Source organism: Bacillus sp. CH_70 (assembly GCF_038007045.1).
Taxonomy (GTDB): domain Bacteria; phylum Bacillota; class Bacilli; order Bacillales; family Bacillaceae_G; genus Bacillus_A; species Bacillus_A cereus.
This window is the reverse complement of record NZ_JBBOWL010000001.1, coordinates 32,501-87,500: the sequence shown is the minus strand read 5'-3', so window position 1 is coordinate 87,500 and position 55,000 is coordinate 32,501. Positions and strand designations below refer to the sequence as shown.

Here is a 55,000-nt window from a genome sequence, read left to right as displayed (position 1 = left end):
CCTCTCAGGTCGGCTACGCATCGTTGCCTTGGTGAGCCGTTACCTCACCAACTAGCTAATGCGACGCGGGTCCATCCATAAGTGACAGCCGAAGCCGCCTTTCAATTTCGAACCATGCAGTTCAAAATGTTATCCGGTATTAGCCCCGGTTTCCCGGAGTTATCCCAGTCTTATGGGCAGGTTACCCACGTGTTACTCACCCGTCCGCCGCTAACTTCTTGAGAGCAAGCTCTCAATCCATTCGCTCGACTTGCATGTATTAGGCACGCCGCCAGCGTTCATCCTGAGCCAGGATCAAACTCTCCAATAAAGTTAGTTTGTCTAGCATCTAAAAATAAAAATTGACGTTTCACGTTGTTTGTTTCGTTCAGTTTTCAAAGAACTAATGGTGGAGCCTAGCGGGATCGAACCGCTGACCTCCTGCGTGCAAGGCAGGCGCTCTCCCAGCTGAGCTAAGGCCCCAAACAAGTATCGGGAAGACAGGATTTGAACCTGCGACCCCCTGGTCCCAAACCAGGTGCTCTACCAAGCTGAGCCACTTCCCGAAAGAAAACGCGCCCGAGAGGAGTCGAACCCCTAACCTCTTGATCCGTAGTCAAACGCTCTATCCAATTGAGCTACGGGCGCATATGGTGCCGAGGGCGGGGGTCGAACCCGCACGGTGGTCACCCACCGCAGGATTTTAAGTCCTGTGCGTCTGCCTGTTCCGCCACCCCGGCATGTCATATTGAAAATTGGAGCGGAAGACGGGATTCGAACCCGCGACCCCAACCTTGGCAAGGTTGTATTCTACCACTGAACTACTTCCGCAAGACATGTTTGAGATATTTTATTAAAAGTGCGGGTGAAGGGAGTCGAACCCCCACGCCAAAGGCGCTAGATCCTAAGTCTAGTGCGTCTGCCAATTCCGCCACACCCGCATATTTTATTAAAATGGTGAGCCATGAAGGATTCGAACCTTCGACCCTCTGATTAAAAGTCAGATGCTCTACCAACTGAGCTAATGGCTCTCAAAATTAAAACTGGTGCCGACTAGAGGACTTGAACCCCCAACCTACTGATTACAAGTCAGTTGCTCTACCAATTGAGCTAAGTCGGCTAAATGGTGGAGGATGACGGGATCGAACCGCCGACCCCCTGCTTGTAAGGCAGGTGCTCTCCCAGCTGAGCTAATCCTCCGTTTGCCTGGCAACGTCCTACTCTCACAGGGACAAGGTCCCAACTACCATCGGCGCTAGAGAGCTTAACTTCCGTGTTCGGTATGGGAACGGGTGTGACCTCTCTGCCATCATTACCAGACTGTATTCATTTAAGACAAGAATTATTGTAACTCATTTAACTTCTAAAGTCAACAAGTTTTTTATATTCTTTCAAAACTAGATAACATTGCTTCATATTATATGGTTAAGTCCTCGATCTATTAGTATTCGTCAGCTCCACATGTCACCATGCTTCCACCTCGAACCTATCAACCTGATCATCTTTCAGGGATCTTACTAGCTTACGCTATGGGAAATCTCATCTTGAGGGGGGCTTCATGCTTAGATGCTTTCAGCACTTATCCCTTCCGCACATAGCTACCCAGCTATGCCCTTGGCAGAACAACTGGTACACCAGCGGTGCGTCCATCCCGGTCCTCTCGTACTAAGGACAGCTCCTCTCAAATTTCCTACGCCCACGACGGATAGGGACCGAACTGTCTCACGACGTTCTGAACCCAGCTCGCGTACCGCTTTAATGGGCGAACAGCCCAACCCTTGGGACCGACTACAGCCCCAGGATGCGATGAGCCGACATCGAGGTGCCAAACCTCCCCGTCGATGTGGACTCTTGGGGGAGATAAGCCTGTTATCCCCGGGGTAGCTTTTATCCGTTGAGCGATGGCCCTTCCATGCGGAACCACCGGATCACTAAGCCCGACTTTCGTCCCTGCTCGACTTGTAGGTCTCGCAGTCAAGCTCCCTTATGCCTTTGCACTCTACGAATGATTTCCAACCATTCTGAGGGAACCTTTGGGCGCCTCCGTTACACTTTAGGAGGCGACCGCCCCAGTCAAACTGCCCACCTGACACTGTCTCCCGGGTCGATAAGACCCGTAGGTTAGAATTTCAATACAGTCAGGGCGGTATCCCACCAGCGCCTCCACCGAAGCTAGCGCTCCGGTTTCAATGGCTCCCGCCTATCCTGTACAAACTGTACCAAAATTCAATATCAGGCTACAGTAAAGCTCCACGGGGTCTTTCCGTCCTGTCGCGGGTAACCTGCATCTTCACAGGTACTATAATTTCACCGAGTCTCTGGTTGAGACAGTGCCCAAATCGTTACACCTTTCGTGCGGGTCGGAACTTACCCGACAAGGAATTTCGCTACCTTAGGACCGTTATAGTTACGGCCGCCGTTTACTGGGGCTTCAGTTCAGAGCTTCGCTTACGCTAACCCCTCTCCTTAACCTTCCAGCACCGGGCAGGTGTCACCCCCTATACTTCGCCTTACGGCTTCGCAGAGAGCTGTGTTTTTGCTAAACAGTCGCTTGGGCCTATTCACTGCGGCTTTCCGTTAAGAAAGCACCCCTTCTCCCGAAGTTACGGGGTCATTTTGCCGAGTTCCTTAACCAGAGTTCTCTCGCACACCTTAGGATTCTCTCCTCGCCTACCTGTGTCGGTTTGCGGTACAGGCACCTTTTATCTCGCTAGAAGCTTTTCTTGGCAGCGGGGAATCAAAGACTTCGCTCCATAAGGAGCTTCCCCATCACAGCTCAGCCTTCACGATAAGCGGATTTGCCTACTTATCAGCCTAACTGCTTGGACGTGCACAACCAATCGCACGCTTCTTCTATCCTTCTGCGTCCCTCCATTGCTCAAACGATAAAGAGGTGGTACAGGAATATCAACCTGTTGTCCATCGCCTACGCCTGTCGGCCTCGGCTTAGGTCCTGACTAACCCTGAGCGGACGAGCCTTCCTCAGGAAACCTTAGGCATTCGGTGGACGGGATTCTCACCCGTCTTTCGCTACTCATACCGGCATTCTCACTTCTAAGCGCTCCACCAGTCCTTCCGGTCTGACTTCACTGCACTTAGAACGCTCCCCTACCACTGATACCATTGGTATCAATTCGCAGCTTCGGTGGTGTATTTAGCCCCGGTACATTTTCGGCGCAGAGTCACTCGACTAGTGAGCTATTACGCACTCTTTAAATGGTGGCTGCTTCTAAGCCAACATCCTAGTTGTCTAAGCAACTCCACATCCTTTTCCACTTAATACACACTTTGGGACCTTAGCTGGCGATCTGGGCTGTTTCCCTCTTGACTACGGATCTTATCACTCGCAGTCTGACTCCTAAGGATAAGTCATTGGCATTCGGAGTTTGACTGAATTCGGTAATCCGATGAGGACCCCTAGTTCAATCAGTGCTCTACCTCCAAGACTCTTACACTTAAGGCTAGCCCTAAAGCTATTTCGGGGAGAACCAGCTATCTCCAGGTTCGATTGGAATTTCTCCGCTACCCACACCTCATCCCCGCACTTTTCAACGTGCGTGGGTTCGGGCCTCCATTCAGTGTTACCTGAACTTCACCCTGGACATGGGTAGATCACCTGGTTTCGGGTCTACGACCACGTACTAAACGCCCTATTCAGACTCGCTTTCGCTGCGGCTCCGCCTCTTCAGCTTAACCTTGCACGGGATCGTAACTCGCCGGTTCATTCTACAAAAGGCACGCCATCACCCATTAACGGGCTCTGACTATTTGTAGGCACACGGTTTCAGGATCTCTTTCACTCCCCTTCCGGGGTGCTTTTCACCTTTCCCTCACGGTACTGGTTCACTATCGATCACTAGGGAGTATTTAGCCTTGGGAGATGGTCCTCCCAGATTCCGACGGAATTTCACGTGTTCCGCCGTACTCAGGATACATTCAAGAGAGAACGAAGTTTCGACTACGGGGTTGTTACCCTCTACGACGGACCTTTCCAGGTCGCTTCGTCTACCTCGTTCCTTTGTAACTCCGTATAGAATGTCCTACAACCCCAAGAGGCAAGCCTCTTGGTTTGGGCTATGTTCCGTTTCGCTCGCCGCTACTCAGGAAATCGCATTTGCTTTCTCTTCCTCCAGGTACTTAGATGTTTCAGTTCCCTGGGTCTGTCTTCCATACCCTATGTATTCAGGTAAGGATACCATACCATTACGTATAGTGGGTTTCCCCATTCGGAAATCTTCGGATCAAAGCTTACTTACAGCTCCCCGAAGCATATCGGCGTTAGTCCCGTCCTTCATCGACTCCTAGTGTCAAGGCATCCACCGTGCGCCCTTTCTAACTTAACCAAACTAAAAATTAAAAAATATGAGCTACACTGTTATCTAGTTTTCAAAGAACATACATTTATATATGAGAGATAGTTCTCTCAAAACTGAACAAAACGAAACACGGAAACTTATATTGATGAACAGCGTTCATCAATTCTCCATAGAAAGGAGGTGATCCAGCCGCACCTTCCGATACGGCTACCTTGTTACGACTTCACCCCAATCATCTGTCCCACCTTAGGCGGCTGGCTCCAAAAAGGTTACCCCACCGACTTCGGGTGTTACAAACTCTCGTGGTGTGACGGGCGGTGTGTACAAGGCCCGGGAACGTATTCACCGCGGCATGCTGATCCGCGATTACTAGCGATTCCAGCTTCATGTAGGCGAGTTGCAGCCTACAATCCGAACTGAGAACGGTTTTATGAGATTAGCTCCACCTCGCGGTCTTGCAGCTCTTTGTACCGTCCATTGTAGCACGTGTGTAGCCCAGGTCATAAGGGGCATGATGATTTGACGTCATCCCCACCTTCCTCCGGTTTGTCACCGGCAGTCACCTTAGAGTGCCCAACTTAATGATGGCAACTAAGATCAAGGGTTGCGCTCGTTGCGGGACTTAACCCAACATCTCACGACACGAGCTGACGACAACCATGCACCACCTGTCACTCTGCTCCCGAAGGAGAAGCCCTATCTCTAGGGTTTTCAGAGGATGTCAAGACCTGGTAAGGTTCTTCGCGTTGCTTCGAATTAAACCACATGCTCCACCGCTTGTGCGGGCCCCCGTCAATTCCTTTGAGTTTCAGCCTTGCGGCCGTACTCCCCAGGCGGAGTGCTTAATGCGTTAACTTCAGCACTAAAGGGCGGAAACCCTCTAACACTTAGCACTCATCGTTTACGGCGTGGACTACCAGGGTATCTAATCCTGTTTGCTCCCCACGCTTTCGCGCCTCAGTGTCAGTTACAGACCAGAAAGTCGCCTTCGCCACTGGTGTTCCTCCATATCTCTACGCATTTCACCGCTACACATGGAATTCCACTTTCCTCTTCTGCACTCAAGTCTCCCAGTTTCCAATGACCCTCCACGGTTGAGCCGTGGGCTTTCACATCAGACTTAAGAAACCACCTGCGCGCGCTTTACGCCCAATAATTCCGGATAACGCTTGCCACCTACGTATTACCGCGGCTGCTGGCACGTAGTTAGCCGTGGCTTTCTGGTTAGGTACCGTCAAGGTGCCAGCTTATTCAACTAGCACTTGTTCTTCCCTAACAACAGAGTTTTACGACCCGAAAGCCTTCATCACTCACGCGGCGTTGCTCCGTCAGACTTTCGTCCATTGCGGAAGATTCCCTACTGCTGCCTCCCGTAGGAGTCTGGGCCGTGTCTCAGTCCCAGTGTGGCCGATCACCCTCTCAGGTCGGCTACGCATCGTTGCCTTGGTGAGCCGTTACCTCACCAACTAGCTAATGCGACGCGGGTCCATCCATAAGTGACAGCCGAAGCCGCCTTTCAATTTCGAACCATGCAGTTCAAAATGTTATCCGGTATTAGCCCCGGTTTCCCGGAGTTATCCCAGTCTTATGGGCAGGTTACCCACGTGTTACTCACCCGTCCGCCGCTAACTTCTTGAGAGCAAGCTCTCAATCCATTCGCTCGACTTGCATGTATTAGGCACGCCGCCAGCGTTCATCCTGAGCCAGGATCAAACTCTCCAATAAAGTTAGTTTGTCTAGCATCTAAAAATAAAAATTGACGTTTCACGTTGTTTGTTTCGTTCAGTTTTCAAAGAACTACGTTGTCGCTCACAAGCGACTTTATCAATATAACATTTTGTTATATTTTCGTCAACAACTTTTTTCAATAAGTTGTTTTTCGTTTGTTTTGCTTGTTACCTTTCGTGGCAACGGATATAAATATACCAGTTTAATTATTAAAATGCAATAGTTTTTCTAATAAAATTTTTAACTTAGTAAAAAAGTATAAAAACAGCACATTTCTTCTATATAAATATAATTTCTCGCACCATCAAGATCTATTATACCCACGCAACTCATACTCAAATAAAAAAAGCTTTGGAGAAATCTCCAAAGCTTAGTCTTGTTTATGACGCATAGCAGGGAATAATAATACATCACGAATAGATGGTGCATTTGTTAATAACATAACTAGACGATCAATACCGATTCCTAATCCACCCGTAGGAGGCATACCGTACTCAAGAGCTTCGATATAATCATCATCCATCATGTGAGCTTCGTCATTACCTTGCTCACGCTCTTTTAATTGAGCTTCAAAACGTTCTTTTTGATCAATTGGATCGTTTAACTCAGTGAATGCATTTGCATGTTCACGTGCAACGATAAATAACTCAAAACGATCTGTGAATCGTGGATCTTCGTCATTCTTTTTCGCAAGTGGCGAAATTTCTACCGGATGACCGTAAATAAATGTTGGTTGAATTAATTTATCTTCTACTTTTTGCTCGAAGAACTCATTAATGATATGACCAACTTCCATTGTATCCTTAATTTCTACATTATGTTCTTTTGCAAGCTCACGCGCTTCTTCTACACTCATCGGAGTCCAGAAATCCGCTCCAGAGTGTTGCTTAATTGCATCTACCATATGAAGACGTGTCCATTCTGGTTCTAGATTAATTTCATAATCACCATATTGGATCGTTGTTGTACCCAATACTTTTTTCGCAATATGAGCAACCATATTTTCTGTTAGTTTCATAATATCATTATAATCAGCGTACGCTTCATATAATTCAATCATCGTAAACTCAGGATTATGACGAGTTGATACACCCTCATTACGGAATACACGGCCGATCTCATAAACTTTTTCTAATCCGCCCACAATAAGACGTTTTAAATGAAGTTCAATTGCGATACGCATATATAATTCCATATCTAACGCATTATGATGCGTAGTGAAAGGACGAGCAGATGCTCCACCCGCAATCGCGTGCATCATAGGCGTTTCTACTTCAAGATAACCGTTGTCATCTAAATATCTTCTCATTTCACGAATGATTTTACTACGAGTAACAAATGTTTCACGACTTTCCATACTTGTAATTAAGTCTAAGTAACGTTGACGGTATCTTTGTTCAACATCTTTTAATCCATGGTATTTATCCGGCAATGGACGAAGAGATTTCGTTAAAAGCGTAAATCCTGTTGCTTTTACTGAAAGTTCTCCAACGTTTGTTTTGAACACTTTACCTTCAATACCTACTAAGTCACCTAAATCTGCTGTCGTAAATAACTCGTACTCTTCATCTCCAACAGTATCTTTACGAACGTAAATTTGAACTTGTCCGTGTAAATCTTGAATGTGTGCGAATCCAGCTTTTCCTTTACCGCGTTTTGTCATAATACGACCAGCGATAGAAACCGTGATTTCCTTCTCTTCTAATTCTTCTTTAGAGAATTCTCCATATAGACTTACTAAGTCGGTTGTTGAATTTGTGCGTTCAAATCGTTTACCGAACGGATCGATTCCTTGCTCACGTAAATTATGTAGCTTTTCACGACGAACAAGCAATTGGTCGTTTAATTCTTCGTGGTTCATGTTATCCATGATATTGATATCACTCCAGCTCTATTAATTTTTACAATATATACAGTATAGCATTTTCTACTCAACTAGAAAAACTGCCAGCAACTAACTGGCAGTTCTTCTTTCTTTCACGTAATTATAGGAAGTGTGTAGAAGAATGTCAATCTTCTCCGTCCTCCTTATTAACCAACGTAAATTGTTTGTTGTTTCGCCTCTACTTCTTCTACAAATGCACCTAATACATTCGCAAGGTCTTCACGCGTGTTGCAAGTATTGATACCATTACGCACACTCGCATTACCACGAACACCTTTTAAATACCAAGCCGCATGCTTTCTCATCTCTCTTACAGCAACATTTTCGTTCTTTAAATCGATAAGACGATCTAGATGCAACATACATACATCAATTTTCTCACGGACTGTTGGTTCCGGCATTAATTCACCTGTCTCTAAATACTTTACCGTACGATAAATCATCCATGGATCCCCAAGAGCTGCACGACCAATCATAACACCATCTACACCAATCTCATCAAGCATACGCTTCGCATCTTGCGGTGTTTCGACATCACCATTTCCGATAACCGGGATATTCACAGCTTGCTTTACTTGTTTAATGATATCCCAATCTGCTTTCCCTTCATACATTTGCACTCGCGTACGTCCGTGAACCGCCACAGCTTGTCCGCCAGCACGCTCAACAGCTCTAGCATTTTCTATTGCGAAAATATGTTCTTCATCCCAACCGATACGCATTTTAACCGTAACCGGCTTTTCAACAGCATCTACAACCGCTGCTACCATTTCGTATATTTTATTTGGATCTAGAAGCCACCTTGCCCCCGCATCACATTTAACGATTTTCGGTACTGGGCAACCCATATTAATATCAATAATGTCTGCTGTCGTATATTTATCTACGTATTTCGCAGCATCTACAAGCGTTTCTTTCTCTCCACCGAAAATTTGTAAACTTAATGGTTTTTCTCTCTCATCAATATATAACATATCTAATGTTCTTTTGTTATTCAGTAATATTGCCTTATCACTTACCATTTCAGCACAAACTAAACCTGCACCAAATTCTTTAACTGTTAAACGGAATGCAGAGTTACACACTCCCGCCATCGGTGCTAATACAACCGGATTTTTCATCTCAATATTTGCAATCTTTAACAATCAACCTACTCCTTCCTGCACAGTCACTTTGGCATTAATTCATCTATCGAAACATTTAACGCCTTAGCAACTTCTACTACAAAATCTTGAGAAGGCGATCGATTCCCTCTCTCAACTTCACCTAAAACAGATACTGATACCCCTAATTCTTTAGCAAAACCTTCTTGCGTGTAGCCTTTTAGCTTTCGAAAAGCACGAATGCGTCTTCCCCATTTTTCTGCTTCCATACCGTTACTCCCTCTCGCCTTTTCATTTCTTCTACTTGTGAACGTGAAATGTTTTGTTTTATATCTTGATTAATCTCTAACAACGGAACGATAACAAAAGCTCTTTCGAACATCCGCGGATGCGGAACAATAAGATTCTCTGCTTCAATATTCTCTTGATTATAAAGTAAAATGTCAAGGTCGATAGTCCTCGGCCCCCACCTAATTTCCCTTTTTCTTCCTAGGTCATTTTCTACTTTTTGTGTTACTTTCAATAATTCTTGCGGTGATAAATTGGTAGAAATTTTTATAACTAAATTTAAAAAACAACTTTGGTCAGTATAGCCAACTGGATCAGTTTCATACACTGACGAAACATCATCAACTTGAATATACGGACTTTTATTTAAAAACTGAATGGCTTCAGTTAAATACGTATAACGCTCTCCAATATTTGACCCTAATGCAATGTACGCTATATTATTCATGGACGTTCTCTCGTAATTTCTACTGCTACAGCGCGATAATGGCCCGGTATCGGCGGATCTGGTTTAATCACCTTAATTGTACACCGTGAAATACTTTTATATTGCTTTAATATATCTGCAGCAATATTTTCAGCGATACTCTCCACAAGCTTATACTTTCTATCCTCAACAACTTTTCTACATAATTCGAAAAGCTCTCCATAATTGACCGAATGCTCTAAGTCATCACTTTCCCCTGCACGCTTTAAATCCAACTCCACCGTTAAGTCAACTTTAAATCTCTGACCTAATCTATTCTCCTCTGGAAACACACCATGATAACCATAAAATTCCATATCATGGATATAAATTTTATCCAATTACCTTACCCCCTTACCAATCATCGCATCCATCATTTTAGCCATACGCGCCATTTCTTTCACATCATGGACACGAACAAACTCACAACCCTTTTCAATACCAAGACAAACAGTAGCTCCCGTTCCCTCAAGGCGTTCCTCTACTGGCAAATCTAATACGTTCCCAATAAAGGACTTTCTCGAAGTACCTAAGAGAACCGGATAACCTAGCACATTTAACTGTTCTAAATTACGCATCGCCTCTAAGTTCTGCTCCGGTGTTTTAGCAAAACCGATACCTGGATCTAAAATAATATTCTCATCTCGCACACCAGCATTTTTAGCAATTTTAATACTGTCATACAAATCAGCAATCATATCCGCCATTAAATTACGATAATTCATATTATCACGGTTATGCATTAAAATGATGGGTACATCATAATGGGCTGCGATTTCAGCAATTTTCGGCTCCGCCTTCGCCCCCCAAATATCATTAATAATATGAGCACCAGCCTCAATTGCTTGCTTTGCAACTTCAGCTTTATATGTATCGATAGATATAGGTAATTTTACTTCTTTTGAAACTGCTTGAATCATCGGGACGACTCGCTTTATTTCTTCTTCTACTGATACTTTAGCAAAACCTGGGCGAGTAGATTCGCCACCAATATCAATAATATGAGCACCTTCACCTTGCATTTCTTTTGCGTGACGTACCGCAGCATCTACCTCGTTGTAACTCCCACCATCAGAAAACGAATCTGGTGTTACATTTAAAATCCCCATAATTAATGTCTTTTCATTTAAATTCAATGTATATTCGCCGCAGCGTAAATCATAATCCCACTTCAAACTACACATCTCCTCTTCGTAATTCATTTCTGCTCCATAATTTCTCTCTTTGCATTCCATAAAGGTACATTAAACTTTTTGTAACCACTCCTACTTTACCCGGGAAATCCTGCGCTTCTATACGATAAAGCGGAACAATTTCTTGAATGGAGTTTGTTACGAAGACTTCATCCGCTGAAAGTAGCTCATCTTTTGTAAAGAAACCTTCCTTTACTTCTATATTTAATTCTTCAGCACTCTTTATAATAAACGCACGAGTGATACCATTTAAAATACCTGTCTCTAACGAAGGTGTATATAAAACATCACCTTTCACAAAAAATAGATTCGAAACAATACCCTCTGCAACATAACCTGCTTCAGTAAGGAAAATACCTTCCTTGCTCACAACATTTCCAATTTCACGCTTACCTAAAATATTATTTAAATAGTGATGAGACTTCAGGCGAAATGTCCCTTCCGGTGTATTTCGCACTTGTTTTAAAATAACACCTTCTTTTTCTACTACATCTCCTGGAGCTGTTAAAGGTTTTATAAAAACAATAACCGAAGGCTCTTCGTATATTTCCGTTTGTAATCCTATTTCATCTATACCCGCCGATACATTAAAACGTACATATGCATGCTTCAATTCATTCTTAGCGAGTAAATCTTTCAAAATAAGCATCACATCATTTTTTGTCATTGTCCATTTAATTTGCAATGTATCCAGCGCCTCTATTAAACGGTCATAATGATCATCCAATAAGAAAGGATGACCATTATAAATACGAAACGTTTCAAAAACTCCAAGACCATATAAATAACCATGATCATAAGGAGAAATTCTCGCTTCACTTGCTTCTACATACTGACCATTTACGTAAATTAACATAATGTCGCACTTGGACTGTATTTACGAATGAAATTCTGCAATAACTCTTTCCCATGAGAAGTCATAATAGATTCCGGATGGAATTGCACACCCTCTATCGGCAATGTCTTATGACGAAGCGCCATAATTTCCCCTTCCTCCGTGCAAGATGTTACCTCTAAGCAATCTGGTAACGTCTCTTTCTTAACAATAAGGGAATGATAGCGCGTCGCAGTAAACGGATTAGGAATATCCGAAAAAATCGTCTTTCCATCATGATGCATAAGCGAAGTTTTCCCATGCATTAATCGCTCTGCACGAACAACCTCTCCACCAAACACTTGTGCAATAGATTGATGCCCTAAACAAACTCCAAAAATCGGAATCTTCCCCGCGAAGTATTTAATAACTTCCATACTAATCCCCGCTTCATTAGGACTACATGGACCTGGAGAAATCATTAGAAAATCTGGTTTCATATTCTCGATATCTGAAATCGTCACTTCATCGTTACGTTTAACAACGAGCTCTTGTCCAAGTTCTCCAAGAAACTGCACTAAATTAAATGTAAAAGAATCATAATTATCAATCATTAATATCATTTCTCTCACCTAACCGTTTCTTCGCTACGTTCTTTTGCACGCCATAAAGCAATCGCCTTTTTTAACGACTCTTTATATTCATTTTCTGGATTTGAATCAATTACAATTCCCGCCCCCGCTTGTACATGAGCTTTTCCATCTTTAGCAAGAAGTGTTCTAATTACAATATTCAATTCTGTATCTCCAGAATAACCAATCCAACCGATTGAACCTGTATAAATCCCTCGGCGAACAGGTTCTAATTCCTCAATAATTTCCATTGTACGTATTTTCGGGGCACCAGTAATTGTTCCACCAGGGAATACAGCCTTCACTAAATCAAAAGCATCTTTATCTTCTTCCACCTCACCACGCACATTAGAAACAATATGCATAACATGTGAGTATTTCTCAATTACCATAAATTCATCTACTTCTACAGTGCCATATTTACAAACACGCCCTAAATCATTTCTTTCTAAATCCACAAGCATTACATGCTCTGCTCTTTCTTTTTCGTTCTCAATTAATTCTCTTGCTAATTCTTCATCCTCTTGCTCATCCGCGCCTCTAGATCTCGTTCCAGCAATTGGTCTTGTACTTACTTCAGTTCCTTGTTTCTTAATTAACAACTCTGGCGATCCACTAACAATTTGAAAATCCCCAAGCTCCAGATAACCCATATATGGAGATGGATTAATTTCACGAAGACTTGTATAAATTTCTAGTGGATGCGTTTGTAAAGTTCTTTCTTGTCTCGTCGACAAGTTTACTTGGAACACATCACCCGCCCCAATATATTCTTGAATACATTCAACTGCCTTCATAAAGCTTGCTTCAGTAAAAGCAACTGCTTCACTTTTCTTTTCAGGACTTTCAAAAGGCACGGTCACTTCAGGCGCTTCTTTCGCCCAAAGACTCTTCCACTCATTTAACCGTTCTTTCGCCTCTTCATATTTATCTACATAATGCGTAATAACCCATAACACTTGTTCTTTTTGATCATAGACAAATACGTCATCAAATAATAAAAAGAAGATGTCAGGTATATTAATATCATCTTCCGCAAGAGAAGGCAGCTTTTCAATATAACGGATACAGTCATAACTGAAATAGCCAATTGCACCACCTTGAAAAGGCGGGTACTCTGGATTGTAGTCTGTTTTCCATTTCTCCATATATTCTTGCATTAAATCTAATGGATTCCCTCTTTTTATTGTTTCCTTACCGCTTTCACTTATATGTAACTTTTCACCCTTCCCTTGGATTACCGCTACCGGGTTTAAACCCACTATGTTATAACGACCGCCACGTCCACTTTCCAGCAAAATATGTTGCGGCTTATCCTGAGAAAGAAATTTATATTGCTTAAAGAAATCTAACTGATATGGAATAGAAAGCGCTAAAGATTTTCTTCGTTGCATATCAACACCCCGTCTTCTTTTATCCCACCCTCTTAGATGAACCAGCTCCAACTACATAAGTTATTTATATAGAGATTGATTATACTCGAAGGCTAGTGAAAATAATTTAATTATACTACCTCTTATTTTACATGAAGTTTTCTAGTCATTCACTCTTTTCCTATTTCCAATCCAAAAAGAAAAAGCATCCTTTTTCAAGGATGCTTTTTCAATCGCATTTAATTATGATTCAAATTGATAAAGTGGTGTACTTAAATAACGTTCACCGTTACTCGGGATAATAACAAGTACCTTTTTCCCTTTACCTAACTTTTTCGCAACTTCTGTTGCTGCATAAATAACTGCGCCTGAAGAGATACCAACTAAAATACCTTCCTCTTTAGCCACTCTTCTCGCATATTCAAATGCTTGCTCTGTTTTCACTTGAATAATTTCATCATATACTTCTACATCCAACGTCTCCGGAACAAATCCCGCCCCAATTCCTTGGATTTTATGTGGACCTGGTTTCCCACCAGATAATACTGGTGAATCTGCAGGTTCTACTGCATAAATTTTAATATCTTTATACGCTTCCTTCAGCACTTCACCAGCACCAGTAATCGTTCCACCTGTACCAATACCTGCAATAAACGCATCTAATTGTTCGCCCATTTGTTCAATAATTTCTGGACCTGTTGTTAAACGGTGAATTTCTGGATTTGATTGGTTTTTGAACTGTTGTGGTATAAAGTAGCCATGCTCTTTCGCTAATTCAGTCGCTTTACGAATTGCTCCACCCATCCCTTCAGGACCTGGAGTCAATACTAATTCAGCACCGTAAGCACGTAATAAATTACGACGCTCAATACTCATTGTTTCTGGCATTACTAAAATTGCATTATATCCTTTAGCAGCCGCTACCATCGCTAAACCAATCCCTGTGTTACCACTTGTTGGCTCAATGATTGTATCGCCCTCTTTTAACAATCCCTTTTTTTCAGCATCTTCAATCATAGCTAGTGCAATACGATCTTTAACGCTACTCCCTGGATTCATAAATTCTAGTTTTAAGTATATATCTGCGCTGTCTGATTCTACGATGCGGTTCAACTTAACGATCGGCGTTTTCCCGATTAATTCTGAAACTGATTGTGCCACTCGCATTCCTGTCACTCCTAACACCGAGTATTTTTATTGGTTTTATCTATATTTAGATTTTGTCAGAAAATTCCCTGTTTGTCAATCTATTCGGAGGGTTAATCCCCTTATTACAAATTCTCAATTAAATTTGTAATATCTTCTTTAGAGAACTTGTATCGTTCATTACAGAAATGACAATGAACTTCTGTTTCTTCTTCTTCTTCACGAATTTGCTCTAACTCTGTTTTACCTAAACTAATCAACACACTCTCAATACGTTCACGTGAGCACGTACAATTAAATTGAACATCCATTGTTTCTAATACTTTTACTTTATCTTCTCCAAGGACTGCATATAGTAGCTCTTCTGGAGAAAGACCTTGTTCGATCAATGTTGATACAGGCGGGATTTTTTGCAAACGATCTTCAATGAATGAAATTGTTTCTTCCTGTGCGCCCGGCATAATTTGAAGGATAAATCCACCCGCCGCTAATACGCTGTCATCTCCATTTACAAGTACACCCACACCAACAGAAGAAGGCGTCTGCTCAGAAACTGCGAAATAATACGTGAAATCTTCCCCTAGTTCTCCCGAAACGATTGGAGATTGACCGATAAACGGCTCACGCATACCAATATCTTTAATTACTGTTACAAACCCTTCTGTACCTACCGCTTGATATACACGTAATTTCCCTTGTTCCGTTCCTTCAAAATCAACATGTGGATTCGTTACGTAGCCACGTACATCTCCATTTGCATGAGCATCTACTAAGATAGGGCCAATCGGACCATTACCTTCTACCTTAATCGTTAACTTTTGATCACCTTTTAACATCGCACCCATCATTGTACCTGCAGTTAAAGAACGACCAAGTGCCGCCGAAGCTGTTCTCCATGTATCATGACGTCTTTGTGCCTCACTTACTGTATTCGTTGTACGTACACTATACGCACGTACTTCTCCATCAAACGCTAACGCTTTTACTAAATAATCTTTCATACTTATTTATTCACCTTTCTCATGCTGTAAATTTGCATTACGCTCATATAACATATACAAGCCTTTTAACGTTAAAAATGGATCTACAATATCAATTACATTCGATTCTTCTGAAATTAATTTCGCCAATCCACCTGTTGCAATAACTTTCGGCTCTTGTTTAGCTTCTTCTTTCATACGCTTAACAATACCTTCCACTTGTCCTACATAACCATAAAGAATGCCTGATTGCATCGCACTTACTGTATTCTTCCCAACAACACTGCTCGGTTTTGTAATTTCAATACGAGGAAGTTTTGCTGCCCTACTATATAAAGCCTCTGCTGAAATCATAATTCCTGGCGTAATAACTCCACCCATATAATGCTTTTCTTCATTAATATAACAATATGTAGTAGCCGTACCAAAATCAACAATAATAAGTGGACTTCCATACAATTGGATTCCCGCTACTGCATTTACAATTCGATCTGCGCCTACTTCACGTGGATTTTCATATTTAATATTTAGCCCCGTTTTTATTCCAGGCCCTACTACAAGCGGTTTAATTTTAAAATATTTTTCACACATACGTTCTAAAGCGAACATAATTGGTGGTACGACTGAAGACACAATAATACCTTTCACATCTTCAAACGAAAGACCCTCATGATCAAGTAACTGTTTTACAAGCATTCCATATTCATCTTCTGTCTTATGACGATCTGTTTCCATGCGCCAATGCTGACGAAGTTCCCCCTCTTCAAACACGCCTAGTACAGCATTTGTGTTCCCTACATCCAATACAAAAATCATATTCTCACCACTTATCTTATTTAATCTATATTTGTGTAGTATGTATAAAAACTTATAAAAACATCATATCACACATACTTATATAATCAGCTTTCCTATCCTCATCATTTTACAAAAAGATTGCTCTCTATTTCAATTTTTAATACTAGTTTTACTTAAATTACTTTATCCACTAAGCCCTTAATAGTAATTAACAAAAATCTTAACAAACAAAAAAGGAGTGACGATAGTCACTCCTTCATTTCTTACTTATCTTCTTTATCTTCATCGTCTTTCTTCATATTGATGTTTACTTTCACATCATCTGAAGATGTTGGACGCTCAGGTAATCTGCCATAATCATATAAATGATTAATTTGCTCTGCGTCTAATGTTTCTACTTCAAGTAACGTTTTCGCGATAATATCAAGCTTATCTCGTTTTTCAGTAAGAATATGTTTCGCACGAGCATAACATTCTTTAATAATTGTTTGCATTTCCACATCAATTTCATGTGCGATTGCATCACTGTAGTTTTGTTCTGAATGGAAGTCTCTTCCTAAGAATACCTGACCACCTTGTGAGCTACCAAATTGCATCGGTCCAAGCTTATCACTCATACCGAATTCCGTAACCATACGTCTTGCAATACCAGTTGCACGTTGGAAATCGTTGTGAGCACCTGTACTTGCTTCACCAAATACAATCTCCTCAGCTACTCGACCACCAAGTAAACCAGTGATTTTATCAAGTAACTCTGGCTTTGTCATGAAGTAACGATCTTCCTTCGGAAGCATTACCGCATATCCACCAGCCTGACCACGAGGGACAATTGTTACTTTATGAACGACATCAGCTTCATCAAGAACAACACCAATTACAGTATGGCCTGCTTCATGGAAAGCAACGATATTACGTTCTTTTTCAGAGATAACACGACTTTTCTTAGCTGGACCTGCAATAACACGATCCGTTGCTTCATCGATATCACTCATGTCAATCTTCTTCTTATCTCGACGTGCAGCTACTAAAGCAGCTTCGTTTAATAAGTTTTCAAGATCCGCACCAGAGAATCCTGGTGTACGAGTCGCAATTGCTCTTAAATTAATATGCTCATCAAGCGGTTTATTACGCGCATGTACTTTCAGTACAGCTTCACGGCCATTTACATCTGGACGATCTACTGTAATTTGACGGTCAAAACGACCTGGACGTAATAACGCTGGGTCAAGAATGTCTGGACGGTTTGTCGCAGCAATGATAATAATACCTTCGTTTGCACCGAATCCATCCATTTCAACAAGTAACTGGTTCAATGTTTGCTCACGCTCATCATGACCACCACCAAGACCTGCGCCACGTTGACGACCTACTGCATCAATTTCATCAATGAAAATGATACAAGGAGCATTTTTCTTTGCATTTTCAAATAAATCACGTACACGTGATGCACCGACACCGACAAACATCTCTACAAAGTCAGAACCACTGATAGAGAAGAATGGAACGCCAGCCTCACCTGCAACAGCACGTGCTAATAAAGTTTTACCTGTACCTGGAGGTCCAACTAATAGGACACCCTTCGGAATACGGGCACCAACTTCAGAAAACTTACGAGGGTCTTTTAAGAATTCAACTACCTCGACAAGTTCTTGTTTCTCTTCATCCGCCCCAGCAACATCTCTGAAACGAACTTTTTTCTTTTCATCATTATATAACTTCGCCTTACTTTTCCCGAAGTTCATAACACGGCTACCGCCGCCTTGAGCCTGGTTTAATAAGAAGAAGAATAAAATGAAGATGATGACAAACGGAATGATTGAAGTAAAGAATGTTACCCAAGCACTTGTTTCTTCTGCTGGTTGATACTTAACTTCGGCACCTTTCGCTTTATCATTGATTTTCTTTTGTAATTCCTCAGTATTTGGTGCATAAGTAACAAATTGTTCTCCTTGGCTAGAGTTATTGAATTGTCCTTTTACCTCAAATACACCATTTTTCGGTTGAAGTTGCACATTACGCACTTCACCGCTTTCTAGTTTAGTAATGAATTTGTCGTAGCTAACTGATGTCGTTTTTTGTGTCGAACCATTAAAATAGCTCACGATTCCAATTACTACTAAGAATATCAGTAAATAAAAGATGGTATTACGGAAGATACGATTCATTCCTAACCTCCTCTCACGGCATAAACACTATAGTAAATCGTAACATAGAAAAACTTTCCTATACAATTGTAAAGCCTGTATTTAATTAATTTGAGTAAACGCTTGGTTTTAATACGCCTACATAAGGAAGATTACGGTACTGCTCTTTATAATCTAATCCATATCCTACTACAAATTCATGTGGAACAGTAAATCCAACATAATCCGCTTTCAGATCAACCTTACGGCCTGTTGGCTTATCTAATAATGTAACAATTTTTACAGACTTCGCTTTACGATATTTGAATAAGTCTACTAAGTAGCTTAGTGTAAGACCACTATCAATAATATCTTCGACGATTAAAATATCGCGACCTTCTACAGAAGTATCAAGATCTTTTAAAATTTTCACTTCGCCTGTTGAAACTGTAGAGTGACCATAACTAGATACAGCCATAAAATCCATTTCAAGATATGTATCTGTTCTCTTTAATAAATCTGCCATAAATGGCATTGCGCCTTTTAATACACCAATTGCAAGAGGTACTGTGTTTTTATAATCCTCTGCAATAACTGCACCTAGTTCGCGCACCTTTTCTTGTATTTGTTCTTCAGAAATTAATACTTTTTCGATATCTTGATTCATCATTTCATTATCCTCCCGGAAGACTCCTTGCTTTTGTAGTGAATAATCATATATTTACCCTTCTTTGCCATCTCTTTCGAAATTGCAAATGCAGATCGCTTCAACAAGGGTACCCAAATAATGTTCCCACTTGCATCACAAACGACCGGCCATTCTTCTCTTTTTTCTTTTGGTACTTTCGCTTCGATAAAAATAGCTTTTATCTTTTTCGTGCCATCCATACCTTGTATTGACATGCGATCTCCATTTTCCCTAGAACGAATACGAAGTGGATATGATATATCATTATACTTAGCAACAAATACTGTTTCATTCATGTTACTTGGTATATCTTCGCTCACCTCTGTTACAAATTCATCCCCGTTCAATAGTGTAATGGTCCCGGGTACTGATAAATCTTGCAAAAAAGGAGAGACAATTTCTTGTTTAAATCTAAAGCTACACTCCTCGTATGTGCGAACAATTTTCAAATCACCTGGAAAATCAAGTGAACCTGAAGGTTGTGTCCGCTTAAAAAACTCAATCACCTTGTCAATATGTATAGAAGAAAGAGAAGATGGAATCTTATATTCATAAAGATAGTTTAATATTAGTTGAATCCCTCTTCTTTGTAAAGGCATAGACATGGATTCAAAGGCAGGAATTGATAAGCTAATTTGTTTATCACTTTTTTTTGTAATTACTTTATTCATTTTCTCAAAAGCTAATTCCTGCAAATAAGCCTCATCCTCTTGCATCTGCACGCTAAATTTTTGGAATTTCTCATGCATTTGTGGATTTTCTTCTTTTAAGTGAGGAAGGACATATTTACGTAATCGATTCCTTGTATATACTTCCTTTTTATTACTCGGATCTATACGTGGAATTAAATTTAGCTTATTACAGTAATCAACAATTTCTTCCTTCGTTACCCCAAGTAACGGCCTAATTAAATATCCATTATGAAAAGGACGCTTCACTGCAATTCCTGCATATCCTTTCGGAGTACTCCCTCTTACAAGACGCATTAAAATTGTCTCGACTTGATCATCTCCATGATGTCCAAGAGCAACATATCTTGCATCATATTTCTTCATTATTCTTTCCAAAAATGCATATCTGCATTCTCTAGCAGCAACCTGTGCATTCATTCCGTATTGCTGTTGATATTGTGATACATTAATCCTTATCGTTTCACAAATAATTCCCAGTTCTTCACAAAGGTCCTGCACAAACTGTAAATCCTCATGAGATTCATCACCTCTAAACATATGATCCACATGAGCTACTACAATTTCCAACTGTTTTTCCGCTCTTTTTTCTAATAAATAATATAAAAGGGCTAACGAGTCAGGACCACCAGAAACTCCCACAACAATTGTTGAATCATTCTTTAATACATCATGCTGCTTTACAAAGTCATCTACTTTTTCAACAAATGTATCTTTCAACTTCGCAATCACCTTTCATTAAACAAGAACAGCAACGTTAGTTACCTTGTCTATAATGGTACAACTTTTACAAACATTGTGCAAAAAAAAGATATACAAAAATTACATTTTTATCTTACATCCTCCGTGTATATTCATAAAATCAATAACATTACCTTTTCCCACAAAAAAACCTAGGTATTCACCTAGGTTTTTAAAATCAAATTATAGATAAACATTCCACTTATATTTTACTGCGCCTGCATTCCTACAATCGGAATCGTAGCCCACTTCGGCATATTTTTCTTCACTTTTGCCACCACAATAGTCATATCATCATTTATATAACCATCACAAGAGCGAATCACTTCTTCCATAATGATATCAGCAATTTCTTGCGGGTCTTCGGTTTGCAATTCTTTAATTTTCCGCTTCATCCATAATTCATGATTCTCTACATGCTGCGCGCCCTCAAAAATCCCATCGCTCATCATAATAAGGATATCGCCCGTTTTTAATTGTTCACCCACCACATCAACTTCAACATCTTCGATGATTCCCATCGGCAAATTACTTGCTTCAATTTTCAAAATATTATTCGCGCGTTTAACAAAACTCGGCGTTGATCCAATCTTTAAAAACCTAGCACTCGCATCCCGCAAATCTACCATAGCTAAATCTAATGTTGTAAACATCTCTTCTGTCGTTCTCAAAGAAAGGATTGAATTGATAGACTTAATAGCTATTTCTTCATCAATACCCGATTGGAGTATTTTTTGTAATAATTTCACCGTTTCCTTACTTTCCATATGAGCTCTTTGCCCATTACCCATACCATCACTAATCGCAAGTGCGTATTTACCAACACTTAAATCCATCATCGCATAAGAGTCACCCGAAACAAACCCACCGCCTTTTGCGGCTGTAGCCAATCCTGTATCAAGAGAATACGTCTTCGCCGAACCAAATGATATTAAACTGTGACCATTCGGATAAGAAGACTTTTCTTCATGTTTAACGACAATATTTTCTTTAAGGATATCCGAAAGCATCGGTGCAACTAACTTTTCACATTCACCATGTTCATTAGATGCAACTGGAATCAACATTTCAATATCAATACTTCCTCTATCTAAACAATAAATATCAACATGCTCTACTTCGACACCAAAATCACGGAACGCTTGCATAATCTGCTCTTCCTGCACTTGATGATTTTCACGCTCTCGTTGTATCTCCTTAGCAAAATCTTCCATAACTTTTGATACACCTAATAGTTGCTCCGCTACTATTCTACGATTTTCCTTCATTTGTTTTCGCAATTTTTGTCCCTCATAGAAGTGATCTAATTCACCCGCTACTAAATCCGTCACTTTTTTCCCTCTCACACAATGCTTGTCCCACTCACGAACTAATTTACGATTATGTTGCAGGGTTCCTTCTTCCGTTTCATTCATTATTTGTTTCATATAATCGTACGTTTTATCGAAATTCACTACCCAGCATTGATCCTTTTTAAAGCACGTTTGACATGTTTTCGCAGTAATTGTACTCAAAAACAAATCTGCTTCTGTCTCTTTATCTTCTTCCTCTACATACCCATATACAGAAAAACTATTAGATAAAGCAGCAAATACATTTGCGAATTGGTTGATTTTGTTCGCTGTAACATCACGCATCCTTCTTAAATATTGTTGTTGATCTTGCGAATGCTCTTGTGTACCTGGCATAAATTTAGCAATACGATCCAAAACAAGCTTTGGCGTTAATAAGAAGATAGCAATCGCTACACCTGACTCAATTAAAGTTGTTACAATATTTGTCTGCTTGTCTACATATAATGTAATTAAGCTTGTCCCTATTAATAAACCTAAACTAACACCTAAACGCTTCCCTTCTTTTAACAACCCACCAAGTAATCCAGAAAAAGCGAGAAGGCTAAGCTGAGACAAACTAGACACATTTGCTAAACTTAATATCAATCCTGTTACGACCCCCACTGTAGATCCTGTAGCAGCACCCGCAATAAATGCAAATACTAGTACTAAATACCTTGTAAAAATATGTTGAATAGAAGCATCATATACAAACCAATCTGTTGTACCCGTTAAAACAGATGCTAGTAATATAATCAAACAAACAATTTCTTCTGTCTCTAAAGCCTGTTGTTTTCCTTTCCTTTCCACTAAAAGCGGGACACTTTGTAAAAATATCATAGTTAATACGAAACTAAGCCCAGCCTCAATGGTACTAACGAGTAAATCGTACATGGTGACAGTTTGTTGCGCAAAATATACAACAACTAAGTGTGCGGTTAATGCGGAGATAAATACTTGAAATGGAACAAGTCCAACGGTTTTACGTGTAAATCTACTAAAGAAGATATTATAAATGAAGAAAGTAAAGATAGATGCAAAAGTAAAAAACAAATTATCTATCGAGACTGAAAGAGCTCCTCCCATTAGAGCTAAAAATGCTAGCGGCATCTTATCCCGCTTCATAACATAAACAGCAGCAAAAAACGGTAGTGCAAACGGTAAAATATTTGTTAATATATATGCTCTTCCCAAAAGAAAACCAATAACAACAATAATAAATCCCCATCTAAAGAAAACTTGTTCGAATTTCATTCGCAACTTACTCGTCCACTTTATTCCTCCAAGCTGACCCTCATTCATTGCCAATGCACTTGTATTCATAGTATTCCTTCCTGCTTTAGGCATATTTTTAACACCACCTGCATAGTTTAATTACTGTCATTATAAAAGATGATTGTTGGGATTTTTGTCAAAACAACAGTTTTCACTTTTATAATCGTTCGACTTTTTATTCGAAATAACTCTACAGATATACACGGTATGTAAGTTATCCTTGATTTTTTAATTAAATATTCAGAAAATATAGGGTGATTTTGTAGAAGTGTTGTATGTCTTAATCCATTTAACAAAAAAAGATCATGCAAATTTGCATGATCTTTTTAGATGACCCGTACGGGATTCGAACCCGTGTTACCGCCGTGAAAGGGCGGTGTCTTAACCACTTGACCAACGGGCCGTTAAAATAAATATAGCGGCGGAGGGGATCGAACCCCCGACCTCACGGGTATGAACCGTACGCTCTAGCCAGCTGAGCTACACCGCCATGTCGTCTTATTTAACGGACAATTAGTATCTTACATCAGATATTATTTAAAGTCAACACATCTTGAAAACTTTTTTAAAATATATTTTCACATATAAAAAAGCACCCTGAGCCATCACTCTGGGTACCTCTCTATATGTTAAAAACTAAACGCCTTATTATCCGCGACGTGCGCCACGGCCACCACGTTTAGACTCTGTGTTACGCTTTAAAGAAGTTAAACGATCTTCGCTATCCTTTAAGAAGCGTGCCATCTTTTGCTCAAATGTTTCTTTTGGAGCTCGGTCGTTACCGCCACCACGATTATCTCTGTTGAAAGAGCGATTATTACGTTGTGGACGTCCAGAACGTTGTTGATCACCACCGCGTTGGTATTCACCGCGTGGACGATCTCCTTCTGTTTTTTCACGTTCTTTCGCTTTTTTGATAGATAAACCAATCTTTCCATCTTTTTCAACATTAATAACTTTTACTTCTACTTGGTCGCCCACTTTTAAGTGATCGTTAATATCTTTTACATAGTTATCAGCAACTTCACTAATATGAACAAGACCAGTTAAGCCTTCTGGCAGCTCCACAAAAGCCCCAAAATTTGTAATACCTGTTACTTTACCCTGTAACTTGCTGCCTACCTCGATTGACATAAAAAAAATGCTCCTCCTTAGTGGTTAAAAAGTCAAATTTTACTTTATTATATATAATCCTAAAATATAGTGTCAATAAGACATACTCTACTTCGAAACAGGAAAAATTATCTCCCCTTTACCAGAGAAGAAATAATCCCTTCTAGCAATCTTTAATACGTACTCTTCATCATTTAACTTTTGAACTTCGTCTTTTAGACTTTTTTCTTTATTCGTTAATGAATCCAGTTCTTTTTTCATGTCCTTAACTTTTGCTTCTTTTGCTTTAATGGAACTGTTTTGTTGATAAAACGTTACACTAATACTCGCAATAATTGTAAAAGTAAAGACAAGAAAAACCGCTAAACGGCGATAAAGTCGCTTCCTGTTCTCATCCGTTTGTATTATATGCTCTTTAACAGGATTTGGACTCTGTTTTTCGATTGTTCTTTGTCTCAGTTCCCTCATTTCCGAGGTCCCCCTAACTTCTTTTTTATACGCTCCCATATTTGGAAGATATGTCCCTTCAATTTTGCTATATATTGCAGGAACCCTATATGTTTCACTATAAAAAGTTTAACACGATTAGGGAGAAGTTTCCATATGAGCGAAGCAATAAATCGAACAGGCCAGAAAAAAACTTTCCATATGAAAAGTAATATCCAAATCACAATTTTCCATAACACATGTCCAATTGAAAGCAGTATACGAAATAAGAATAATATAAATGCAATAAATAGCTGCGCTATAATAATAACAGGTTTTATCATGAGTAGCTGTATAATTCGAACAAAAAAATATGTTGTTTGCATAAAAATATAGATGAGAAAATTTAACAGCTTCATGTATAGTGCTTTCAGTAAGCTTTGATATGCCGCAAAACCACATAACAATGCCAAAAACACATATATACGTAGTTCAGCTTCATTTACGAGAAGCAATACATAAAAGACGAATAATGCTTGGACAATCCAAAATAATATATCTTGTATAAATACAAGCCAACGTTTACGTTCTTGGCGCTTTAAAAAACGTTGATATGTATCTAAAGACGCTCCAATCCAAGCACCCATTCCAATCATTGAAAGCATTGTATACAACTGAATTGTTAGACTCATTTAAACAACTTACTAAAGAAACCTTTAGTTTTTTCTCCTTGATTTTCATCAATATACAGCATCTCATTAACTTTCCCTTTAATCGACACAATACCTTTTTCTACATCTAAATTTTTCATTTGTAAATTTTGACCACGAATCGTTAAAAAACCCATTACGGTCTCTAGCAAAAACTCTTCGCTATCAAAACTCTCTACCTGCTTCACACCGGTAATATCAATTATACGCCTGCCACGCATAATAATGTCATGTTCTACAGAAACATTTTGTTGATTAGAAGACGTAGGTGAGTAACCATTATTCACGTAAATCCCCCCATAGGTTTTTACTAGCTAATAGTAATGTATGAGGGGATACATAATTTTAGAACAAGCCTTCTTCCGCTTTTACTTTTTCTTCACGAACTAAGCTATACATATTTGCTGCATCTTCTTTTTTAGTTGTTTCTTTCAATTCATTTATTTTTACAGTCACTATTTTTTGACCAAAACGAATTGTTAATTCATCAGCTACTTTCACATCAGAACTCGCTTTTGCCACTTGACCATTAATAGATATTCTTCCTTGATCAGCTACTTCTTTCGCTAATGTTCTTCTTTTAATTAAACGTGACACTTTTAAAAACTTATCTAGACGCATATCAAATCCCCCTATTAACGCTCTGTTTGTTTCGCTTCTTCCCATAAAACATCTAACTGTTCTAATGATAAATCTTCCATCTCTTTATTCATTCCAGCTACTTTTGCCTCCATGTATAAAAAACGACCAGTAAATTTCTCATTAGTTGAACGTAACGCCTCTTCTGGATCTATTTTATAATGACGGGCTATATTAACAAATGCAAATAGTAAATCACCAAACTCACCTAGCATCTTTTCCTCATCCATGTTTGTAACTTCTTGCTGGAACTCTTGCCATTCTTCCAAAGCTTTCTCTATCATCGGCTGCACATCAACCCAATCAAATCCAACCTTACCAGCTTTCTTCTGAATTTCAAAGGCGCGTAGTAACTGCGGCAAACTTTTAGGAACGCCATTTAAAACAGATTCTTTCACGAATCCTTTTTCTTGTTTTTTAATTTCTTCCCAATTGGCAATCACTTCATCAGCATTGTTTACATCCGTATTTCCAAATACATGTGGATGGCGACGAACCATTTTCTCAGATAGAGTTCGAATGATATCATCTATAGAGAACCAACCTTCATCTTCTCCGATTTGAGCATGAAGCATAACTTGTAATAATATATCACCTAATTCTTCTACTAAGTGATCATCATCCTCTTCATCAATTGCTTCCAACACCTCATAAGCTTCCTCAATTAAATATTTCTTTAATGATTGATGCGTTTGCTTTTTATCCCACGGACAACCATTTGGACCACGCAGGTCTGCAATAATTTCTCTAAGAACATCAAACTGTTGATACAAGGACGCACGCTCCTGAACAGGTGGCACGTACACACTTGTTAAATTATTCAATTCCGTTTCATGATCTAACATGTACAACGGTACCTTCTTTACTTGTTCAAATGAAGTTCCTGCAGCTGTTACGATATACACTTCATAATCATCTGGCAACATCTCCATTAATGTTAATTTCACATCAGATGCAACGAATGCATCATATACTTGGCAAAAGATTAAATGTTGACGTAATTCTAATTGCCCTCTTTCAAATGATGTAGCATCAAGTAATTGAAATCCTTCAATCGGGTCAATTTTTAGGCTTGCAAACATAGGATCAAGGAAACTTTGTCCACCCTCAATTCGCACTTCAACATTTGAAACGTCTCCTTTTTCCAACAATAGCTGAACTGTTCTTTCTGCTACAAGTGGATGTCCCGGAACCGCATAGATAATTTCTGTACCTTCAGCTTGTTCTAGCAATTTATTCGCAATTGTTTCATATACAATTTCAAACGTATCATGTGCTTCATATACAGCATCAAAAGCCGTATATTGTATGCCTTCTTTCTCTAATTCTTCTATAACCGGATGTTCCTTCGTTCTAACAAACAGATGGTCTGCTTCTTTTATTTTTCGATATACACCCATCGTTAGCTGATCTAATTCACCAGCACCTAAACCTAAAACAGTAATGATTCCACTCACAACCTGTCACCTCTATCCACTCTTCTTCAATGAACCTTCTTTTTTCTCTTGTTTCATAACAGTTCCTAATTCTTTTTTTGTAAATACACGTAATTTTAAAATAAAAAACATATATGTCAATCCGCCGATGGCTACACCTAACAACGCTTCAAGCGTCGCGCTCGCTCTATGTTCCGTATCAATTACTAATCCAGACATCTGCAACACACGCGTGAACATCATTAATACAAATCCCATACAGATACCACTAATTACTACACCTAACATATTTCGCTTATTGATAAGTGACCCTGATACAGCTCTCATAAGCAACAAACTATTTAGTCCAGAAATTATGATTAACGCACATAAAGTCGCTAAGGCTGCCCCTTTCACACCAAAATAAGGCATGAATATATAATTTAACGCTAACTTTAAGCAACCTCCAAATACAACAAATAATGCTGGCTTAAATGTTTGTCCCAACCCTTGTAAAATAGAAGCCGTCGTAATTGACAATGAACTAAATAAAATAGATAAAGATAAAATAGATAAAACATCTGATCCATCACTATTTTCAAACAACATAATATTCGTAGGTTGAATAATACAAGTTAGTCCAATAGCTGCTGCAAATCCAATAACAAATGTTATTTTCATTGCTAACTTTACCTTTTCTTGAATAAAGGAAAGATCTCCTCTTTCCTTCGCCGCTGTAATAATTGGAATAAGTGATAACGAGAAAGAAGTCGTCACAACAGTACCTAATTGCATTAGCGGAATACTTCTATCATAAACACCCTTTAATACTTTTGCACTTTCAGCCTGTTCTCCCGCACCAATAAGTAAAGTGTACAAGGACATTGAATCAGCCATCTGTATAAAAATAAGCACTAAATTACTAACACAAATCGCTAACCCCTGCCAAAAAAGGATTTTAATTATCTTCCTTTTACCCTTAATTCTCGCTACACGTTTAAAAAATATGGAACGAAAATCTCGACGCATATACAACATAAGTACAATAATCCCAATAAGTCCACCCGCAATTGAGCCTAACATAGCCCCTGCACCAACTGTATATAAATCAAATCCGTGAGCAATTAGGAATAGCGATAAAAATACAATAATAGAAACTCTAATTGTTTGTTCTATTACTTGCGAAACAGCCGTTGGCATCATATTATTGAACCCTTGAAAATACCCTCTTGCTACAGACAAAAACGGCATCAATAAGAACGAAAATGAAATAACACGTAGCAACTTATCTAAGTGCATATCGCCCATAGCTATCGCGATTGTTTCGGCCCCAAAAAACAATGTAAAGAAACCTATAAAACCAATTCCTAATAAAAACCAAAAAGATACACAAATAATTTCTTCTGCTTCTTTCTGTTTTCCCCACTCTAGTCGTTCTGCAACCATTTTTGAAATGATAACAGGAAACCCATAAGTAGCTAAAATTAAACAAAATCCATAAAACGGGTAAATTTGTTGGTAAATATAAAAACCAATATCCCCTGCTATATTTTGATATGGAATACGGTAAAAAGCGCTTAATACTTTTGTAACAAAACTTGCAATCGTTAATATAATAGCCCCACGCCAAAAGGCTTGATACTTCTTCGCTTCCATACAAGAAAACTCCTTTTTCTATTCTCACCTCTCGTATTATATCATAAAGAAAAGCACAAACTCCCTTACCACCACGGGTAATACTAGGTCCCTACACGTTAAAAATATTCAACGAAAAAAGGTAGCAAAGCGCTACCTTCATTCAATATACATATATCTCCAAATAATTGATTTCTCAAAAAGAAAGATCATAATTAGGAAAGATTGCTACTTCTAAAACCAATATACCCTTACTGTTCCATTTGTTTCGCTAAGAAACTGGCAGCAGTATTAACCGCTTTATGCTCGATTTCGCTTATAATAGCTTCTTTTGAAAAAATAATGACGGCTCCAATTGGGTCTCCGTTTGCAACAATCGGTCCAACTGTATAAGAATGAACCTTTTCTGTTACACCATCGATAATGGAAATATCACTTTCGTCCGTCATAATAACAGACTTTCTTTCTTCCATCGTTTTTTCGATTAGATCGCCAACACTTTTATTTAAGTATTCTTTTTTCGATACGCCTGATACTGCGATGATAGAATCTCGGTCACAGACAAGCACATTATGTCCTAAGCTGTCATATAAAGCCTCAGCATATTCCTTTGCAAAATCACCTAGTTCACTAATTGGAGAATACTTCTTTAAAATTACTTCTCCATCGCGATCAACAAATATTTCTAGTGGGTCTCCTTCTCGAATACGTAAAGTTCTACGAATTTCCTTTGGGATTACTACCCTGCCTAAATCATCAATTCGACGTACGATTCCAGTTGCTTTCATTCTAATGCTGCCTCACTTTCTACTGATGATCAAAGTGGTGAATTTACCTGTTCATGTAAAAATCACCAACTGTTAGACATAGTATTTTACACATTAGTTCTTCTATGCACGTCGAATTGTATTTTTTTATCTTATTTTAGGCATTTATTACTTCTTTTTTCACATCTGGTAAGCCTTTTAATAAATTTTCAGCAATTGTTAACCACTTCGATGTCTCTAAGCCATTTGTTTTCATAACAATTTTCAATTGTGATCCTTCCATTCCTAGACCGATCATACGCCCAAAACTATTTCCGAGCATGAATAATTTTCCACCATCAATATTTTGACTTGCTTGTTCAGAAAACAGGAATGTTACTTCAAATTTATTCTGCTTAATTAACTCAATTTGTTCTTTCATTGCCAACACTTTAATATTTGCAATTTGTAATAAATAACCAACTTCTTGTGGGTAATCACCGAATCTATCGATCATTTCTTCCTGCAATTCTTCAATATCCTCAATTGCAGAAACACCTCTAAATTGTTTATACATCATAATTTTTTGCTTACTATCTGAAATATAAGCATCTGGTAAGTATGCATCTACCTCTAAGTCAATTTCAACATTAACTGTATTTTCAGCCCCATCTGTTCCTCTTCGCTGTTCAATTGCATCTTTTAACATTTGAGAATACAGATCAAATCCGACAGAATCAATAAACCCATGCTGTTCTGCTCCTAACAAATTACCTGCTCCACGAATAGATAAATCTCTCATCGCAATTTTGAAACCAGATCCAAGTTCTGTGAACTCTTTAATTGCTTGCAGACGCTTCTCTGCAACTTCTGACAGCACTTTGTCACGTTTATAGGCAAAGTATGCATATGCAACACGATTAGAACGTCCAACACGCCCACGAAGCTGGTACAACTGTGATAACCCCATACGATCTGCATCAAATACAATTAACGTATTTACGTTCGGAATATCTACACCCGTCTCAATAATTGTTGTACTTACAAGAACATCATGCTGTCCTTCTAAAAATGATAGCATAACAGACTCTAATTCACTTTCGTTCATTTTCCCATGTGCGTACGTTACGCGAGCATCTGGAACTAACATCGAAATTTCATCTGCTTTTCTTTCAATATCCTCTACACGGTTATATAGGAAGTAAATTTGACCGCCTCTTGCAAGCTCTCGCTCTATCGCCTCTCGCATTAATGCTGGATTATACTCTACTACATACGTTTGGACTGGGAAACGATTTTCTGGCGGTGTCTCAATAACAGATAAGTCGCGCACACCAAGCATAGACATATGAAGCGTCCGCGGAATCGGAGTTGCCGTTAATGTTAATACGTCAACATTCGCCTTCAATTGTTTAATTTTTTCTTTATGCGTCACACCAAATCTTTGTTCTTCATCAATAATAAGAAGCCCTAAATCTTTATAAGTGACATCTTTAGATAAAATACGATGTGTTCCAATTACAATATCTATTGTGCCATCCTTTAAGCCCTTAATCGTTTCATTTTGTTGCTTTCTCGTACGGAATCTACTTAATAATCCTATATTGATTGGATAATCTTGAAAACGCTCTCGAATTGTTTCATAGTGTTGCTGCGCAAGAATCGTTGTCGGTACTAAAATCGCAACTTGTTTTTCATCCATAATTGCTTTAAATGCCGCACGAATAGCCACTTCCGTCTTTCCATACCCTACATCACCACAAAGGAGCCTATCCATCGGGCGTCCGCGTTCCATATCTTTTTTAATCTCGTCAATAGAACGTAACTGATCCTCTGTCTCTTGATATGGGAAAGATGATTCGAACTCTTGTTGTTCTGCCGTATCTGGCGTATATGCATAGCCTTTTGAAGCTTCGCGCTCAGCATATAGTTTAATTAGGTCATCCGCAATGTCTTGTACAGATTTTTCAACTTTCGTTTTAACCTTTTTCCAATCATTTCCGCCTAATTTGTAAACTTTCGGATCCTTACCTTCAGACCCTACATATTTTTGGACTTGATCAATTTGTTCAATTGGAACGTATAACTTATCATTACCTTGATATTTAATATTTAAATAATCTTTATGAACACCATTAATCTCTAATGTCTCAATACCTAAAAATTTACCTATACCATGATTTACGTGAACTACATAATCTCCAACTTTTAATTCCGAATAACTTTTAATACGTTCAGCATTCGATAACTTTTGTTTACGTTGTGATTTTTTAACTTTCTTATGAAAAAGCTCCTTTTCAGTAATGACAACAAGCTTTTGCATCGGCATTTCAAACCCTGCATGTAAATCACCTACAGCAATTTGCAGCCTTCCAGGCAATAAGATATCTGTGCCTTCTACAATATCTGCCTCAATATCATAATCACTTAAAATGTGTTGTAATTTCTTCACACGTTCATCATCTGTTCCAAGTACAACAGTCGTAAAATGCCCTTCATTCCATCTATCAATTTCTGTTTTTAACAAATTCATCTGTCCATGGAAATCTTGCATTGTTTTACATGTTACATTTACAATATTTTGCGGATGTGTGTGTGCGATATGACGCAAGAATAACGTTAAATATACAAAACTTCTTTTTTTATGATGAAGAAACCCCTCAAATGCGTGAGAGAAAGATAAATCTTGAATAATTGTTCCTTCACCAAGAAGTGATATATACCATTCCGCCTCTTCTGTTTCAAGATGTGATGCTGTTTCTTGAATACGGGAAATCTCATCTAAAATTACAACACCATCTTCTGGTAAATAATCTATCAGACTAGCAGGTTCTTTATAGAAAATAGATAAGTATTTAAACATCTGTTCTATACTTTGCCCGTTTTTCAACATCTCAATTTCATGACTTACCGTCTCAAGCACTGTAGTCTTTAGTTTATCATCAGAAAGTTTTTTCATCGTCTTAGTCAAACCTTCTTCAAGATGCTGAATTCCTGATTTTAATTCTTCCTGTGAAAATAAAAACTCTGTTGCCGGACCAAACCTAACGCTTTCTTTTTTACCTTGAGAACGCTGTTCATCCACATCAAATAATCGAATAGAATCGACTTCTGTATCAAAAAATTCAATACGAAATGGTAGTTCTTCAGTTAAAGGATAAATATCTAATATTCCCCCGCGTAAACTAAACTCCCCTGGAGCTTCTACCATCGACTTACGTTCATAGCCAATATGATGTAAAGTATGCAAGAGCGCATCTAAATCAATCTCTTGCCCTAGATTGATTTCAACTTGCTTTTGCTTCCACAATTCTTTTATTGGTAAAAATCTACGCAATCCTGCCACTGGCGCTACAATGATTCCATTCTCTCCCGCAGCCAAGCGATTTAACACTTCTATACGTTGCGCCTTCAATTCTGGACTTGCAACCCCAATTTCCGATGCTATCAGTTCATTCACTGGATATAGCCACACATCTTTTTCACCAAGTAACGCCACTAAATCTTCATGTACTTTTTGTGCTTGGTATAAGTTATGTGTAACGATTAATTGTGATTTTTTTGTTTTTTTATATAAAGCCGCCATTAATAATGAACGAGAAGACGTTGCCATCCCTGATATAAGTTGTTCTTTTAACCCATCTTCTAATCCATTAATAACCGATTGTATCTCTTCATTTTTATAAAATTGCTCTAATAAACCTATCATTTTTAAAACTCCTCTCAACATAAAGAGCAAGTCATTCTATTTTATGCAAATATTTTGGAAAAGGAAAACAGAAAAATGCTTTGGACATGCCAAAGCGACAACATTTTATTGCAGAAATTTTTCATACTCATAATACTCAGGATAAGATGCGAGCGTTTCTTGACACGATTCACAAATTGTTTTTATATATATATTTCCATTCTCATGAAAATGAATCATCTCTACTACTTCTTGCTCTGTTAGTTGAAATAAAACGTCGCTATATACTTTTTCTGCGTTAATGGAGCCTACATTACCTCCGCAGTGTCTGCAATAATAATACCCTTCCATACTAGCCTCCTAAAAATTCAATTACTACTAGTATGGGTAAAACAAAAGAGAAATATTCCCAATCTCATTTTTAACTATTGAAAGTATTCATGATTTGGAGAAAAGGCTTATTTAGCCACTCTTCACATGCATCCGCTGCTTTTTCAATAGAATGGTTAACATCCGGAATCTCTTCAGATGTAAAGCGTCCTAATACATAATCGACTACCTTCATTCCATTTTTCGGGCGATCGATTCCCATACGGATACGTTGAAATTCTTGTGTTCCTAGGTGCGAAATCGTTGACTTTACACCATTATGTCCACCAGCACTACCTTTCATGCGAAGACGCAATTTACCTACAGGAATGTCTAAATCGTCGTACATAACAACGAAGTCCTCAACATCAATTTTATAATAATCCATGAGTGGACGAATACTTTCCCCAGATAAATTCATATATGTTAGCGGCTTTAATAAGATTACCTTTTCTCCATTAACAAACCCTGCACCAAATACACCTTTAAATTTTTGTTCATTCAAAGAAATGTTCCAACGCTTCGCAAGTTCATCAATGGCCATAAATCCAATATTATGCCTTGTTAATTCATATTCTCTACCTGGGTTCCCAAGTCCTACTATCAATTTCATTCTTGTACCACTACTTTCTTTTTTCGATACGAAAAGACGTAACCAAAATTGGTTACGTCTCATTCTATCCAATTAATTGAATAATACACTCACAGATTCTTCTTCGTATACACGAATGATTGCTTCTCCAATTAATGGAGCAACTGAAAGTTCATGTACTTTGTCGATTTTCTTCTCTTCTGGTAATACGATAGAGTTCGTTACAACTAACTCTTTAATATTTGAATTTTGAATACGCTCAATTGCTGGGCCAGATAATACTGGGTGTGTACAGCAAGCATATACTTCAGAAGCACCGTTCTCAACAAGAGCGTTTGCTGCTAATGTAATTGTACCAGCTGTATCAATGATGTCATCAATTAAAATCGCTGTTTTTCCTTCAATATTACCGATAATGTTCATTACCTCTGATACGTTCGGGCGAGGACGACGCTTATCAATAATAGCGATTGGCGCTTTTAGACGATCTGCCATTTTTCTTGCACGAGTTACACCACCATGATCAGGAGACACGATTACGATATCTTTAAGACCTTTTGTTTCAAAGTAATCAGAAAGAATCGGTACACCCATTAAGTGGTCGATTGGGATATCAAAGAACCCTTGAATTTGTGGAGCATGTAAATCTAGAGTGATTACACGAGTTGCACCTGCTGTTTCAAGCAAGTTTGCTACAAGTTTCGATGTAATTGGTTCACGAGAACGCGCTTTACGGTCTTGACGCGCATAACCATAATAAGGAATAACAATATTAATTGTTTTCGCAGATGCACGTTTTAATGCATCGATCATAATAAGTAATTCCATGATATGTTCGTTTACTGGGAAGCTTGTAGATTGAATAATGAATACATCGCAACCACGGATACTTTCTTCAATGTTAATTTGAACTTCTCCATCACTAAAACGATCAACAGAACATTTTCCTAGTCCTACTCCAATATGCTTTGCAATCTGCTCAGCAAGTTCCTTATTAGAGTTTAAAGAGAATACTTTCAAATTAGAATTTAGATATTGAGTCGACATCTAGATTAACCCTCCACATTATGATTTTTTCTTATTCAGCAATTGATCAACATAGTCTTCTTTGTTAACTTGACGTGCACGTGCTACCGATAATGCTTTTGATGGAACATTCTCTGTAATTGTAGAGCCTGCTGCCACATAAGCACCATCTTCAACTGTTACTGGAGCAACAAGGTTTGAATTACATCCAATAAATACCCCATTACCAATCACAGTTTTGAATTTATTCTTACCGTCATAGTTCACCGTAATTGAACCACAACCAAGATTCACGTCTTCTCCAACTTGTGCATCCCCGATATAACTCAAGTGTGAAGCTTTACTTCTATTACCAAAGACAGTTTTTTTGATTTCCACGAAGTTTCCAACGCGTACTTCGTCTCCAATAACTGAATCTGGGCGAATGTGTGCAAATGGACCAATCGATACTTCTGTACCAAGTTTACTATCATGTACAGTAGATTGACGAATTGTCGTACGATCTCCAATTTCACTATCACGAATTACTGTATGCGGTCCAATTTCACAATCAGAACCAATTACAGTGTTCCCCTCAATAATTGTTCCTGGATGAAGAACTGTATCACTACCGATAATTGCATCAGCAGAAATATAAGTGTTACTTGGATCAATAATTGTAACACCATTTACCATGTTCTTTCGGTTGATACGGTTTTTCATAATAATTTCCGCTTGCGATAGAGCGACTCTGTCGTTAACACCTAACGTTTCATCGAACTGCTCTGTTTGATAAGCTGATACGATATGACCTTCATTTTTTAAAATCTCAATAACATCTGGAAGGTAATATTCACCTTGTACGTTATCATTTGAAACTTTAGAAAGTGAAGCAAATAAAGCCTTATTATCAAAACAATACGTACCTGTATTGATTTCTTTAATAGCTAATTCTTTCTCATTTGCATCTTTATGCTCAACAATCTTTTCAACATGACCATTCTCATTACGAACAATACGGCCATATCCAGCAGGTTCTTCTATGTACGCTGTTAGCACCGTCGCCATTGCTCCTGCTTCTTTATGTTGCTGAAGTAATGCTTCCATCGTTTCAGCAGTTATTAGCGGCGTATCCCCACAAATAACTAAAGTTGTTCCTTCTTCATTTGCAAGTACACTTGCAGCTTGATCTACAGCATGTGCTGTACCAAGTTGTTCTGCTTGTAATGCAAACTCACTTACGTTTCCTAGCTGTTCTTGTACCATTTCAGCACCATGCCCAACAACCGTTACAAGTTTCTGCAATCCTAATTGAGATACTTGATCGACTACGTGTTGTACCATAGGTTTTCCACATACAGGATGCAGCACTTTGTATAGCTTAGACTTCATACGTGTGCCTTTACCTGCAGCTAGAATCACTGCAAATCTGTTTGACATATAGACCCTCCATCGCAACCTATTTATCCATTAAAGATATTATCCTAAATCATCATATATTTCAAGAAACACATTTTAACTATTAAATTTTACCATAATTCTTATAAGATGTTTTACTCTTTAGTATCTTTTTTAAGAAATAAGCTATACTATTTAAAATGATTTTGAAAAAATTAGTAGTTTCTTCTTTTTATGTTAATGAATTATGAAATTTTCAAATATAAAGCAAAAAAAACAAACTCCTGTAAATGCTTACAGGAGTTTGCTACAAAATTATAAGGCTTTTCGTCAAAGCCCTTTTCATTCGAATTTTACGAAGCACCTGCTTCTTCAAACTCAACCTCTTCTAACTCGCCTAAACGATGATACTCTGTTAAAACCGCATCTTGAATTTTAGAGCGTGTACCAGAATTAATCGGATGTGCAATGTCACGGAACTCTCCATCTGGAGTACGTTTACTTGGCATTGCTACAAATAATCCATTATTACCATCAATTACACGAATATCATGAACAACAAATTCATGGTCCAAAGTAATAGAGGCAATTGCTCTCATGCGGCCTTCTGTGTTTACGCGGCGTAATCTTACGTCAGTCACTTCCATCTTGTGTTCACCACCCTTTTCTAAATAAGCGATATATTTGTATAAATTCCACAAATTTTCTATTTTCCCTTTAATTTTTTAAAAATTTTTAAGATAAAAATTTTTAATGTAGTTGAATATAGAGATTAGTGGAGGTTATCGCTTACAAAAGGTTACTTAACTAGGGCGATTACTTCAATTTCAACGGAAACATCTTTCGGTAATTTTGCTACTTGCACACAAGATCGAGCTGGTTTATGAGTAGAGAAATAAGAGCTATATACTTCATTCACAGCATTAAAATCATCCATGTCCTTTAAAAATACTGTTGTTTTTACGACTGTATCAAATGAAGCACCCGCTTCCTCTAATACCGCTTGTAAATTTTGAAATACTTGTTCTGTTTGTACTGTTACATCTCCTGTTACAAGCTCCCCATTTTCCGTTAATGGAATTTGTCCTGAGCTATAAAACATATTATTTACAATAATCCCTTGTGAGTAAGGTCCAATCGCTTGTGGTGCCTTGCTTGTTTGAACAACTTTCATACTTTTCACCCTTTTATTATTTATTTTACTCTTTAAAAATAGTGTACGAAAGGCAGTTTGTCCATCTATTTTATAATCTATAAATAAAATAAAAAAAGATAGAGCTATCTGCTCTACCTTTTATTCAGCCTCTACAAGCCCTTCATCAAATGGTGCAAGAGAATAATTCCCTTTTTCCACTTGAATCGTTTTTTCTTTCACATCAACTTCCGATAGACGAATTAATGATACAAAATTATTAATTAGTCGTTCTTCAATATCTGTGGATTCTACTAATACACCAATACCAACAACATTAGCCTTGAACTCTTCTAACATACTCATCATACCTTGAATCGTTCCGCCAGCTTTCATGAAGTCATCAATAATTAAAACATTCGATCCTTCTGGAAGGCTGCGTTTTGCTAACGTCATTGTTTGAATTCGTTTAGAAGAACCCGACACATAGTTAATACTAACAGTCGGACCTTCTGTTACCTTATTATCTTTCCTTGCAATTACAACTGGTACATCTAAGTAATTTGCCACTGCATAAGCAAGTGGAATCCCTTTCGTTGCCACTGTCATAACCGCATCAATTGATTGCCTAGCAAAAACAGAAGCAAACAAACGACCTGCGCCATTAATATGGCGAGGATTACTTAATAAATCTGTCATGTATAAGTAACCGCCAGGCAAAATACGATCTGGATTTTCAAATAAGCCACAAAGCTCATCAATAATTAGATCTGCCTCTTCTTCACTTATATACGGTATATATTTCACTCCTCCTGCTGCTCCTGGTATCGTTTGCAATGTGCCGACCCCTTGTTGTTCAAACGTTTGCTTAATAATAACTAAATCCTCACTAATGGAAGACTTAGCCGATTGATACCTTTCAGCAAAAAAAGTGAGAGATACTAGCTGACGAGGGTTTTGTAGCAAGTAATAAGTCATATCGACTAATCTTGTACTTCTTCTAATTTTCATACTCTCACCTCAAATCACGAATATTCTAAACAAATCATAACGTATTATACGTCTTTATTCAAGCGTTTCTCGCTCTCCTAATAAACGTACCGCATAGACCTGTTCACAAAATCCTTTTAATCCGTTATAAATGCGATGCATTCGAGAATCATGGTGTACAAGTCCAAATACAGTTGGACCACTTCCACTCATCAATACAGCATCCGCTCCGAATCGCTTCATCTGTGATTTAATACGTGCAACTTCAGGATGCATTCCAAATGTTACATCTTCTAAAACGTTACCAACAGTATCACAAATCCCTTTATAATCTCCAGAATTTATGACATCAACCATTTTATCTACATTTGGATGTGTAACTCGATTTAACTTTAAATTTCCATACACATCAGCAGTAGATACACCTATATGTGGTTTCGCTAAAATAACCCAACAAGAAGGCGGAGTCTTTATATGCTCAATTTTCTCTCCTCTTCCAGTGGCAATTGCTGTGCCGCCATATACACAGAAAGATACATCTGATCCAATTTCTGCGCCAAGCTCTGCTAACTCATCAATTGTAAGCCCTAAATTCCATAATTTATTAAGACCACGTAATGTCGCTGCTGCATCACTACTTCCACCTGCTAATCCAGCTGCTACTGGAATCGTTTTTTCAATAGTAATAGATACACCTTTTTTTACATTAAACTTCTCTTTTAATAATTTCGCTGCCTGATAAGCTAAATTTCGTTGGTCGTCTGGGACATACCGATTATGGGATAAAATTTCAATACGGTCTTCTGCTAATTCCGTTAGTTCTAGACGATCTGCTAAATCAATGGTTGTCATAATCATTTTCACTTCATGATATCCGTCTTGTCTTTTTCCCAGTACATCTAACGACAGATTAATCTTTGCTGGTGCTTTCACTAGTAGCTTCAATCTATTCACCCACTCTATGTACTCAATCTTTTATCGTTTATTTTACCATAAATTTATAGTAAGACGATGACACTTCCCTAATTATAACGAAAAGCATTCAGAATGAAACTACTTATGTAAAATGATGGCACCTTTTAGAGTACAAAAAGCCGAGGAATGTCTCCTCGGCTACCGTAGCATAGAAAGTATCTTACAACTACTGGTTTCGTTTCATTAATTGCTGTTCTGCAATTTCTATAGCACGTTTCACCATGTTACCAGCATCTTTCGCACGAATTCCGCCCCATCCTTCTTTCTGAACAACATCATAAAAGCCAAGCTCTTTTGCTAGCTCTTCTTTAAATTGGTTTGACATGACACCTCTTCGTCTACTCAATGCAGAGTCCCTCCTTATTTTGCTACGGTATAGTTAGTATGCAAAATAATATAGCTTTTCATTTATGGGAATATATGTAATGATATACGGATTATAAAATGACCTCATCATGAGGGTCTCCATAAAATGTTAACTCTACTGTCTCTGTTAAAACATCTGCATAACTATAAGATACACGTTGCAACGCATCTTCTTGTTGATCCAATTGTACAACAAAAACAGAACGGTATGTTTCTGCTAGTACACCTGATTGCTCCACAGTTTTTCTTCTTCCACTATTTGCTTTTAACATAAGTCGCTGTCCAAGATGGTGATCTAATTCGCTTTTAATTTCATCTAAACGTTTTGACATATACTTCGCTACACCTCGCTGTAATTTAGATTGAACACTTAAAACACGATATATCTATCCTAATTATTAACCTCGATTCACAGCTAATATCATCTTGCGTTTGAATAGATAGAAGAAATACTATATTGTAAAAGTATCATTACGTAGTCTGTACGTTCTTGTCTCTTTTTATCCAAATTCATTTAAATCCTTCCATACAAAAAAGCAAGATACATATGTACCCTGCTTACTCTTCGTAATGTTGAAAAGGTAATCCCGTTCGTAAAATCCCTCTCGTTTCAATTCCACCTAGTCCCTTTTCACCAGTAATTGTATTACGTACGACATCCCATACATTGACTCTCTCCATAAATGAAGTAAAACTAATTTTACCAACTACATATACAGGATCTAGTGCATGAATATTAATTCTAGATGGTGAACTAGCGAAATTGGCCCCTGCACGAATTAGTGCCTCAAAGTGCGATTGACATGCCCCAGCAAAAATAACAAGTTGATCCAATGATGGATATTTTTTTCGCACTTCTCGAACAGCCTGTACAAAATGCCTTGAATGCCTGTATGCCGCTAAATCTCCCTTCACTCCTTTCGATTTTGTATATGCATCATGCCCCGTAATAACGAGAATGTCTGGGCGAAAGTGATCTATTAAGTCTACTACTTTTTCATGCATCTCCGTTTCTTTACAATGAATACCTTGTACAGGAACGCCAATTTTGTTATATAAGTCTAAGCACTTGCGCAAATATAAAGGATCTCCATCTATATGCAATACACGTCCCGGCATTTGAAAATAATTCACCTCACTTGTGTATCCACCAGTTGAAGTATGTTCATGCCTTTGTTTCATTAACACATAATCTTGTTGAAACAAACGATACGTGCGCTCCATTGTTTCTTTCTCACGCTTCACCCTTTTTTTATGTTCTCGTTGATCTATACTAATTAAATCTTCAAGTGGCGCATCCGCCACCAGTCTAATTTCCTCTCCAAACAATATAGCTATCTCGCCTTTTATTTCTATAATACGAAAAAGAATATCCCTCTTATGAGAATATCGTTCCACTAATTCTCCAACATGTAAAGCCATTCTCCTACCTCCAAACTCATTAGGCCATCTTACCTGTTTTTAAAATATGAATTTAGAGGGAGAAAGGTGACAAAAGGGACAGTTCAAGTTGAACTGTCCCTTTCATATTCTTATGATAATTTATGAAGAACCAATGCATTACTTAATGTTGCAAACTCTTCAATAGATAGCGTTTCGCCTCTTCGCTTTGGATCAATTCCTACTTCTGTTAAAATTCGATCCAATAATTCCTTATCTTTCGGGAAACCATTTAAATTATTTGATAAATTATTCATCAAAGTTTTACGGCGCTGTGCGAAACTTGCTCGTACTACTTCAAAGAAGAATGTTTCATCTGTCACCTCTACAACCGGTTTCGGACGCTTTAGAAGGCGAATAATTGCAGAATCAACATTTGGCTGTGGTACAAACACTGTACGCGGTACAGTCATAACTGTTTCAACTTCTGTATAATACTGAATAGCAATCGATAAAGAACCATACTCTTTCGTTCCAGGTTTAGCAGCTAAACGATCTCCAACTTCTTTTTGCATCATAACAACAAATCCACGAACTGGTAACTTTTCTTCAAGCAATTTAAATAAAATTGGCGTTGTAATATAGTATGGCAAGTTAGCTACTACCATTACATCTTGCCCTTCTTCAAATTGCTCATTAAATACTTCATGTACATCCGCTTTTAGTACGTCTTTATTAATAACTGTAACGTTACCATATGGTGCTAACGTCTCATCTAAAATTGGTAATAGTCTTTGATCAATTTCAAAAGCCACTACTTTTTTAGCACGCTTCGCTAATTGCTCTGTTAATGCACCGATACCTGGTCCAATTTCAATTGCACCACTTTCTGAACCAATTTCTGCATGATCGACAATACGATTTAATACATTTGTATCAATTAAAAAGTTTTGTCCTAAACTTTTTTTGAATGAAAATCCATACTTTTCAACAATGTCTTTTGTACGATTTGGCGTTGCGATATCCTTCATTTTTTTTCCTCCTGTATTACTTGCTTATAAGCTTCTCCAAATGATTCCTTTGAAACTTGAAACATCTGTAATCGTTTATGTAACTGTTTTGCATTTGTATAACCAATCTTTAATAGCTTACCCATTCTTTCTCTGCGGCTCTTTGCCATTTCTCCGCCCACTAAGCCTGCATCGACTAAATCACTCCAACTAATTTCACTTGTATAAGCTTCCATTTCTTCATGTATATTCTCTAGAGCACGGCGAATCGACTCATTAGAAGCATGTTCGATCCCAACTCCCTTTTTCCTTTTAGCAAGCGCTTCTTCCTTCGATAAAAAGGCATGCTTACAGCCGGGAACCTTGTCAGAAATAATTTTTCGAATACGCTCTCCAGGATAATCTGGATCTGTGAAAATAATAACGCCCCTTTTTTGCTGCGCTAATTTAACTTGCTCAATAACATGATCACCGATTGCTGAACCGTTCGTTTCAATTGTATCCGCATCAACAGCACGCTTAATCGCAACTGTATCATCTTTACCTTCTACAACGATAATCTCTTTTATTTTCATGCTTGCCTCCACACTCGTTTCGTCTCTACTTAGTAAAACAAAAAAATGACGACTTTTCCATTATTATTTTCCTCATTCTTATATTTTAAAAAATAGAATAGAAAAATCTTTGTTCTCTGTCCTTATTGTAACACTTCATCATTCACATTTATTTTCTTCATCACTTCTACTAGTGTTTTTTCAAAATAAAAAAGAACAGGTTTCCCCATTCTTTTTTATTCAACACCAAATAAAGCTTTTGCATTTTTGGTTGTCATTTCTGCTACTTCCTCATAAGAAACACCTTTTAAATTCGCAATTTCTTCTGCTACGAGTTTTACATAACTCGGTTCATTTCGTTTCCCTCGAAATGGATGCGGCGTTAGATATGGACAATCCGTCTCTATTAACAATTTCTCTAATGGAATCTCCGTAGCAACCTCTTTCGGCTTTTTAGCGTTTTTAAATGTAACTGGTCCGCCTAACGAAATTAGAAAGTTCATATCAACACATCGCTCTGCTACTTCTACGCTGCCGCTAAAACAATGCATAATGCCTCCTACTTCAGCTGCATTCTCTTCTTCTAGAATATCAACAATATCTTGAGTTGCATCGCGATTATGTATAATAATCGGCAATTTCACTTTTTTCGCTAATGCAATTTGTTTACGAAATACTTCTTTCTGTATTTCTTTTGGAGACTTATCCCAATGATAATCTAAACCCATTTCTCCAAGTGCAACGACTTTAGGATGAGAAGCAAGTTCTTCTAACCAAGCTAAATGTTCTTCTGTCATGTCAATTGCATCAACTGGATGCCATCCAACCGCAGCGTAAATAAAATCATAAGCTTCAGCTAATTCCATCGCCTTTTTTATCGTTACTTCATCAAAACCAACAACAACTGTATAAGTAACTCCCGCTTCTTTCATTCGGGCAATAACTTCTTGCAAATCTTCTTCAAATTGCTCTGCATTCAAATGCGAATGTGTATCAAACAACATAATACATAACTCCTTTTATATTGAAATCCAGTTTATTCTACAAAAATAAGTTCTTTAATAACTTAACGATAACAATACTACAATCTTAATGCAAAAATAGAGAATGTAAAAAGAAAAAAGACGCTTCACACATGTTACACGTGAAACATCTCTTTTCTTGTCTTAATTACTTGATTTTTGTACCATTTGGTAGATTTTGGTCAATTGATGCTAATGACAATACGCCATTCTCTTCACCCGCTAAAATCATACCTTGCGATAATTCACCGCGTAATTTTACAGGTTTTAAGTTTGTTACACAAATAACCTTTTTACCTTTTAGGTCTTCTGGCGAATAGAATTTTGCAATTCCAGAAACAACTTGACGCTTTTCTGTGCCTAAGTCTAGTTGAATTTTTAACAACTTGTCTGCTTTTTTCACAGGTTCAGCAGATAGTACTTCAGCTACGCGTAATTCTACTTTAAAGAAATCATCAATTGTAATTTCTTCTGCCTTCGGCTCTTCTTCTTTTTTCTCTTCTACTTTAGGGGCAGAGCTTTTCATTTGTTCTTTAATGTACTCTACTTCCACTTCTATTTCTAAACGAGGGAAAATTGGGTTTCCTTTTTCTACTTTTGTTCCAGCTGGAATACAGCCAATTGTAGATAGACTTTCCCAAGATTTATGAGCCTCATCAGTAAGGCCAAGCTGAGCAAACATCTTGCTTGGTGCTACTGTTAAGAATGGCATAAGCATAATACCTGTTTGACGAAGTACTTCTGCTAAATGAGCCATTACGGAAGCTAACTTTTCACGATCATTCTCATCTTTTGCTAATACCCATGGTTGTGTTTCATCAATATATTTATTCGTACGACTAACCAATTGCCAAATAGATCCTAACGCTACAGAGAACTCCATATTCTCCATTGCTTCTTCTACTTTTTTCAAAGTATCTTGTGCAAACGCTACTAACGTTTCATCAAATTCTGTTACATTTGCTTTAAATGCAGGGATTTCTCCGTTAAAGTACTTATCAATCATAGCTACTGTACGATTTAATAAATTACCTAAGTCATTTGCTAAGTCGAAATTAATACGCTCCACAAATCCTTCTGGTGTAAATACGCCATCAGATCCAAATGGAACTTCACGAAGTAAGTAATAACGTAATGCATCCAATCCATAACGATCGATTAATGTAACTGGATCTACTACGTTTCCTTTTGACTTACTCATCTTTCCATCCTTCATTAAAATCCAGCCATGAGCAAAGACTTTCTTTGGAAGAGGTAAATCTAATGCCATTAAAATTATCGGCCAATAAATTGTATGGAAACGAACGATTTCTTTCCCAACTAAATGCACATCTGCAGGCCAGAATTTTTTATATTTCTCTTCATTTGCTGTTCCATAACCTAACGCCGTAATATAGTTAGATAATGCGTCAACCCATACGTAAATAACGTGTTTTGGGTTACCAGGAACACGAACTCCCCAGTCAAATGAAGTACGAGAAACTGCTAAATCTTCTAATCCTGGTTTAATAAAATTATTAATCATTTCATTTTTACGAGACTCCGGCTGAATGAAATGTGGATTATCTTCATAGAACTTTAATAGTCTGTCGACATATTTACCCATTCTAAAGAAATAAGATTCTTCACGAACAAGTTCTACATCATGACCACTATCTGGGCTTTTCCCTCCAACTACTTTGTCACCTTCCATAATTGGATCTACTAATTGATGCTCTGTATAGAACGTCTCATCTTGTACAGAATACCAACCTTCATATTCATCAAGATAAATGTCACCTTGATCTACTAATTGCTTAAAGATTTTTTCGACAACATCTTTATGACGATCTTCAGTTGTACGAATAAAATCATCATAAGAAATATCCATCTTCTCCCAAAGCTCTTTAATTCCTGCAACAATATTATCAACATATGCCTGTGGCGTAATATTTAACTCTTCTGCTTTCTTTTGGATCTTCTGTCCATGCTCATCAGTTCCTGTTAAATAATGCACATTATATCCTTGCATACGCTTATATCGTGCCATCGCATCTCCTGCTACTGTCGTATAAGCATGTCCAATGTGTAATTTTCCACTTGGATAATAAATTGGGGTAGTAATATAAAAGGACTTATTTTCCTCTGTCATTGTTTTGGACCTCCCGAATAACCTCATATGTATTTATAAACAGTATATCAAAAACTCATATATAAAGTGAAACTTTAATCAGTGGGGTTTTTCTTCATCCCCACTGATTATTAGCCCACATCAATCGGGCTTTTACGAGCAGCCCGAACCTCACTTATCTTCTTTAAGCCAACCTAATTTTGAATTCTGGGTCTTAATGCTCGATATCTTTATCATCTATTGCTCATATTTCAAAAAAATATACAATCTTCACTTGAAATTTGTTATTTTTTTCTGAAAATATTGTAAATAATTGTGGAATTTCCTCTCAATCTATTATATATAAGAAATAAGAAATCTATAAATCTTTTTAAAAAATATAGAATTTAAGAATTGACGGAAATGTAAATGATTGGTATCATATGTCCATAGGGTATTTTGTCGAAAAATGACGAATCTAAAAATAGACTCGAAACTTATAAACTATTTATTTAGGAGGAAAAAAATTATGAAATCTACTGGTATTGTTCGTAAAGTTGATGAATTAGGTCGTGTAGTAATTCCAATCGAATTACGCCGTACTTTAGGTATTGCAGAAAAGGACGCTCTTGAAATCTATGTTGATGACGAAAAAATCATCTTAAAGAAATATAAACCAAACATGACTTGCCAAGTAACTGGTGAAGTATCTGACGGTAACCTTTCTTTAGCTGAAGGTAAAATCATCTTAAGCAAAGAAGGCGCTGAGCAAATCTTAAACGAACTTCAAGATTATATCGAAACAGCAAAATAAGCTTCTCAATTATGAGAAGCTTATTTTTTATCGACATGATAGATTTGATATACATCTCTTTTCGACAAATCTCGATCTTTAGCGACTGTTTTAATCGCTTCTTTTGAATTCATACCTTTTTCATTTATATAGTGTTCAATATGATCATATACTGAAAGAGATTCCCACCATTGTTCTTCTGGAGCAGGTTCTTCTGTTGAACCAGCTACTAAAATACAAAACTCACCACGTACTTCATTTTGCTTCGTCCACTCAATTGCTTCTTGAATTGTCCCTCGAATAAATTCCTCAAATTTTTTCGTTAACTCTCGACACAATACAATCTCTCTATTTCCCAACACTTCCTGCATCGAAATTAAAGTATCATCTAAACGATGAGGCGCTTCATAAAACATCATTGTAGTTTGTACATAACGAAGCTTTTCTAACTCCATCTTCCGTTCCTTTTTGTTTCTCTGCAAGAAACCATAGAAATAAAACTGCTTTGTTTCAAGACCGGATGCAATTAATGCTGTAAGGGCTGCATTTGCTCCAGGAAGCGGAATTACATGATATTGCTCAGCTACTGCCTCAACAACAATATCGTAACCCGGATCAGAAATACACGGCATACCAGCGTCACTAACAAGTGCTACATTCTTTCCATCCTCTAACTTCTCTAATATTCTCTTTCCACTTACTTCTTTATTATGCTCATGATAACTCGTGACAGGTGTTTCAATTTCAAAATAATTACAAAGTTTTTTCGTTTGTCTCGTATCTTCAGCAGCAATTAAATCAACTTCTTTTAAAATTCGGATTGCACGAAATGTCATATCTTCTAAATTTCCAATAGGAGTTGGTACTAAATATAAAACTCCCTTTTCATTTTGTTGAAAGCTTTTTTGTTGCCACATAGCGTTCTCCTTTTTGCATATATGCCTCTTTTTGTTTTCTCGTTAATTGCTTAAAGTAATACTCCGCTTGCATAGCTGTACGCTTATCATCATGGGTCTCTACATATTTTAAAACGACAGGAAGCCTGACGCGTGTATACTTAGCTCCTTTGCCGCTATTATGAGTCTGTATTCGTTTTTCTATATGGTTTGTATATCCAGCATAATAACTTCCATCAGAGCACTCTACCACATAAAAAAAATGCTTATTCTTCTCCATATAAAATTGAACGTATCTCCTTTGTATATTCGTTATTGTTCTCATATACAACGAGAGGTGGTAAAATTTTTAAATCTGCATTTCCATCCTTAATTCCTTCAATTAACAATGTATTTGCTTCTTTTCCAACCTTAGGATAAACAAATCGCACACGCTTTGGTTCAATTTTATATTTACGCATTAATGTGACAATGTCGAGTAATCGCCCTGGACGATGTACAAACGCCACTTTCCCACCTTGTTTTACTAACTGACTACTTGCAGATACAACATCTTCTAATGTACACATAATTTCATGACGAGCTATCGCTAAATGTTCATTCATATTTTTCTCTGAAGTTTGAGGTGTTTGAAAATATGGTGGATTACATGTAACAACATCATATTGATGACGTCCGAGTTTCTCTGGCATATCTTTCAAATCTCCATGTATGAGGTGAATTCTTTCTTCCAGCCCATTACATTGAACACTTCTTACTCCCATATCATATAAGCGTTCTTGAATTTCCACACCAGTAATCTTTCCTTTTGTTCTTGTACTTAATAGAAGGGGGACAACTGCGTTACCTGTACACAAATCAAGTAAATTCCCCTTTTGAATTGGTACCCATGCAAAATCTGCCAGTAAAACAGCATCTAAAGAAAAATTAAATACTGATGGGCTTTGTATAATCTTCATGTCTTGCGCTAATAAGTAATCTAAACGTTCATCTTCATATAAATTCATATACTGCTCCTTTTCTTACCCTTAACCTACCCTATTTCATGTATAAAAAATTACCTTTCCAATTATAATTGGAAAGGTAATTTCACTTTTTATTTAAGAATGACAGACAGAACAAACAATCTCCCTCTTTACGTACACTTCCATAATGCAGATTGCAAATATGAAAACCTTCTTGATACAGTCTCGCTAAATTGTCATAGCCTTCACCAATATCTGTTTTCGGCTTCACTTCTTTACGCTTTTGAGTTTTTTGTTTTTCTTTATTCTGCACTTCTTCAAAACGGTGTCGCAAATTGTTATTTTCCATTTTTATATGCTGGTTTTCTTCCAACAACTCTGCAAGATGCTGTTTTAACTCTCCCAGCTGTTTGTATAAATGTCCAATTTGCTCTTCCATACTAGAAACCGATTCAAAAATATCTTTTTTCTCCACAAGCACCCACCTCATTAATCTGTGGTTTGACTCGAAACGACCCCTTTATTCACTAACTCATCTAACGTATATTCTACTATCCGTTCCTTGTCTACTAGTTCCACTTGAATTAATCTTTCTAAAATATTTAATCCGATCACACGGCCAGTACCATGCGGGGTTTGTATACGTTGATCTAAATCAGGAAGTTGTTCCTTTGCTGCCTCATATTCATCATTCTCATATTTTAAGCAACACATTAAGCGACCACATAAACCAGAGATTTTTGCAGGATTTAATGATAAATTTTGATCCTTTGCCATTTTAATGGATACAGGTTCAAAATCTCCTAAAAAAGTAGAACAACAAAGCATACGACCACATGGACCAATACCACCTAGCATCTTCGCTTCATCACGAACACCAATTTGTCTTAGTTCAATTCTTGTTCTAAAAATTGCCGCTAAGTCCTTCACTAGTTCGCGGAAATCAATCCGACCATCCGCAGTAAAATAGAAAATAATCTTATTACGATCGAATGTATACTCTACATCTACAAGTTTCATATCAAGATTATGCTCTACTACCTTTTGCTGACAGACTTGATATGCTTCTTTTGCAGCATGTTTGTTCTCTTCAACAATGGTACGATCATTTTCATTTGCAATACGAATAACCTTTTTTAGCGGTAATACAACGTCGTTTTCATCAACTTGCTTTTTGGTAATAACTACTTTTCCGTATTCAATACCTCTTACCGTTTCTACAATAACAAACTCATTTTCAGAGATATCGAACTGATTTGGATCAAAGTAATATACCTTTCCGGCCTTCTTAAAGCGAACACCTACTACATCATACAAAACGGTCATCCCTCCTGCAACCGCAACACTAACTGTTCGAACACAAGCTGCGCATTTACATTAGCGTTGATTCTATTTTTTGCCTCTAATATATTAAAGAGAGCTGATACAATGCGCTTCTGAGCATAGGAAAACGATTCAAACATCTCTTTCTGCTCATGAAAAACAAGACGATCTTCTTCTCCAAGTTGAACATATAGTAAATCCTTATAAATAAGGAGTAACATATCTAACCCTTGCTGTAATTGTTCTTTCTCTCCAAAGTGTTTTCCCCATTTTTCTTGTACAAAAAAAATAGAGGTTTTATCTTTTTCGAGCGCTTCACATAATTTTATCACTAAAGCTCGTGCTTGTGCAAACCATTCATCACTACATAAAGCTAAAGCTTCATCAAAACTATTTGTGAGTTGAGCAGCAAGTGTCGATAAAGATGCTGTAATACCTTCTTCCTGTAATCTTCTAATTAAAGATTCTGTAGGTAACGGTCTAAACGTAACAACTTGGCAACGAGATAAAATCGTATTTAAAATTTGATGACTTTGTTCAGTAAGTAAAATAGCGGTTGTATCACTACTTGGTTCTTCTAAAAATTTCAAAAGTGTATTTGCCGCATTTGCTGTCATACGATCTGCGTGCTCAATAATATATAATTTTTTATTTGCCTCTAATCCTGTTTTTGAAAACTCTTCTTGTAAATCATGAATTTGCTGCTTCTTAATAGATAATCCGTCTGGTTTTACAATATGTAAGTTAGGTTGGTTACCTGAATCAATTCGCTTACAATTTGTGCATACATGACAGGGCTCTACTCCATTCCGCTGAGAACAGAGGAAACTCTTTGCCATTTGAATTGCTGTCGCAAACTTTCCCGTACCTTTCCCTCCCTCTAACAAGTAAGCGTGGGATATACGCTCTTTTGCAATGCTATTCATCAACATTTTTACACCGATGGGTTGTATAGCAGAAAGCTGCTCCCACGTCTTCATCATAATGCATACCTCACTTATTTCATTCTTTCCTTCTATTATAACAATTTATCTTCTATAATCTGAACAACTTCTTCTATAAGTTTTTCCATCGGCTGATCAGCATTTACCAATACAATACGCTCCGAGAAACGTTCTACAACTTGTAAATACCCTTCGCGCACACGTTTATGGAAAGAGATATCTTCCATATCTAGTCGATTTACTTCACGTCCTGCATCTTTTTCAATCCGAGCCAAGCCAACCTCAGGCTCGATGTCTAGATAAATTGTTAAACTAGGCATACAGTCCTCTGTTGCGAAACGATTTATTTCAAATACCTTATCCATACCCAATCCTCTTGCATAGCCTTGATATGCTAAAGAGCTATCTATAAAACGATCACATAACACGAGATAGTTCTCATTAAGTGCTGGCATAACTTTTTCTACTAAGTGTTGTCTGCGCGCAGCAGCATAAAGAAGCGCTTCTGTACGTGCTTCCATCATCGTATATTCTTGTTTATGTAAAATCGTCCTAATGTCCTCAGAAATTGCAATACCACCTGGTTCCCTTGTCGCCATTACCTTTTGTGCTTTTTGTTCAAAATATGGCAATAAGCTTTTAATTAACGTTGTTTTACCTGAACCTTCTGGGCCTTCAATTGTTACAAATAATCCCTTCATCCTAAAACCTACTTTCTATATCATACACTTTCATATATTTCGTATTACCTTGAAAACGAGCTCCTGCTCTCTCTAAATACATAATTTGCTCTTTATGCTCTGAAGTAATTCTCTCTCCATACATAACCAATGGAATCCCAGGTGGATACGGAATCACCATTTCCGCCGCTATCATTCCAACAGCCTCTTCTATAGATACTATCTTTGTTCCATATCTTTCTAGTTGTTTATACGTATACGGCAAAGGAGAGAATTCACCTTTATAAGTATAACGAATAGATTCCCTCTTGTCTTTCACGTCATAATGTTGCAATGCTACTCGGATCATCTCTATAGCCTTCATATACCCCTCATTTGCTTGCAGGGGTAAAATAAATAGGACATTGTACGGATCAGCCATCTCTGTATATATACCGACCTTTTCAAATACGGACTGTAATTCGTACCCTGATAACTGACAACGAGTTTGTACGGTAACCTTTAACTCGTCTTGCAACGGATATTCTAAAATGGCGATTTGGGGAATAGAACGTAACCGTTCCTTAAATCTCCGTAAAAACTCAACAATTTCACCATGACCTTCTTCTTTTATACGCGCCATTGTAAAGCGTGCTATATCCAAGGAAGCCATAATTGGATACGATGGACTACTAGATTGTAGCATACTTAAATAAGTAGTAACCTTCTCTTCGTCTACTAAGTAACTATTTATATGTAAATAGGAACCCATTGTCATTGCGGGTAATGTCTTATGTGCAGAATGCACTACAATATCTGCACCATATGTTAACGCTGATTTCGGGAATGGTTCTCCTAAACAAAGATGTGCCCCATGTGCCTCATCTATCAAAACAGGGATTTCATGTGCATGTGCAAAAGCGATACTTGCCTCTAAATCCATCCCCATACCATAATAATTAGGATGCGTTAGAATGAGTGCTTTCGCATTTGGATATTTTCCAATTGCTTTCTTAATAATTTCATTACGAACTCCCACTGGTACGTTATAAGTTTCATCAATCCATGGATCTAAAAAAATGGGATTTGCTCCCGCTAGTTTTAAACCATTAATAATTGATTTATGACAATTTCTTTGTACAAGAACAATATCATGTTCCCCACAACAAGACAAAATCATCGCTAAGTTCCCGACTGTTGAACCATTAATTAAAAAATAACTTTTCTTTGTATCATACACTTCAGCCAATAATTGTTGTGCCTCATCTATACATTCAAACGGACTATGCAAATCATCTAGTCCTGCTAACTCAGTTACATCAATAGATAGAATATCTTTAAACTCTCTTATTGCCTTCTGAGGGAAGTTTAAACCATTCTTATGACCTGGGACATGAAAGGATAACGGCCCTCTTTCTTTAAACTCGATTAACGCCTCATATAAAGGCATATGATTTTGATTCATCTACATCTCTTCCTTATTATTCATTCTCCATCTATTATACAGAACAAAAAAAATAATAGGCATATGCCTATTTAAAAATATGATACTTCTAATTTTCGAAGTTGCTTTAAATAATGTATATATTTCGGGTCATCTGTCTCTGTATTCACCATATCCTTTTCACATTCATAACATATTAAATTATTATAAACATATATACCTTCTTTTCTTTTTGTCTCACAAACAATACAAACTTCACTTTGTAATTTCATAACCTTCCCTCCCTATTTAAGTGAACCTATTTTATACTTCTAATCCTTAACAATTTCCAGAAAAATATACACCCATCTCTTATATAATATGATTAACTCTTGGGCAACGTGTTTGTATTACCATTACTTCTTTCCCATTCTTTTTAACAATACAAAAAAACACAAGTCAAAAGACTTGTGTTTTTAGTTGCTTGGCGACGTCCTACTCTCACAGGGACAAGGTCCCAACTACCATCGGCGCTAGAGAGCTTAACTTCCGTGTTCGGTATGGGAACGGGTGTGACCTCTCTGCCATCATCACCAAACTATGAAGGCATATTCCTTCAAAACTAGATAACATTGCTACATATTATATGGTTAAGTCCTCGATCTATTAGTATTCGTCAGCTCCACATGTCACCATGCTTCCACCTCGAACCTATCAACCTGATCATCTTTCAGGGATCTTACTAGCTTACGCTATGGGAAATCTCATCTTGAGGGGGGCTTCATGCTTAGATGCTTTCAGCACTTATCCCTTCCGCACATAGCTACCCAGCTATGCCCTTGGCAGAACAACTGGTACACCAGCGGTGCGTCCATCCCGGTCCTCTCGTACTAAGGACAGCTCCTCTCAAATTTCCTACGCCCACGACGGATAGGGACCGAACTGTCTCACGACGTTCTGAACCCAGCTCGCGTACCGCTTTAATGGGCGAACAGCCCAACCCTTGGGACCGACTACAGCCCCAGGATGCGATGAGCCGACATCGAGGTGCCAAACCTCCCCGTCGATGTGGACTCTTGGGGGAGATAAGCCTGTTATCCCCGGGGTAGCTTTTATCCGTTGAGCGATGGCCCTTCCATGCGGAACCACCGGATCACTAAGCCCGACTTTCGTCCCTGCTCGACTTGTAGGT

The 55,000-nt window shown here is 37.9% G+C and carries 50 protein-coding genes, 11 tRNA genes and 6 rRNA genes (2 of these 67 cut by a window edge); 1 reads left to right on the top strand and 66 read right to left on the bottom strand.

Annotation, left to right across the window (positions count from 1 at the left end; genetic code table 11):
- From N2V79_RS00475 to metG, 55 genes are all read right to left on the bottom strand, one after another.
- Nucleotides 1–310, bottom strand: a 16S ribosomal RNA gene (locus tag N2V79_RS00475); it reaches 1,242 nt to the left of the window's first position.
- 76 nt (nucleotides 311–386) lie between these two features.
- Nucleotides 387–462, bottom strand: a tRNA-Ala gene (locus tag N2V79_RS00470).
- Between the two features lie 9 nt (nucleotides 463–471).
- Nucleotides 472–545: transfer RNA gene (locus N2V79_RS00465), tRNA-Pro, on the bottom strand.
- 8 nt (nucleotides 546–553) lie between these two features.
- Nucleotides 554–627, bottom strand: a tRNA-Arg gene (locus tag N2V79_RS00460).
- Between the two features lie 3 nt (nucleotides 628–630).
- A tRNA-Leu gene (locus tag N2V79_RS00455) sits at nucleotides 631–719 on the bottom strand.
- 16 nt (nucleotides 720–735) lie between these two features.
- A tRNA-Gly gene (locus N2V79_RS00450) sits at nucleotides 736–810 on the bottom strand.
- A gap of 29 nt (nucleotides 811–839) precedes the next feature.
- Nucleotides 840–920: transfer RNA gene (locus N2V79_RS00445), tRNA-Leu, on the bottom strand.
- 14 nt (nucleotides 921–934) lie between these two features.
- Nucleotides 935–1,010: transfer RNA gene (locus tag N2V79_RS00440), tRNA-Lys, on the bottom strand.
- 13 nt (nucleotides 1,011–1,023) lie between these two features.
- Nucleotides 1,024–1,099 (bottom strand) — tRNA-Thr (locus N2V79_RS00435).
- 4 nt (nucleotides 1,100–1,103) lie between these two features.
- Nucleotides 1,104–1,179 (bottom strand) — tRNA-Val (locus N2V79_RS00430).
- A gap of 4 nt (nucleotides 1,180–1,183) precedes the next feature.
- Nucleotides 1,184–1,299: ribosomal RNA gene (gene rrf, locus N2V79_RS00425) — 5S ribosomal RNA — on the bottom strand.
- Between the two features lie 101 nt (nucleotides 1,300–1,400).
- Nucleotides 1,401–4,322: ribosomal RNA gene (locus tag N2V79_RS00420) — 23S ribosomal RNA — on the bottom strand.
- Between the two features lie 146 nt (nucleotides 4,323–4,468).
- Nucleotides 4,469–6,020, bottom strand: a 16S ribosomal RNA gene (locus N2V79_RS00415).
- The 16S, 23S and 5S rRNA genes sit together here with 9 tRNA genes alongside, the layout of an rRNA operon.
- 373 nt (nucleotides 6,021–6,393) lie before the next feature.
- Nucleotides 6,394–7,893, bottom strand: coding sequence for a lysine--tRNA ligase (gene lysS, locus N2V79_RS00410; protein WP_000369686.1), 1,500 nt, complete (start codon nucleotides 7,891–7,893; stop codon nucleotides 6,394–6,396).
- Between the two features lie 161 nt (nucleotides 7,894–8,054).
- The gene (dusB, locus tag N2V79_RS00405) at nucleotides 8,055–9,053 is read right to left on the bottom strand and encodes a tRNA dihydrouridine synthase DusB (RefSeq protein ID WP_000912249.1); all 999 of its coding nucleotides are present in this window, start codon (nucleotides 9,051–9,053) and stop codon (nucleotides 8,055–8,057) included.
- Between the two features lie 23 nt (nucleotides 9,054–9,076).
- Nucleotides 9,077–9,280: a helix-turn-helix domain-containing protein gene (locus N2V79_RS00400; RefSeq protein ID WP_000387030.1), complete on the bottom strand. Its 204-nt coding sequence runs from the start codon at nucleotides 9,278–9,280 to the stop codon at nucleotides 9,077–9,079.
- On the bottom strand, nucleotides 9,232–9,747 hold the full coding sequence (gene folK, locus N2V79_RS00395) for a 2-amino-4-hydroxy-6-hydroxymethyldihydropteridine diphosphokinase (RefSeq protein WP_001059456.1): 516 nt from the start codon (nucleotides 9,745–9,747) through the stop codon (nucleotides 9,232–9,234). The genes N2V79_RS00400 and folK overlap by 49 nt, the downstream gene beginning before the upstream one ends.
- Nucleotides 9,744–10,106, bottom strand: a complete 363-nt coding sequence (gene folB / locus N2V79_RS00390; RefSeq protein ID WP_000358070.1) for a dihydroneopterin aldolase — start codon at nucleotides 10,104–10,106, stop codon at nucleotides 9,744–9,746. Before folB ends, folK begins: the two co-directional genes overlap by 4 nt.
- On the bottom strand, nucleotides 10,107–10,967 hold the full coding sequence (gene folP, locus N2V79_RS00385) for a dihydropteroate synthase (protein WP_340719517.1): 861 nt from the start codon (nucleotides 10,965–10,967) through the stop codon (nucleotides 10,107–10,109).
- The gene (pabC, locus tag N2V79_RS00380; protein WP_016513295.1) at nucleotides 10,942–11,814 is read right to left on the bottom strand and encodes an aminodeoxychorismate lyase; all 873 of its coding nucleotides are present in this window, start codon (nucleotides 11,812–11,814) and stop codon (nucleotides 10,942–10,944) included. The genes folP and pabC overlap by 26 nt, the downstream gene beginning before the upstream one ends.
- On the bottom strand, nucleotides 11,808–12,395 hold the full coding sequence (pabA, locus tag N2V79_RS00375) for an aminodeoxychorismate/anthranilate synthase component II (protein WP_088022620.1): 588 nt from the start codon (nucleotides 12,393–12,395) through the stop codon (nucleotides 11,808–11,810). The genes pabC and pabA overlap by 7 nt, the downstream gene beginning before the upstream one ends.
- Nucleotides 12,396–12,400: 5 nt before the next feature.
- A complete protein-coding gene (pabB, locus tag N2V79_RS00370) occupies nucleotides 12,401–13,798 on the bottom strand; it encodes an aminodeoxychorismate synthase component I (RefSeq protein WP_088022617.1) in 1,398 nt (465 codons plus the stop codon).
- Between the two features lie 222 nt (nucleotides 13,799–14,020).
- On the bottom strand, nucleotides 14,021–14,944 hold the full coding sequence (gene cysK / locus N2V79_RS00365; RefSeq protein WP_088022615.1) for a cysteine synthase A: 924 nt from the start codon (nucleotides 14,942–14,944) through the stop codon (nucleotides 14,021–14,023).
- A 104-nt stretch (nucleotides 14,945–15,048) separates the two neighbouring features.
- On the bottom strand, nucleotides 15,049–15,924 hold the full coding sequence (hslO, locus tag N2V79_RS00360) for a redox-regulated molecular chaperone HslO (protein WP_000656367.1): 876 nt from the start codon (nucleotides 15,922–15,924) through the stop codon (nucleotides 15,049–15,051).
- Between the two features lie 6 nt (nucleotides 15,925–15,930).
- Entirely contained in the window at nucleotides 15,931–16,719 is a 789-nt protein-coding gene (locus N2V79_RS00355; protein ID WP_000578365.1) for a type III pantothenate kinase, read from the bottom strand.
- A 245-nt stretch (nucleotides 16,720–16,964) separates the two neighbouring features.
- Nucleotides 16,965–18,866 carry an ATP-dependent zinc metalloprotease FtsH gene (ftsH, locus tag N2V79_RS00350; RefSeq protein WP_001079669.1) on the bottom strand — a complete coding sequence of 634 codons (1,902 nt, stop codon included), beginning with the start codon at nucleotides 18,864–18,866 and terminating at the stop codon, nucleotides 16,965–16,967.
- 85 nt (nucleotides 18,867–18,951) lie between these two features.
- Nucleotides 18,952–19,494 carry a hypoxanthine phosphoribosyltransferase gene (hpt, locus tag N2V79_RS00345; protein ID WP_000981846.1) on the bottom strand — a complete coding sequence of 181 codons (543 nt, stop codon included), beginning with the start codon at nucleotides 19,492–19,494 and terminating at the stop codon, nucleotides 18,952–18,954.
- Entirely contained in the window at nucleotides 19,491–20,921 is a 1,431-nt protein-coding gene (tilS, locus tag N2V79_RS00340) for a tRNA lysidine(34) synthetase TilS (RefSeq protein WP_000655457.1), read from the bottom strand. The genes hpt and tilS overlap by 4 nt, the downstream gene beginning before the upstream one ends.
- 230 nt (nucleotides 20,922–21,151) lie before the next feature.
- Nucleotides 21,152–23,623 carry a stage II sporulation protein E gene (gene spoIIE / locus N2V79_RS00335; RefSeq protein ID WP_340719516.1) on the bottom strand — a complete coding sequence of 824 codons (2,472 nt, stop codon included), beginning with the start codon at nucleotides 23,621–23,623 and terminating at the stop codon, nucleotides 21,152–21,154.
- A 259-nt stretch (nucleotides 23,624–23,882) separates the two neighbouring features.
- A tRNA-Glu gene (locus tag N2V79_RS00330) sits at nucleotides 23,883–23,954 on the bottom strand.
- 13 nt (nucleotides 23,955–23,967) lie between these two features.
- A tRNA-Met gene (locus tag N2V79_RS00325) sits at nucleotides 23,968–24,041 on the bottom strand.
- A 158-nt stretch (nucleotides 24,042–24,199) separates the two neighbouring features.
- Nucleotides 24,200–24,685, bottom strand: a complete 486-nt coding sequence (locus N2V79_RS00320) for a S1 domain-containing RNA-binding protein (RefSeq protein WP_000021451.1) — start codon at nucleotides 24,683–24,685, stop codon at nucleotides 24,200–24,202.
- Nucleotides 24,686–24,772: 87 nt separating this feature from the next.
- Nucleotides 24,773–25,132 (bottom strand): cell division protein DivIC, encoded by a 360-nt coding sequence (divIC, locus tag N2V79_RS00315; RefSeq protein WP_001208739.1) that lies wholly within the window; start codon nucleotides 25,130–25,132, stop codon nucleotides 24,773–24,775.
- Nucleotides 25,129–25,782, bottom strand: a complete 654-nt coding sequence (gene yabQ / locus N2V79_RS00310; RefSeq protein ID WP_000059781.1) for a spore cortex biosynthesis protein YabQ — start codon at nucleotides 25,780–25,782, stop codon at nucleotides 25,129–25,131. Before yabQ ends, divIC begins: the two co-directional genes overlap by 4 nt.
- Nucleotides 25,779–26,087: a sporulation protein YabP gene (yabP, locus tag N2V79_RS00305; RefSeq protein ID WP_001059104.1), complete on the bottom strand. Its 309-nt coding sequence runs from the start codon at nucleotides 26,085–26,087 to the stop codon at nucleotides 25,779–25,781. The genes yabQ and yabP overlap by 4 nt, the downstream gene beginning before the upstream one ends.
- Before the next feature lie 58 nt (nucleotides 26,088–26,145).
- Nucleotides 26,146–26,421, bottom strand: coding sequence for an RNA-binding S4 domain-containing protein (locus N2V79_RS00300; RefSeq protein ID WP_001234876.1), 276 nt, complete (start codon nucleotides 26,419–26,421; stop codon nucleotides 26,146–26,148).
- A gap of 14 nt (nucleotides 26,422–26,435) precedes the next feature.
- Nucleotides 26,436–27,896 carry a nucleoside triphosphate pyrophosphohydrolase gene (gene mazG / locus N2V79_RS00295; protein WP_340719515.1) on the bottom strand — a complete coding sequence of 487 codons (1,461 nt, stop codon included), beginning with the start codon at nucleotides 27,894–27,896 and terminating at the stop codon, nucleotides 26,436–26,438.
- Between the two features lie 12 nt (nucleotides 27,897–27,908).
- Entirely contained in the window at nucleotides 27,909–29,510 is a 1,602-nt protein-coding gene (locus N2V79_RS00290; protein ID WP_000387594.1) for a putative polysaccharide biosynthesis protein, read from the bottom strand.
- A 230-nt stretch (nucleotides 29,511–29,740) separates the two neighbouring features.
- Nucleotides 29,741–30,277, bottom strand: coding sequence for a stage V sporulation protein T (gene spoVT / locus N2V79_RS00285; protein ID WP_000648306.1), 537 nt, complete (start codon nucleotides 30,275–30,277; stop codon nucleotides 29,741–29,743).
- A 136-nt stretch (nucleotides 30,278–30,413) separates the two neighbouring features.
- Complete coding sequence (gene mfd, locus N2V79_RS00280) at nucleotides 30,414–33,944, bottom strand: transcription-repair coupling factor (RefSeq protein WP_340719514.1); 3,531 nt, start codon at nucleotides 33,942–33,944, stop codon at nucleotides 30,414–30,416.
- A 105-nt stretch (nucleotides 33,945–34,049) separates the two neighbouring features.
- Complete coding sequence (locus N2V79_RS00275) at nucleotides 34,050–34,274, bottom strand: anti-sigma-F factor Fin family protein (RefSeq protein ID WP_000399438.1); 225 nt, start codon at nucleotides 34,272–34,274, stop codon at nucleotides 34,050–34,052.
- Between the two features lie 70 nt (nucleotides 34,275–34,344).
- Nucleotides 34,345–34,905, bottom strand: coding sequence for an aminoacyl-tRNA hydrolase (pth, locus tag N2V79_RS00270; protein WP_000767702.1), 561 nt, complete (start codon nucleotides 34,903–34,905; stop codon nucleotides 34,345–34,347).
- A 72-nt stretch (nucleotides 34,906–34,977) separates the two neighbouring features.
- On the bottom strand, nucleotides 34,978–35,931 hold the full coding sequence (locus N2V79_RS00265) for a ribose-phosphate diphosphokinase (protein WP_000107420.1): 954 nt from the start codon (nucleotides 35,929–35,931) through the stop codon (nucleotides 34,978–34,980).
- Nucleotides 35,932–35,949: 18 nt separating this feature from the next.
- The gene (gene glmU, locus N2V79_RS00260) at nucleotides 35,950–37,329 is read right to left on the bottom strand and encodes a bifunctional UDP-N-acetylglucosamine diphosphorylase/glucosamine-1-phosphate N-acetyltransferase GlmU (protein ID WP_053563253.1); all 1,380 of its coding nucleotides are present in this window, start codon (nucleotides 37,327–37,329) and stop codon (nucleotides 35,950–35,952) included.
- Nucleotides 37,330–37,640: 311 nt separating this feature from the next.
- Complete coding sequence (gene spoVG, locus N2V79_RS00255; RefSeq protein WP_000454041.1) at nucleotides 37,641–37,934, bottom strand: septation regulator SpoVG; 294 nt, start codon at nucleotides 37,932–37,934, stop codon at nucleotides 37,641–37,643.
- Nucleotides 37,935–38,086: 152 nt separating this feature from the next.
- Nucleotides 38,087–38,461, bottom strand: coding sequence for a RidA family protein (locus N2V79_RS00250; RefSeq protein WP_000869823.1), 375 nt, complete (start codon nucleotides 38,459–38,461; stop codon nucleotides 38,087–38,089).
- A gap of 120 nt (nucleotides 38,462–38,581) precedes the next feature.
- The gene (purR, locus tag N2V79_RS00245; RefSeq protein ID WP_000702467.1) at nucleotides 38,582–39,430 is read right to left on the bottom strand and encodes a pur operon repressor; all 849 of its coding nucleotides are present in this window, start codon (nucleotides 39,428–39,430) and stop codon (nucleotides 38,582–38,584) included.
- A 54-nt stretch (nucleotides 39,431–39,484) separates the two neighbouring features.
- Nucleotides 39,485–40,354: a 4-(cytidine 5'-diphospho)-2-C-methyl-D-erythritol kinase gene (ispE, locus tag N2V79_RS00240; protein ID WP_000772104.1), complete on the bottom strand. Its 870-nt coding sequence runs from the start codon at nucleotides 40,352–40,354 to the stop codon at nucleotides 39,485–39,487.
- A 196-nt stretch (nucleotides 40,355–40,550) separates the two neighbouring features.
- Complete coding sequence (sspF, locus tag N2V79_RS00235; RefSeq protein ID WP_002094215.1) at nucleotides 40,551–40,730, bottom strand: acid-soluble spore protein SspF; 180 nt, start codon at nucleotides 40,728–40,730, stop codon at nucleotides 40,551–40,553.
- Between the two features lie 91 nt (nucleotides 40,731–40,821).
- Nucleotides 40,822–41,082, bottom strand: a complete 261-nt coding sequence (gene veg, locus N2V79_RS00230) for a biofilm formation stimulator Veg (protein ID WP_000044346.1) — start codon at nucleotides 41,080–41,082, stop codon at nucleotides 40,822–40,824.
- A gap of 226 nt (nucleotides 41,083–41,308) precedes the next feature.
- Nucleotides 41,309–42,172, bottom strand: a complete 864-nt coding sequence (yabG, locus tag N2V79_RS00225) for a sporulation peptidase YabG (RefSeq protein WP_001173734.1) — start codon at nucleotides 42,170–42,172, stop codon at nucleotides 41,309–41,311.
- A gap of 110 nt (nucleotides 42,173–42,282) precedes the next feature.
- Nucleotides 42,283–43,161: a 16S rRNA (adenine(1518)-N(6)/adenine(1519)-N(6))-dimethyltransferase RsmA gene (gene rsmA, locus N2V79_RS00220; RefSeq protein WP_000651548.1), complete on the bottom strand. Its 879-nt coding sequence runs from the start codon at nucleotides 43,159–43,161 to the stop codon at nucleotides 42,283–42,285.
- Entirely contained in the window at nucleotides 43,158–43,715 is a 558-nt protein-coding gene (gene rnmV, locus N2V79_RS00215; protein ID WP_340719512.1) for a ribonuclease M5, read from the bottom strand. The genes rsmA and rnmV overlap by 4 nt, the downstream gene beginning before the upstream one ends.
- A 215-nt stretch (nucleotides 43,716–43,930) precedes the next feature.
- Nucleotides 43,931–44,698 (bottom strand): TatD family hydrolase, encoded by a 768-nt coding sequence (locus tag N2V79_RS00210; RefSeq protein WP_000895840.1) that lies wholly within the window; start codon nucleotides 44,696–44,698, stop codon nucleotides 43,931–43,933.
- A 166-nt stretch (nucleotides 44,699–44,864) separates the two neighbouring features.
- Nucleotides 44,865–46,847 carry a methionine--tRNA ligase gene (gene metG / locus N2V79_RS00205; RefSeq protein WP_000134131.1) on the bottom strand — a complete coding sequence of 661 codons (1,983 nt, stop codon included), beginning with the start codon at nucleotides 46,845–46,847 and terminating at the stop codon, nucleotides 44,865–44,867.
- Between the two features lie 487 nt (nucleotides 46,848–47,334).
- Between metG and N2V79_RS00200 the strand changes: the two genes are divergently transcribed.
- Nucleotides 47,335–47,619, top strand: a complete 285-nt coding sequence (locus N2V79_RS00200) for an AbrB/MazE/SpoVT family DNA-binding domain-containing protein (protein ID WP_000843036.1) — start codon at nucleotides 47,335–47,337, stop codon at nucleotides 47,617–47,619.
- Nucleotides 47,620–47,639: 20 nt separating this feature from the next.
- Here N2V79_RS00200 and rsmI read toward each other — a convergent pair whose 3' ends face one another.
- The 11 genes from rsmI to N2V79_RS00145 form a co-directional block, all read right to left on the bottom strand.
- Nucleotides 47,640–48,515, bottom strand: coding sequence for a 16S rRNA (cytidine(1402)-2'-O)-methyltransferase (rsmI, locus tag N2V79_RS00195; protein WP_000267824.1), 876 nt, complete (start codon nucleotides 48,513–48,515; stop codon nucleotides 47,640–47,642).
- Complete coding sequence (locus tag N2V79_RS00190; RefSeq protein ID WP_000414350.1) at nucleotides 48,484–48,774, bottom strand: GIY-YIG nuclease family protein; 291 nt, start codon at nucleotides 48,772–48,774, stop codon at nucleotides 48,484–48,486. The genes rsmI and N2V79_RS00190 overlap by 32 nt, the downstream gene beginning before the upstream one ends.
- Entirely contained in the window at nucleotides 48,761–49,501 is a 741-nt protein-coding gene (locus N2V79_RS00185) for a tRNA1(Val) (adenine(37)-N6)-methyltransferase (protein WP_069354731.1), read from the bottom strand. The genes N2V79_RS00190 and N2V79_RS00185 overlap by 14 nt, the downstream gene beginning before the upstream one ends.
- Before the next feature lie 82 nt (nucleotides 49,502–49,583).
- Nucleotides 49,584–49,934 (bottom strand): DNA replication initiation control protein YabA, encoded by a 351-nt coding sequence (yabA, locus tag N2V79_RS00180; protein WP_000412063.1) that lies wholly within the window; start codon nucleotides 49,932–49,934, stop codon nucleotides 49,584–49,586.
- A gap of 14 nt (nucleotides 49,935–49,948) precedes the next feature.
- Complete coding sequence (locus N2V79_RS00175; protein WP_000272429.1) at nucleotides 49,949–50,776, bottom strand: PSP1 domain-containing protein; 828 nt, start codon at nucleotides 50,774–50,776, stop codon at nucleotides 49,949–49,951.
- Nucleotides 50,777–50,781: 5 nt separating this feature from the next.
- Complete coding sequence (gene holB / locus N2V79_RS00170; protein ID WP_340719511.1) at nucleotides 50,782–51,765, bottom strand: DNA polymerase III subunit delta'; 984 nt, start codon at nucleotides 51,763–51,765, stop codon at nucleotides 50,782–50,784.
- 35 nt (nucleotides 51,766–51,800) lie between these two features.
- Nucleotides 51,801–52,427 (bottom strand): dTMP kinase, encoded by a 627-nt coding sequence (gene tmk, locus N2V79_RS00165; RefSeq protein WP_000677220.1) that lies wholly within the window; start codon nucleotides 52,425–52,427, stop codon nucleotides 51,801–51,803.
- Nucleotide 52,428: 1 nt separating this feature from the next.
- Nucleotides 52,429–53,850, bottom strand: coding sequence for an aminotransferase class I/II-fold pyridoxal phosphate-dependent enzyme (locus N2V79_RS00160; RefSeq protein ID WP_340719510.1), 1,422 nt, complete (start codon nucleotides 53,848–53,850; stop codon nucleotides 52,429–52,431).
- Nucleotides 53,851–53,921: 71 nt separating this feature from the next.
- Nucleotides 53,922–54,101, bottom strand: coding sequence for a sigma factor G inhibitor Gin (locus tag N2V79_RS00155; protein WP_000776279.1), 180 nt, complete (start codon nucleotides 54,099–54,101; stop codon nucleotides 53,922–53,924).
- 189 nt (nucleotides 54,102–54,290) lie between these two features.
- A 5S ribosomal RNA gene (gene rrf, locus N2V79_RS00150) occupies nucleotides 54,291–54,406 on the bottom strand.
- Between the two features lie 48 nt (nucleotides 54,407–54,454).
- Nucleotides 54,455–55,000: ribosomal RNA gene (locus tag N2V79_RS00145) — 23S ribosomal RNA — on the bottom strand; it runs 2,376 nt beyond the window's last position.

What these genes read in the sequence shown, in the direction of transcription:
- cysK (WP_088022615.1), bottom strand. Translation starts at nt 14,944, where the DNA reads ATGCGAGTGGCACAATCAGTTTCAGAATTAATCGGGAAAACGCCGATC.
- holB (WP_340719511.1), bottom strand. Translation starts at nt 51,765, where the DNA reads ATGATGAAGACGTGGGAGCAGCTTTCTGCTATACAACCCATCGGTGTA.
- N2V79_RS00275 (WP_000399438.1), bottom strand. Translation starts at nt 34,274, where the DNA reads ATGGAAGGGTATTATTATTGCAGACACTGCGGAGGTAATGTAGGCTCC.
- hpt (WP_000981846.1), bottom strand. Translation starts at nt 19,494, where the DNA reads ATGATGAATCAAGATATCGAAAAAGTATTAATTTCTGAAGAACAAATA.
- N2V79_RS00320 (WP_000021451.1), bottom strand. Translation starts at nt 24,685, where the DNA reads ATGTCAATCGAGGTAGGCAGCAAGTTACAGGGTAAAGTAACAGGTATT.
- N2V79_RS00190 (WP_000414350.1), bottom strand. Translation starts at nt 48,774, where the DNA reads ATGGAGAAGAATAAGCATTTTTTTTATGTGGTAGAGTGCTCTGATGGA.
- spoVT (WP_000648306.1), bottom strand. Translation starts at nt 30,277, where the DNA reads ATGAAAGCAACTGGAATCGTACGTCGAATTGATGATTTAGGCAGGGTA.
- ftsH (WP_001079669.1), bottom strand. Translation starts at nt 18,866, where the DNA reads ATGAATCGTATCTTCCGTAATACCATCTTTTATTTACTGATATTCTTA.
- pabA (WP_088022620.1), bottom strand. Translation starts at nt 12,395, where the DNA reads ATGATATTAATGATTGATAATTATGATTCTTTTACATTTAATTTAGTG.
- rsmI (WP_000267824.1), bottom strand. Translation starts at nt 48,515, where the DNA reads ATGTGGCAACAAAAAAGCTTTCAACAAAATGAAAAGGGAGTTTTATAT.
- yabG (WP_001173734.1), bottom strand. Translation starts at nt 42,172, where the DNA reads ATGGCTTTACATGTTGGAGAATTAGTGGAACGATATTCTCATAAGAGG.
- N2V79_RS00355 (WP_000578365.1), bottom strand. Translation starts at nt 16,719, where the DNA reads ATGATTTTTGTATTGGATGTAGGGAACACAAATGCTGTACTAGGCGTG.
- divIC (WP_001208739.1), bottom strand. Translation starts at nt 25,132, where the DNA reads ATGAGGGAACTGAGACAAAGAACAATCGAAAAACAGAGTCCAAATCCT.
- N2V79_RS00210 (WP_000895840.1), bottom strand. Translation starts at nt 44,698, where the DNA reads ATGTTGTTTGATACACATTCGCATTTGAATGCAGAGCAATTTGAAGAA.
- N2V79_RS00155 (WP_000776279.1), bottom strand. Translation starts at nt 54,101, where the DNA reads ATGAAATTACAAAGTGAAGTTTGTATTGTTTGTGAGACAAAAAGAAAA.
- purR (WP_000702467.1), bottom strand. Translation starts at nt 39,430, where the DNA reads ATGAAAATTAGAAGAAGTACAAGATTAGTCGATATGACTTATTACTTG.
- N2V79_RS00400 (WP_000387030.1), bottom strand. Translation starts at nt 9,280, where the DNA reads ATGGAAGCAGAAAAATGGGGAAGACGCATTCGTGCTTTTCGAAAGCTA.
- N2V79_RS00250 (WP_000869823.1), bottom strand. Translation starts at nt 38,461, where the DNA reads ATGAAAGTTGTTCAAACAAGCAAGGCACCACAAGCGATTGGACCTTAC.
- pth (WP_000767702.1), bottom strand. Translation starts at nt 34,905, where the DNA reads ATGAAATTGATAGTAGGACTTGGGAACCCAGGTAGAGAATATGAATTA.
- N2V79_RS00160 (WP_340719510.1), bottom strand. Translation starts at nt 53,850, where the DNA reads ATGAATCAAAATCATATGCCTTTATATGAGGCGTTAATCGAGTTTAAA.
- veg (WP_000044346.1), bottom strand. Translation starts at nt 41,082, where the DNA reads ATGTCAAAACGTTTAGATGAAATTAAAAGCGAATTAGATCACCATCTT.
- yabQ (WP_000059781.1), bottom strand. Translation starts at nt 25,782, where the DNA reads ATGAGTCTAACAATTCAGTTGTATACAATGCTTTCAATGATTGGAATG.
- mfd (WP_340719514.1), bottom strand. Translation starts at nt 33,944, where the DNA reads ATGATAGGTTTATTAGAGCAATTTTATAAAAATGAAGAGATACAATCG.
- glmU (WP_053563253.1), bottom strand. Translation starts at nt 37,329, where the DNA reads ATGTCAAACAGATTTGCAGTGATTCTAGCTGCAGGTAAAGGCACACGT.
- spoIIE (WP_340719516.1), bottom strand. Translation starts at nt 23,623, where the DNA reads ATGCCTAAAGCAGGAAGGAATACTATGAATACAAGTGCATTGGCAATG.
- N2V79_RS00300 (WP_001234876.1), bottom strand. Translation starts at nt 26,421, where the DNA reads ATGCGTCTAGATAAGTTTTTAAAAGTGTCACGTTTAATTAAAAGAAGA.
- N2V79_RS00265 (WP_000107420.1), bottom strand. Translation starts at nt 35,931, where the DNA reads ATGTCGACTCAATATCTAAATTCTAATTTGAAAGTATTCTCTTTAAAC.
- N2V79_RS00290 (WP_000387594.1), bottom strand. Translation starts at nt 29,510, where the DNA reads ATGGAAGCGAAGAAGTATCAAGCCTTTTGGCGTGGGGCTATTATATTA.
- rsmA (WP_000651548.1), bottom strand. Translation starts at nt 43,161, where the DNA reads ATGAAGGATATCGCAACGCCAAATCGTACAAAAGACATTGTTGAAAAG.
- N2V79_RS00200 (WP_000843036.1), top strand. Translation starts at nt 47,335, where the DNA reads ATGAAATCTACTGGTATTGTTCGTAAAGTTGATGAATTAGGTCGTGTA.
- hslO (WP_000656367.1), bottom strand. Translation starts at nt 15,924, where the DNA reads ATGAAAGATTATTTAGTAAAAGCGTTAGCGTTTGATGGAGAAGTACGT.
- metG (WP_000134131.1), bottom strand. Translation starts at nt 46,847, where the DNA reads ATGACAGAGGAAAATAAGTCCTTTTATATTACTACCCCAATTTATTAT.
- N2V79_RS00185 (WP_069354731.1), bottom strand. Translation starts at nt 49,501, where the DNA reads ATGAATTTATATGAAGATGAACGTTTAGATTACTTATTAGCGCAAGAC.
- pabC (WP_016513295.1), bottom strand. Translation starts at nt 11,814, where the DNA reads ATGTTAATTTACGTAAATGGTCAGTATGTAGAAGCAAGTGAAGCGAGA.
- tmk (WP_000677220.1), bottom strand. Translation starts at nt 52,427, where the DNA reads ATGAAGGGATTATTTGTAACAATTGAAGGCCCAGAAGGTTCAGGTAAA.
- folK (WP_001059456.1), bottom strand. Translation starts at nt 9,747, where the DNA reads ATGAATAATATAGCGTACATTGCATTAGGGTCAAATATTGGAGAGCGT.
- folP (WP_340719517.1), bottom strand. Translation starts at nt 10,967, where the DNA reads ATGAATTACGAAGAGGAGATGTGTAGTTTGAAGTGGGATTATGATTTA.
- rnmV (WP_340719512.1), bottom strand. Translation starts at nt 43,715, where the DNA reads ATGAAAATAAAAGAGATTATCGTTGTAGAAGGTAAAGATGATACAGTT.
- lysS (WP_000369686.1), bottom strand. Translation starts at nt 7,893, where the DNA reads ATGGATAACATGAACCACGAAGAATTAAACGACCAATTGCTTGTTCGT.
- pabB (WP_088022617.1), bottom strand. Translation starts at nt 13,798, where the DNA reads ATGCAACGAAGAAAATCTTTAGCGCTTTCTATTCCATATCAGTTAGAT.
- spoVG (WP_000454041.1), bottom strand. Translation starts at nt 37,934, where the DNA reads ATGGAAGTGACTGACGTAAGATTACGCCGCGTAAACACAGAAGGCCGC.